Origin of the sequence: Nosocomiicoccus ampullae (assembly GCF_001696685.1) — a bacterium.
Classification (GTDB): domain Bacteria; phylum Bacillota; class Bacilli; order Staphylococcales; family Salinicoccaceae; genus Nosocomiicoccus; species Nosocomiicoccus ampullae_A.
This window is the reverse complement of record NZ_MBFG01000001.1, coordinates 181,720-239,390: the sequence shown is the minus strand read 5'-3', so window position 1 is coordinate 239,390 and position 57,671 is coordinate 181,720. Positions and strand designations below refer to the sequence as shown.

General features: G+C 35.1%; 61 protein-coding genes and 1 other RNA gene (2 of these 62 only partly in view). 9 read left to right on the top strand and 53 right to left on the bottom strand.

What is annotated here, in order from left to right; translation table 11 throughout:
- Both dnaG and BBS29_RS01175 read right to left on the bottom strand, forming a co-directional pair.
- On the bottom strand, positions 1 to 1,396 hold the 5' portion of the coding sequence (gene dnaG / locus BBS29_RS01180) for a DNA primase (RefSeq protein ID WP_068128279.1). 356 nt of this gene lie to the left of the window's left edge; the window shows 1,396 of its 1,752 coding nt (coding positions 1-1,396); it begins with the start codon at positions 1,394 to 1,396; its stop codon lies beyond the left edge, outside the window.
- Between the two features lie 11 nt (positions 1,397 to 1,407).
- The gene (locus BBS29_RS01175) at positions 1,408 to 2,214 is read right to left on the bottom strand and encodes a pyruvate, water dikinase regulatory protein (RefSeq protein WP_068128277.1); all 807 of its coding nucleotides are present in this window, start codon (positions 2,212 to 2,214) and stop codon (positions 1,408 to 1,410) included.
- 256 nt (positions 2,215 to 2,470) lie between these two features.
- Between BBS29_RS01175 and BBS29_RS01170 the strand changes: the two genes are divergently transcribed.
- Positions 2,471 to 3,862 (top strand): glycine--tRNA ligase, encoded by a 1,392-nt coding sequence (locus tag BBS29_RS01170; protein ID WP_068128275.1) that lies wholly within the window; start codon positions 2,471 to 2,473, stop codon positions 3,860 to 3,862.
- Positions 3,863 to 3,900: 38 nt separating this feature from the next.
- Here the strand turns inward: BBS29_RS01170 and recO are convergent, their stop codons facing one another.
- The 21 genes from recO to lepA form a co-directional block, all read right to left on the bottom strand.
- Positions 3,901 to 4,641 carry a DNA repair protein RecO gene (gene recO / locus BBS29_RS01165; RefSeq protein WP_068128273.1) on the bottom strand — a complete coding sequence of 247 codons (741 nt, stop codon included), beginning with the start codon at positions 4,639 to 4,641 and terminating at the stop codon, positions 3,901 to 3,903.
- 8 nt (positions 4,642 to 4,649) lie between these two features.
- Positions 4,650 to 5,552, bottom strand: coding sequence for a GTPase Era (gene era, locus BBS29_RS01160; RefSeq protein WP_068128272.1), 903 nt, complete (start codon positions 5,550 to 5,552; stop codon positions 4,650 to 4,652).
- A complete protein-coding gene (gene cdd / locus BBS29_RS01155) occupies positions 5,552 to 5,968 on the bottom strand; it encodes a cytidine deaminase (protein ID WP_068128270.1) in 417 nt (138 codons plus the stop codon). Before cdd ends, era begins: the two co-directional genes overlap by 1 nt.
- Positions 5,969 to 6,322 (bottom strand): diacylglycerol kinase family protein, encoded by a 354-nt coding sequence (locus BBS29_RS01150; protein ID WP_068128268.1) that lies wholly within the window; start codon positions 6,320 to 6,322, stop codon positions 5,969 to 5,971.
- A gap of 1 nt (position 6,323) precedes the next feature.
- A complete protein-coding gene (ybeY, locus tag BBS29_RS01145; protein ID WP_068128266.1) occupies positions 6,324 to 6,788 on the bottom strand; it encodes an rRNA maturation RNase YbeY in 465 nt (154 codons plus the stop codon).
- Positions 6,775 to 7,737, bottom strand: coding sequence for a PhoH family protein (locus BBS29_RS01140; protein ID WP_068128265.1), 963 nt, complete (start codon positions 7,735 to 7,737; stop codon positions 6,775 to 6,777). The genes ybeY and BBS29_RS01140 overlap by 14 nt, the downstream gene beginning before the upstream one ends.
- A gap of 41 nt (positions 7,738 to 7,778) precedes the next feature.
- Complete coding sequence (locus BBS29_RS01135; RefSeq protein ID WP_068128263.1) at positions 7,779 to 8,513, bottom strand: YwiC-like family protein; 735 nt, start codon at positions 8,511 to 8,513, stop codon at positions 7,779 to 7,781.
- 61 nt (positions 8,514 to 8,574) lie between these two features.
- Entirely contained in the window at positions 8,575 to 9,093 is a 519-nt protein-coding gene (locus BBS29_RS01130; RefSeq protein ID WP_068128262.1) for a hypothetical protein, read from the bottom strand.
- 8 nt (positions 9,094 to 9,101) lie between these two features.
- A complete protein-coding gene (gene floA, locus BBS29_RS01125) occupies positions 9,102 to 10,094 on the bottom strand; it encodes a flotillin-like protein FloA (protein WP_040928384.1) in 993 nt (330 codons plus the stop codon).
- Entirely contained in the window at positions 10,094 to 10,795 is a 702-nt protein-coding gene (locus BBS29_RS01120; protein ID WP_068128261.1) for an NfeD family protein, read from the bottom strand. The genes floA and BBS29_RS01120 overlap by 1 nt, the downstream gene beginning before the upstream one ends.
- Before the next feature lie 86 nt (positions 10,796 to 10,881).
- On the bottom strand, positions 10,882 to 11,058 hold the full coding sequence (gene rpsU, locus BBS29_RS01115; protein WP_040928386.1) for a 30S ribosomal protein S21: 177 nt from the start codon (positions 11,056 to 11,058) through the stop codon (positions 10,882 to 10,884).
- A 105-nt stretch (positions 11,059 to 11,163) separates the two neighbouring features.
- Positions 11,164 to 11,826 carry a deoxyribose-phosphate aldolase gene (deoC, locus tag BBS29_RS01110; protein ID WP_068128260.1) on the bottom strand — a complete coding sequence of 221 codons (663 nt, stop codon included), beginning with the start codon at positions 11,824 to 11,826 and terminating at the stop codon, positions 11,164 to 11,166.
- Entirely contained in the window at positions 11,827 to 13,212 is a 1,386-nt protein-coding gene (gene mtaB, locus BBS29_RS01105) for a tRNA (N(6)-L-threonylcarbamoyladenosine(37)-C(2))-methylthiotransferase MtaB (protein WP_068128257.1), read from the bottom strand.
- A 71-nt stretch (positions 13,213 to 13,283) separates the two neighbouring features.
- The gene (locus tag BBS29_RS01100; RefSeq protein WP_068128256.1) at positions 13,284 to 13,997 is read right to left on the bottom strand and encodes an RsmE family RNA methyltransferase; all 714 of its coding nucleotides are present in this window, start codon (positions 13,995 to 13,997) and stop codon (positions 13,284 to 13,286) included.
- 5 nt (positions 13,998 to 14,002) lie between these two features.
- Positions 14,003 to 14,935: a 50S ribosomal protein L11 methyltransferase gene (prmA, locus tag BBS29_RS01095; RefSeq protein WP_068128253.1), complete on the bottom strand. Its 933-nt coding sequence runs from the start codon at positions 14,933 to 14,935 to the stop codon at positions 14,003 to 14,005.
- Between the two features lie 2 nt (positions 14,936 to 14,937).
- Entirely contained in the window at positions 14,938 to 16,071 is a 1,134-nt protein-coding gene (dnaJ, locus tag BBS29_RS01090; RefSeq protein ID WP_068128251.1) for a molecular chaperone DnaJ, read from the bottom strand.
- An 84-nt stretch (positions 16,072 to 16,155) separates the two neighbouring features.
- Positions 16,156 to 17,976 (bottom strand): molecular chaperone DnaK, encoded by a 1,821-nt coding sequence (dnaK, locus tag BBS29_RS01085; protein WP_068128248.1) that lies wholly within the window; start codon positions 17,974 to 17,976, stop codon positions 16,156 to 16,158.
- A 44-nt stretch (positions 17,977 to 18,020) separates the two neighbouring features.
- The gene (gene grpE / locus BBS29_RS01080) at positions 18,021 to 18,581 is read right to left on the bottom strand and encodes a nucleotide exchange factor GrpE (RefSeq protein ID WP_068128246.1); all 561 of its coding nucleotides are present in this window, start codon (positions 18,579 to 18,581) and stop codon (positions 18,021 to 18,023) included.
- Between the two features lie 3 nt (positions 18,582 to 18,584).
- Positions 18,585 to 19,553 (bottom strand): heat-inducible transcriptional repressor HrcA, encoded by a 969-nt coding sequence (hrcA, locus tag BBS29_RS01075; protein WP_068128245.1) that lies wholly within the window; start codon positions 19,551 to 19,553, stop codon positions 18,585 to 18,587.
- Between the two features lie 82 nt (positions 19,554 to 19,635).
- The gene (gene hemW / locus BBS29_RS01070) at positions 19,636 to 20,754 is read right to left on the bottom strand and encodes a radical SAM family heme chaperone HemW (protein ID WP_068128243.1); all 1,119 of its coding nucleotides are present in this window, start codon (positions 20,752 to 20,754) and stop codon (positions 19,636 to 19,638) included.
- A 60-nt stretch (positions 20,755 to 20,814) separates the two neighbouring features.
- A complete protein-coding gene (gene lepA / locus BBS29_RS01065; RefSeq protein WP_068128486.1) occupies positions 20,815 to 22,638 on the bottom strand; it encodes a translation elongation factor 4 in 1,824 nt (607 codons plus the stop codon).
- A 161-nt stretch (positions 22,639 to 22,799) separates the two neighbouring features.
- Between lepA and rpsT the strand changes: the two genes are divergently transcribed.
- Complete coding sequence (rpsT, locus tag BBS29_RS01060; protein ID WP_068128241.1) at positions 22,800 to 23,042, top strand: 30S ribosomal protein S20; 243 nt, start codon at positions 22,800 to 22,802, stop codon at positions 23,040 to 23,042.
- A gap of 34 nt (positions 23,043 to 23,076) precedes the next feature.
- Here rpsT and holA read toward each other — a convergent pair whose 3' ends face one another.
- Positions 23,077 to 24,039 carry a DNA polymerase III subunit delta gene (gene holA, locus BBS29_RS01055; protein WP_068128239.1) on the bottom strand — a complete coding sequence of 321 codons (963 nt, stop codon included), beginning with the start codon at positions 24,037 to 24,039 and terminating at the stop codon, positions 23,077 to 23,079.
- An 84-nt stretch (positions 24,040 to 24,123) separates the two neighbouring features.
- Here holA and BBS29_RS08120 point away from each other — a divergent pair, with 84 nt between their 5' ends.
- Entirely contained in the window at positions 24,124 to 24,264 is a 141-nt protein-coding gene (locus BBS29_RS08120) for a YqzM family protein (protein ID WP_083286812.1), read from the top strand.
- A 23-nt stretch (positions 24,265 to 24,287) separates the two neighbouring features.
- Here BBS29_RS08120 and BBS29_RS01050 read toward each other — a convergent pair whose 3' ends face one another.
- The 23 genes from BBS29_RS01050 to BBS29_RS00940 all read right to left on the bottom strand — a co-directional run bounded on the left by BBS29_RS01050 (position 24,288) and on the right by BBS29_RS00940 (position 44,885).
- Positions 24,288 to 26,450, bottom strand: coding sequence for a DNA internalization-related competence protein ComEC/Rec2 (locus BBS29_RS01050; protein WP_179853816.1), 2,163 nt, complete (start codon positions 26,448 to 26,450; stop codon positions 24,288 to 24,290).
- Positions 26,451 to 26,494: 44 nt separating this feature from the next.
- A complete protein-coding gene (locus BBS29_RS01045) occupies positions 26,495 to 26,959 on the bottom strand; it encodes a ComE operon protein 2 (protein ID WP_068128236.1) in 465 nt (154 codons plus the stop codon).
- Positions 26,960 to 26,969: 10 nt separating this feature from the next.
- Positions 26,970 to 27,560 carry a helix-hairpin-helix domain-containing protein gene (locus BBS29_RS01040; RefSeq protein ID WP_179853815.1) on the bottom strand — a complete coding sequence of 197 codons (591 nt, stop codon included), beginning with the start codon at positions 27,558 to 27,560 and terminating at the stop codon, positions 26,970 to 26,972.
- Positions 27,561 to 27,609: 49 nt separating this feature from the next.
- A complete protein-coding gene (locus BBS29_RS01035; RefSeq protein WP_218836829.1) occupies positions 27,610 to 28,281 on the bottom strand; it encodes a class I SAM-dependent DNA methyltransferase in 672 nt (223 codons plus the stop codon).
- Between the two features lie 31 nt (positions 28,282 to 28,312).
- Positions 28,313 to 28,648 (bottom strand): ribosome silencing factor, encoded by a 336-nt coding sequence (gene rsfS, locus BBS29_RS01030; RefSeq protein ID WP_102167356.1) that lies wholly within the window; start codon positions 28,646 to 28,648, stop codon positions 28,313 to 28,315.
- 14 nt (positions 28,649 to 28,662) lie between these two features.
- Complete coding sequence (yqeK, locus tag BBS29_RS01025; protein WP_068128230.1) at positions 28,663 to 29,220, bottom strand: bis(5'-nucleosyl)-tetraphosphatase (symmetrical) YqeK; 558 nt, start codon at positions 29,218 to 29,220, stop codon at positions 28,663 to 28,665.
- Entirely contained in the window at positions 29,213 to 29,776 is a 564-nt protein-coding gene (nadD, locus tag BBS29_RS01020) for a nicotinate (nicotinamide) nucleotide adenylyltransferase (RefSeq protein ID WP_068128228.1), read from the bottom strand. Before nadD ends, yqeK begins: the two co-directional genes overlap by 8 nt.
- A complete protein-coding gene (gene yhbY / locus BBS29_RS01015) occupies positions 29,773 to 30,066 on the bottom strand; it encodes a ribosome assembly RNA-binding protein YhbY (RefSeq protein WP_068128226.1) in 294 nt (97 codons plus the stop codon). Before yhbY ends, nadD begins: the two co-directional genes overlap by 4 nt.
- Positions 30,063 to 30,860: a shikimate dehydrogenase gene (aroE, locus tag BBS29_RS01010; RefSeq protein ID WP_068128224.1), complete on the bottom strand. Its 798-nt coding sequence runs from the start codon at positions 30,858 to 30,860 to the stop codon at positions 30,063 to 30,065. Before aroE ends, yhbY begins: the two co-directional genes overlap by 4 nt.
- A gap of 1 nt (position 30,861) precedes the next feature.
- The gene (gene yqeH / locus BBS29_RS01005; protein WP_068128222.1) at positions 30,862 to 31,965 is read right to left on the bottom strand and encodes a ribosome biogenesis GTPase YqeH; all 1,104 of its coding nucleotides are present in this window, start codon (positions 31,963 to 31,965) and stop codon (positions 30,862 to 30,864) included.
- Positions 31,966 to 32,496, bottom strand: coding sequence for a YqeG family HAD IIIA-type phosphatase (locus BBS29_RS01000; protein ID WP_068128219.1), 531 nt, complete (start codon positions 32,494 to 32,496; stop codon positions 31,966 to 31,968). It abuts the gene before it with no gap.
- Between the two features lie 176 nt (positions 32,497 to 32,672).
- A complete protein-coding gene (locus tag BBS29_RS00995; RefSeq protein WP_084778761.1) occupies positions 32,673 to 33,371 on the bottom strand; it encodes a 5'-methylthioadenosine/adenosylhomocysteine nucleosidase in 699 nt (232 codons plus the stop codon).
- A complete protein-coding gene (greA, locus tag BBS29_RS00990) occupies positions 33,364 to 33,843 on the bottom strand; it encodes a transcription elongation factor GreA (RefSeq protein ID WP_040928411.1) in 480 nt (159 codons plus the stop codon). Before greA ends, BBS29_RS00995 begins: the two co-directional genes overlap by 8 nt.
- Before the next feature lie 12 nt (positions 33,844 to 33,855).
- Positions 33,856 to 34,464 (bottom strand): O-methyltransferase, encoded by a 609-nt coding sequence (locus BBS29_RS00985; protein ID WP_068128217.1) that lies wholly within the window; start codon positions 34,462 to 34,464, stop codon positions 33,856 to 33,858.
- Between the two features lie 93 nt (positions 34,465 to 34,557).
- A complete protein-coding gene (gene mltG, locus BBS29_RS00980; protein ID WP_068128215.1) occupies positions 34,558 to 35,682 on the bottom strand; it encodes an endolytic transglycosylase MltG in 1,125 nt (374 codons plus the stop codon).
- Positions 35,683 to 35,734: 52 nt separating this feature from the next.
- Complete coding sequence (locus BBS29_RS00975; protein WP_068128213.1) at positions 35,735 to 36,043, bottom strand: DUF1292 domain-containing protein; 309 nt, start codon at positions 36,041 to 36,043, stop codon at positions 35,735 to 35,737.
- A gap of 12 nt (positions 36,044 to 36,055) precedes the next feature.
- Positions 36,056 to 36,478, bottom strand: coding sequence for a Holliday junction resolvase RuvX (ruvX, locus tag BBS29_RS00970; protein ID WP_068128211.1), 423 nt, complete (start codon positions 36,476 to 36,478; stop codon positions 36,056 to 36,058).
- Entirely contained in the window at positions 36,471 to 36,734 is a 264-nt protein-coding gene (locus BBS29_RS00965) for an IreB family regulatory phosphoprotein (RefSeq protein WP_040928416.1), read from the bottom strand. The genes ruvX and BBS29_RS00965 overlap by 8 nt, the downstream gene beginning before the upstream one ends.
- A gap of 60 nt (positions 36,735 to 36,794) precedes the next feature.
- Positions 36,795 to 39,422 (bottom strand): alanine--tRNA ligase, encoded by a 2,628-nt coding sequence (gene alaS / locus BBS29_RS00960; protein ID WP_068128210.1) that lies wholly within the window; start codon positions 39,420 to 39,422, stop codon positions 36,795 to 36,797.
- A 222-nt stretch (positions 39,423 to 39,644) separates the two neighbouring features.
- A complete protein-coding gene (gene recD2, locus BBS29_RS00955; protein ID WP_257009068.1) occupies positions 39,645 to 42,011 on the bottom strand; it encodes an SF1B family DNA helicase RecD2 in 2,367 nt (788 codons plus the stop codon).
- Positions 42,011 to 42,655, bottom strand: coding sequence for a tetratricopeptide repeat protein (locus BBS29_RS00950; protein ID WP_068128206.1), 645 nt, complete (start codon positions 42,653 to 42,655; stop codon positions 42,011 to 42,013). The genes recD2 and BBS29_RS00950 overlap by 1 nt, the downstream gene beginning before the upstream one ends.
- On the bottom strand, positions 42,652 to 43,758 hold the full coding sequence (mnmA, locus tag BBS29_RS00945; RefSeq protein WP_068128203.1) for a tRNA 2-thiouridine(34) synthase MnmA: 1,107 nt from the start codon (positions 43,756 to 43,758) through the stop codon (positions 42,652 to 42,654). Before mnmA ends, BBS29_RS00950 begins: the two co-directional genes overlap by 4 nt.
- A 14-nt stretch (positions 43,759 to 43,772) precedes the next feature.
- Complete coding sequence (locus tag BBS29_RS00940) at positions 43,773 to 44,885, bottom strand: cysteine desulfurase family protein (RefSeq protein WP_068128202.1); 1,113 nt, start codon at positions 44,883 to 44,885, stop codon at positions 43,773 to 43,775.
- A gap of 142 nt (positions 44,886 to 45,027) precedes the next feature.
- On the opposite strand from BBS29_RS00940, the gene BBS29_RS00935 reads away from it, so the two are divergent.
- Both BBS29_RS00935 and BBS29_RS00930 read left to right on the top strand, forming a co-directional pair.
- On the top strand, positions 45,028 to 46,032 hold the full coding sequence (locus BBS29_RS00935; protein ID WP_068128200.1) for an LLM class flavin-dependent oxidoreductase: 1,005 nt from the start codon (positions 45,028 to 45,030) through the stop codon (positions 46,030 to 46,032).
- A 199-nt stretch (positions 46,033 to 46,231) separates the two neighbouring features.
- Positions 46,232 to 47,911, top strand: a complete 1,680-nt coding sequence (locus BBS29_RS00930) for an ABC1 kinase family protein (RefSeq protein WP_068128198.1) — start codon at positions 46,232 to 46,234, stop codon at positions 47,909 to 47,911.
- Between the two features lie 25 nt (positions 47,912 to 47,936).
- On the opposite strand, the gene BBS29_RS00925 is transcribed toward BBS29_RS00930, so the two are convergent.
- The gene (locus tag BBS29_RS00925; RefSeq protein ID WP_068128195.1) at positions 47,937 to 48,350 is read right to left on the bottom strand and encodes an RrF2 family transcriptional regulator; all 414 of its coding nucleotides are present in this window, start codon (positions 48,348 to 48,350) and stop codon (positions 47,937 to 47,939) included.
- Positions 48,351 to 48,420: 70 nt separating this feature from the next.
- Between BBS29_RS00925 and BBS29_RS00920 the strand changes: the two genes are divergently transcribed.
- Positions 48,421 to 49,686, top strand: coding sequence for a replication-associated recombination protein A (locus BBS29_RS00920; protein WP_068128193.1), 1,266 nt, complete (start codon positions 48,421 to 48,423; stop codon positions 49,684 to 49,686).
- Positions 49,687 to 50,193: 507 nt separating this feature from the next.
- Here BBS29_RS00920 and ssrS read toward each other — a convergent pair.
- Both ssrS and BBS29_RS00910 read right to left on the bottom strand, forming a co-directional pair.
- Positions 50,194 to 50,382: non-coding RNA, 6S RNA (gene ssrS / locus BBS29_RS00915), on the bottom strand.
- 51 nt (positions 50,383 to 50,433) lie between these two features.
- A complete protein-coding gene (locus tag BBS29_RS00910; RefSeq protein ID WP_084778760.1) occupies positions 50,434 to 51,138 on the bottom strand; it encodes a Crp/Fnr family transcriptional regulator in 705 nt (234 codons plus the stop codon).
- A 203-nt stretch (positions 51,139 to 51,341) separates the two neighbouring features.
- Here BBS29_RS00910 and BBS29_RS00905 point away from each other — a divergent pair, with 203 nt between their 5' ends.
- Genes BBS29_RS00905 through BBS29_RS00895 form a run of 3 tightly spaced genes read left to right on the top strand, consistent with a single transcriptional unit; the run spans position 51,342 to position 53,710 of the window.
- Positions 51,342 to 51,521, top strand: a complete 180-nt coding sequence (locus BBS29_RS00905) for a cytochrome c oxidase subunit 2A (protein ID WP_068128192.1) — start codon at positions 51,342 to 51,344, stop codon at positions 51,519 to 51,521.
- 18 nt (positions 51,522 to 51,539) lie between these two features.
- Positions 51,540 to 52,022: a cytochrome B5 gene (locus BBS29_RS00900; RefSeq protein ID WP_068128190.1), complete on the top strand. Its 483-nt coding sequence runs from the start codon at positions 51,540 to 51,542 to the stop codon at positions 52,020 to 52,022.
- A complete protein-coding gene (locus BBS29_RS00895) occupies positions 52,022 to 53,710 on the top strand; it encodes a b(o/a)3-type cytochrome-c oxidase subunit 1 (RefSeq protein WP_068128187.1) in 1,689 nt (562 codons plus the stop codon). Before BBS29_RS00900 ends, BBS29_RS00895 begins: the two co-directional genes overlap by 1 nt.
- A 45-nt stretch (positions 53,711 to 53,755) precedes the next feature.
- Here BBS29_RS00895 and aspS read toward each other — a convergent pair whose 3' ends face one another.
- The 3 genes from aspS to BBS29_RS00880 form a co-directional block, all read right to left on the bottom strand.
- On the bottom strand, positions 53,756 to 55,513 hold the full coding sequence (gene aspS / locus BBS29_RS00890) for an aspartate--tRNA ligase (protein WP_068128185.1): 1,758 nt from the start codon (positions 55,511 to 55,513) through the stop codon (positions 53,756 to 53,758).
- Positions 55,513 to 56,769: a histidine--tRNA ligase gene (gene hisS / locus BBS29_RS00885; RefSeq protein ID WP_068128181.1), complete on the bottom strand. Its 1,257-nt coding sequence runs from the start codon at positions 56,767 to 56,769 to the stop codon at positions 55,513 to 55,515. Before hisS ends, aspS begins: the two co-directional genes overlap by 1 nt.
- Before the next feature lie 258 nt (positions 56,770 to 57,027).
- On the bottom strand, positions 57,028 to 57,671 hold the 3' portion of the coding sequence (locus BBS29_RS00880) for an N-acetylmuramoyl-L-alanine amidase family protein (protein ID WP_068128179.1). 85 nt of this gene lie beyond the right edge of the window; only the last 644 of its 729 coding nucleotides appear in the window; its start codon lies off the right edge, out of view; the stop codon is at positions 57,028 to 57,030.

Genomic DNA, 57,671 nt, shown 5'->3' with positions numbered 1-57,671 from the left:
AATATTGCATTCTCTCTTTACTATTGATTAATGTATGCATAATATGTTTCTCTTTAAATTCACGTGACGTTACACGTGTCACACTCGGACTACTGAACGTTGTTTTATTGTCTCGTCGACGTTGTTTTTTTGGTAATTGTCGATGGATAAGCTCTGCATCAACTTCATAGAGTTCAGATATTTGTTTAACAAGTCGGCTTCGTTCCACTTCGTTATCGATATATTTTAATAGTTGAATCGAATGATTTAAGTACTCAGAGAACTTTAAGTCGTTTCGTTTTGAACTTTTAAGTTTTTCTTTCGCATCATAAACAATAAAATGATCTCGGTTCTCATAAATATATTTCTCAAATGATTCTTCGCCATGCTTTTCAATAAACTCATCCGGGTCCATACCTGTTTGTAACGGAATGACATATGGATTTCCTTTTTGTTCGAGTATCTTTTCTCCGACCGATTGAGTTGCATTTTTACCCGCTTCGTCTCCGTCGAACATTAATGTTATATTTTTAGAGACTCGCTTTAAAATTTCAATTTGCTTTAAAGACACACTCGTCCCCATCGTCGCGACGACATTTTTTATAGATGTATTTTTTACTTTTAATACATCCATATGTCCTTCCATTAAAATCACTTCTTTTTCATCTTGGATAACTTTATAAGCATCAGATAAATTAAATATAATCGAGCTTTTATGGAAGATGTCTGTTTCAGGAGAGTTTAAATATTTCGGTGTATCATCACCTAACGCTCGTGCTGTAAAAGCGACATATTTACCTTTATGATTTTTAATCGGTATCATAATACGGTTTCTAAATCGGTCAAAGTACTCGAACGTCTCTTCGTTTCGTGCAACGAGACCAGCTTGGTACATCATCTCTTTAGAGAACTTTAGATTTTCTAATAGCTGAATAGCACTATCTTTTATATTTGGAGCAAAACCGATCTTTTCCTTTTTGATTTGTTCGAGTGTAAAACCTCTCTTTAATAAATAGTTCAGTGCTTCTTTCCCTTCAGCAGTTGACACTAAAATATTATGATAGTTATCTACCATAATCTCATGCATTTTAATGAGTTGAAGCTCTTTTGAATTCACATTCGTTTGTTTATGTTTAACTTTAATACCCGAACGCTCGCCAAGAGATTGTAATGCTTCATTGAAGGGAAGATTTTCCATCTCCATATAAAAATCAATTACTGATCCATTTGCTCTACAACCGAAGCAATAATAACTTCCCGTATCTTTATAAACGTTAAAAGAAGGTGTTTTTTCGTTATGAAATGGACAAAGCCCAACGTAGTTATTACCTCTTTTTTCTAAATCAACATATTCTGAAATGAGATTTACAATGTCAGTAGATTCTTTTACTTGATCCACTACAGATTTTTCTGCCATTCAATACACCTCTATAAATTCATAATTCTAATAATCTCACTCGCGGTTTCTTCTATCGCTTTATTTGTAACATTGATTGTACAGCAACCAATTTTTTTAACTGTTTGATGGAAATACTCGAGTTCCGCTTCGATTCTTTCGTTTTGCCCGTATTTAGCATTTTCAAGTAAACCAAGTTGCTCGAGTCGTCTTTTTCGGATTTCAAACAGTGAAGATGGATCAATTTCTAAACCGATACATTTATTAGGGTCGATTTCAAATAGTTGTTCTGGTAATTCGACTTCTGGGACAAGTGCAATATTAACAACTTTATATCCCCTATATGCTAAAAACTGTGAAAGTGGTGTTTTAGATGTTCTCGAAACACCAATTAATACGATATCTGCATATTTTAAACCAGATGGGTCTCTACCATCGTCATAGCGGACTGCGAATTCAATCGCTTCTATCTTTTTGAAATAGTCCGCGTCGAGTTTATGGACACGACCAGGTTCATATAACGGTCCATCCTCTAGTTTTTCTTTCAGCATATCCATAACGGGTGTCATAACGTCTACAAATGGAATATTGAGTTGTGTTAGTTTCTCTACAATATACTTTGAAAGCTCTGGTTTAATGAAAGTGAAAATTACAACGACATTATCTAATTTAATCGATTGAATGAAATTATCGATATCCTTAACATCAGTTAAATGTGCATATCTCTTTAAATTTCTTTCTTCTACTACAACATCAAATTGAGATAGTGCTGCTCGTGCAACTACTTCTCCAGTTTCACCAATAGAATCTGATGCAATGACTATTTTTAAATTTTTCACGTATGATCATTCCTTTATAAAACGATAGATATATGTGTGATTGATACGTTTTGTTGCATTGTGAATACTTTAATTATATAATATATGTGACAGCGAGTTAAGAGTAGTGAAAGCTTAACGCATAAATTGGCATATAAAAGTAAATAACGAAATGAAGTAATTTTAAATTATAAATAAGGGTGGAACCGCGGGTATATACTCGCCCCTGGATAACATTTTTTGTTATCCAGTTTTTTTATGTAAAAGGAGAATGAAAATGTCAGAAGAAAAAAAGTACTCAATGGAAGAAATTGTAAACTTCGCGAAAACGAGAGGTTTTGTGTTCCCTGGTTCTGAAATCTATGGTGGTCTTGCGAACACTTGGGATTACGGTCCACTTGGAATCGAATTAAAAAACAACGTCAAACAACAATGGTGGAAAAAATTCATTCAAGAATCTCCATATAACGTTGGAATCGATGCATCTATTTTAATGAACCCTAAAGTATGGGAAGCATCAGGTCACTTAGAAAACTTTAACGACCCGATGATCGACTGTAAAGCATGTAAAGCACGTCTTCGTGCAGATAAGCTGATTGAAGAACATATGCATAAAACAGACGATAGCTTTGTTGCTGATGGTATGGAATTCGATGAGATGAGTAAACTCATTGACGATGAAGGTATTAACTGTCCAGTGTGTGGTGCACATGACTTTACTGAAATTCGTCAATTTAACTTAATGTTTAAAACGAGCCAAGGGGTAACAGAAGATTCTTCTACAGATATTTTCTTACGTCCTGAAACAGCTCAAGGAATTTTCGTTAACTTTAGAAATGTACAACGTTCGATGCGTAAAAAATTACCATTTGGTATCGGTCAAATTGGTAAATCATTCCGTAACGAAATTACTCCAGGTAACTTTACGTTCCGTACGCGTGAATTCGACCAAATGGAATTACAGTTCTTCTGTAAACCAGGTACTGAATTAAAGTGGTTTGATTACTGGAGAGATTTTGCTGAGACTTGGTTAAAAGACTTAGATATTGATATGGATAAAATTAGAATTCGTGCACACGATGAAGATGAGTTATCACACTACTCTAACTCTACAGTTGACTTTGAGTACTTATTCCCGTTCGGCTGGGGAGAGTTATGGGGTATCGCATCTCGTACAGACTTCGACTTATCTAAACATATGGAGTTCTCTGGTGTTGATTTTAAATACCATGATCCAGAAACGAACGAAAAATACGTACCATTTGTTATCGAGCCGTCACTCGGTTTAGACCGTATGACACTTGCATTTTTAGTCGATGCATATGAAGTTGAAGACTTAGGCGAAGGACAAGAGCGTAACGTCTTAAAGTTACACCATAAACTTGCACCATTTAAAGCAGCAGTGTTACCACTATCTAAAAAGTTAAGTGAAGATGCAATGAAAGTATACGAGCAACTTGCTCCAGACTTCAACATCGAATTTGATGAAAGTCAATCTATCGGTAAACGTTACCGTCGTCAAGACGAAATAGGTACACCGTATTGTATTACGTTTGACTTCGACTCTGTTGAAGATAATAAAGTAACAGTACGTGACAGAGATACGATGGAACAAGAACGTATTGCTATCGCTGACTTAAATGACTACTTAAAAGAAAAAATGAAATAATAATAAAGCAGTGTCGTAAATAATTTACGACACTGTTTTTATATTTGAAGTAACTTTCTCGTTTTAAAAAATTCTCCGGTATATTCTTGAAACAACATATCGACAAACTTAAAAAGTTTCTTTCCGTCTTCTTCACCGATATTAATAGAGTTTAAATGTTCGACTTGAACGTGCTTTAAAAATGCCGCTAAATAGATAGAACGACTACTCACATATACTGAACGCTCTAAATGTTCTTCATCATAATGATCATTACATATGACACCGTGGTATTTAAACGAATATCGGTTCATGTTCTCATAACTATAACTGCCACATAATACACATTTGTCAACATTTAATAGTGCACCGTACATTGGAAATAGTTTTATAATGACAAAACTTAACACCGAATATTTTTCATTTTTATCATCGAGTAATTTAAACGCTTGATGCATTAGTCGGTATAACGACGGATCAGCGATTTCTTCGTCTGTCACTCGACTAATGAGTTCAACGATATAACTCGCTATCGTATACGTGTCAAAATCATTGTTAATGGTATTGTACCCATCGATGATATCAATTTCTGTTAACGTGCCCATACCTCGGTGTCTTGAATACGTAAATAACGTATGCTTATAGCCTTGTTTTAAACTATTAAACGGACTTCTTGGCTTGTTAAATCCACGTGCCATTAACGGTACAAGTGCACCATGTTCATTGAGTACTGTGATAATTTTACTGGACTCACTATAATTCGTTTGTCGAATCATGAATCCTTTATTTTGGTGGATCAAACTATCACCTAATATTCTTCATCTTTATAGCCTAAGCTTCTAATAAATTGAGGTTTGTTTCTCCAGTCTTTTTGGACTTTCACCCATAATTCTAAATACACTTTGTCTCCAAGTAATGCCTCGATATCTTTACGTGCAAGCGTTCCAACGCGTTTTAACATCTTACCACCTTTACCGATGACCATTCCTTTTTGAGAATCACGTTCGACGTAAATCGTCGCTTCGACTTTTACTTTTTCGCCGTCATTTTCTCGCTTCATCTTCGTCACTTCGACTCCAATTGAATGTGGAATTTCTTGATCAGTTAAAAGTAAAATCTTTTCACGAATTAACTCCGAAACGATAAAATGCTCTGGATGATCCGTAATTCTGTCTTTTGGATAATACATAGGGCCTTCTTCAAGGTGTGATTCAATAACATCTAATAACTGACCCGTATTTGTGCCTTGTAATGCACTAATTGGTACGACATCACTAAATTCAAAATCAGTTGTATATCGTTCAATAATTTCAGGTAACTCATCAGGGTGAATTAAATCGATCTTATTGATGACTAAAATAACAGGTGTATTAGTATCTTTGATCATATTTATGACGAATTCGTCCCCAGGACCTTTTTTCTCAGTTGCATTTACGACGAATAAAATCACTTCGGTTTCACGTAGCGTTCGTTTAGCAACGCGCATCATATGTTCACCGAGCTGATGTTTTGGTTTATGAATACCCGGTGTGTCGATAAAAATCATTTGTGCTGTTTCTGTCGTATACACACCTTGAATTTTATTTCTCGTCGTTTGTGGTTTATCACTCATAATCGCGACTTTTTGACCGAGCACGTGATTCATAAATGTCGATTTACCAACGTTTGGTCGCCCGACTATTGTAATAAAGCCAGATTTAAATGTTGACATTAATCCATATCCTTTCCGCTAAATCCAAGTGGTAACAATTCATCGACCGTCTTTTTAATGCAGCGCTTATCTTTACTTAACATATAGACTGGCATATCATCATGAGTTAGTTCTTTTAATACTTGACGACATACACCACATGGACTCGCTGGATCTTTAGCATCTGTAATTACAACACATGCTTTAAACTTTGTAACCCCTCTTGCATACGCAGAAACAAGTGCTGTACGTTCTGCACAAATTGTCGCTGGATACGATGCGTTTTCGATATTTGCACCGTACACGTATTCATCGTCTTCACTAATGAGTAATGCACCAACATTAAATTCAGAATACGGTGTATAAGCGTTTTGTTGTGCTTTGATTACTTCATCGTACCATTCATCTTTAAAAATCCCATCATCAATAATTGCCATTTATAACACTCCTATCAATTTTAATAATTTTGGTAGTAATATGATTACACCAATTAAGGCTGCGTAAATACTCGCAAGTAATACGGCAAAACTTGCGATATCTTTTGCATATTTTGCATGTTGTTCAAAATCACTCGTTACGAGGTCAACGACCTCTTCGATTGCTGTATTTAAAGCCTCTGTAAGTAGCACTAAAAATATTGCACTTAATATAAAGAGCCATTCCGTCATATTAATAGATAAAAAATAAGATACGATGATAACACATACTGCACTTACTAAATGTAAGACGTAATGAGAGTCTTTTGTAACGAGTCGTAGAAATCCAGAAAATGGATATTTAAACCGCTTCATGTTAATCTCTCGAGATTCCAAATGCATCTAATATTTCTTTTTGAAGGCCGAACATTTCTTTTTCATCTGCTTTAGTCATATGATCATATCCAAGTAAATGTAAAAATCCATGTAAAGATAAAAACATTAATTCACGTTTATATGAGTGACCATATTCTTCTGCTTGCTCTTTCGCACGATTAGTATTAATAATAATATCTCCAAGAGTTACTGGCATTCCTGGAATTTCTATATCATCACTTTCATCGTCTAAAAAGGCAAATGAAATAACGTCTGTCACTTCGTCTTTATTTCGATAGTCTCTGTTAATTTCTTTTATTTCATCTTCTGAAACAAATGATATAGATACTTCAGCATCTTCACTTTGTTTTAAAAACTCATATGAATAATTAAGTAGTGATTCTATATCTTCTTTTTCTAAATCTGACGAATAATTCTCATCGTCTAAAAAATCAATCGTTAACATTTAAATCACCTGCTTCATATGCACGAATTATTCTTGATACAAGTGGGTGTCTCACAACGTCTTGATCTGTAAAGTGATTAATTTGAACGCCACGTACGTTTCTTAATCGTTCTACACTTTCAATTAAGCCACTTCTCGTTTTACTCGGTAAGTCAATTTGTGTTTCGTCTCCTGTGACGACCATTTTAGAACCAAATCCAAGACGTGTTAAAAACATCTTCATCTGCATTGAAGTCGTATTTTGTGCTTCATCTAATATGATAAATGCATCATTTAACGTACGTCCTCTCATATACGCAAGAGGTGCCACTTCAATGATGCCACGTTCGATAAGACGATCCGTATGTTCTTGACCTAAAATTGCATGTAGACCGTCATATAACGGACGTAAATACGGGTCCACTTTTTCTTTTAAATCACCAGGTAAAAATCCTAGGTTTTCTCCTGCTTCTACTGCTGGTCTTGTTAATACGATTCTTTTAATATCATTATCTTTTAACATTTGGCACGCAATAACGACAGCTAAAAATGTTTTACCTGTACCTGCTGGTCCGATACCAAAGGTTAAGTCGCTGTTTTTAATATGATTGACGTATATTTGTTGTCCAGTTGTTTTAGCTCGAACCGGTTTACCTCTATAATCTTTTGCGATTTCTTCTTTGTATAGATCTTCTAAATATTCTAACGTGTCCTTTTCTGCCATTTGAATTGCAGATTGTAAGTCACGTAAAGTTACTTGATGACCTTGTTGCTTTACGCGAAGTAAGGACATTAAAATATTATAGATTTTTACTTCTGTTTCTTCATTATCACTTTGAATTTTAACTTCATGTCCATTTGAACGAATCTCAGCGTCATATTCATCTTCTAAAACTCGAATATGGGAATCGTTTACCCCTAAAATTTGTTGTGCGTCGTCCAAATTATCAAAATGTATCACTTTTGGCATGTACTAACCCTCTCTGTTTTGAAGTATAACTATTTTTTAGATTACCTAAAATATACCATAAATAGTGATATAACTATAGTCACGAACACTACATGGATGATTTCTAATATCCCAAGTTGCTTTGGTTTCCATCCTCTCCCGTAGACATAAACCGCTCTTATAAAACCAAATGTAAATGCGATACCGACTACCGGATGGTAAATAAAACCAATAATCATTACTATAAAATGATAAATAAACGATGCCCATTTATAAGTCGGATTATTCTTCTCACGAATAACTGTCTTAACAACGAGTGCTGATCCAATGAAATATAGTGTCGATACAATCATCACAAAGTATAGATTAAACGTCATTGAATGAGTGTTTAAAAATCCTGTTGCTCCACCGGCTAAACTGAAAATGATAATTGCTGCTATATTATTCAGCATATTTCTTTCATCGCGTGTGTAGGAAAAATAAGCATTCAATATACCGAATGGAATCATACATAGGAAAAAGAAAATGACTCTATATTCAGTAACAATCGGATAAATCAGAATTAGAAATGATAGAAAAGTAAAAAGAAAGGCACTATTTAAAACTTCATATTCTTTACGTTTAATTCTTTTGAAAAAATATAGTATATGATCAGCTGCAAAAAATATGAGTAACCATCCAACAATAAAAAACAGTTGTGAAGGATGGAATCCACTTGCAACCATTCCTAATATAGGTGGCATAAAAACCATCGCCCAAGCACCATGCTGGTTTTGCTTTTTAAATTTAAACTCCATTACTCACACCTCTCCTCCATTATACAATGAATACTCATGTAAATAAAAAAGAGCTAGGTAATTACCTAACTCTTCTCTTCTTACTTTTCGGCGGACCGAGAATCTCTTTCATCACGATACCGTTAACGACTGCTTCTTTATCAAACGATAACTTTTTATTGTACGGACTATCGTCAAAGATAACTTGTTTTACTTCATCAGTTCCATTCGTGAGAACTGATTTTTCTTTATTTTTTTGTAGCTCTGCGACTTTCTTTTTCGCTTCATCCGCTTGACGCTGTCTTTCTCTAAGTCGTTCTTTTTCACGTTTATATTTGTCCTCAACGGCCTTTTTAGAAGTTTTGTCTAACTTAGGTTTTCCTTGTTGTGTTGTCGTCTCTTGCTTTAAGTCCGTAAATTCTTTTTTTAAACGTTTAAACTCGTCCACCGCTTCAGTTTTTGATTTTTGATATTTTTCATTTAGTTTATCAAAATCAATATTTCTTGGATTCTTAGATTGCTTTTCCTTTTCTTTAGCATCATTGAGATATGATATTATCCCACCAATAGCAAAAATTATTAATGGTACGAGTAACTCCATATTATCACTTACTCTTCTTCATTATATTTCGTTGGATCTGTCATCTTGTTAATAGAATCTCTCATTTTAGTATCTGCTTCGATATTCTTTAAGTCGTAGTATTCACTTACAGTGATACGGCCTTCCTCTAAAGCTTTTGCAAATGCAAGTGGTACTCTAGATTCAGATTCTACTACTTTCGCGTGCATCTCTTGAACACGTGCTCTCATTTCTTGTTCTTCTGCTACTGCCATTGCACGGCGCTCTTCAGCTTTTGCTTGAGCGATATTTTTATCTGCCACAGCTTGTTCAGTTTGAAGGTCTGCACCTATGTTTTTACCGATATCTACGTCAGCGATATCGATCGATAGAATTTCAAACGCAGTTCCTGAGTCTAGTCCTTTTTCAAGTACAGTTTTTGAGATTAAATCTGGGTTTTCTAATACAACTGTGTGATGCTTTGAAGAACCGATTGTCGATACGATACCTTCACCAACACGTGCTACAATTGTTTCTTCACCGGCACCACCGACGAGACGGTCGATGTTGGCACGTACTGTAATACGCGCTTTCGCTTTTACTTCGATACCGTTCATTGCAACACCGGCAATAAATGGCGTTTCGATAACTTTCGGGTTAACTGACATTTGAACAGCTTCTAATACGTCACGGCCTGCTAAGTCAATTGCTGCACAGCGTTCAAACGTTAAGTTGATATCTGCACGTTGTGCCGCAATTAATGCATCAATTACTCTGTCTACGTTACCACCAGCTAAGTAGTGTGATTCTAATTGGTTTGTCGTCACATCAATACCAGCTTTACGTGCTTTAATTAGCGGTTCTACAACACGTTTTGGTTTTACTTTTCTTAAACGCATACCAATTAACGTAAATATACCAATCTTAACTCCAGCAGCTAATGCTGAAATCCATAATCCTACTGGAACAAAAGATAAAATAAACATTACCGCTATAAAAATAACGACAACGAATAATATAAGTGAGATTAAACCACCTGTCATTAATTATCCACCTCTTCATTTTTTATCGGTCTAACAACAATTCGAGTACCTTCAACGAAGATCACTTTTACTTTAACGTCTCTTTCTATAAAAGTTCCCTCTGCTACCGCATCAATTCTATTATCATCGATTATTACTGTTCCAGAAGGTCTTAATGGTACTGCAGTCACGCCTACTTTTCCAAGTAGATAAGAACGGTCATCAAATGAAGTATAACCACTTTCGCTGTCTGTCGCGTCTGTCAAGACAAAACGCTTCCATAATGGGACTCTCTTCTTTTTCATTTTGACTAAAACACCTACCTCTATCGCAACTAAAATGATAATGAGAAATACGATAACACTATAAAGCATTGGGTCATTCGTTATAAATATAATACTTATAAAGAGTAAAATCGTTCCGATGACGCCGAGTACTAATCCGAAGATAAAAAACTCTAAAACGATTAGTGCAGACGCAACTAATAGTAATAACAACGCAAACACACTCGACTCGTTTACGAGTATATGTCCGAGATAAAATGTGAAGATCGAAAATATACTTAGTACACCAACGAAATTAATTTTGTGTGAAAAAAGTTGATATGTAAGTCCTAGAAAGAACGTTAACAAAAGAATTGTTGAAACGACTGGACTCGATATAAAGTTAATAATATTTATCAAGAACCCGTTCACGTTGAATTCCTCCATTTTATTATACATAACTCCATTAATTTTTTATATAAAAAAGGGGATGATTCTCATCATCCCTTTATTTATAATTCTGTTACTCGAGGGAGTTACACGAATTATCTAAATTTACGTTTACGTGCCGCTTCTGATTTTTTCTTACGTCTTACAGAAGGTTTTTCGTAATATTCTCTTTTACGTGCTTCTTTAATCGTACCGCTTTTAGAAACTGTACGCTTGAAACGACGTAACGCATCTTCGATAGATTCGTTTTTTCTTACTACTGTTTTAGTCATCGTGTTCCCCTCCCTCCGAAATAACACAAAGAGCAAATATTTAAGATATTAAAATAATATCTAGTGTATATTATATTATAAATTTAATAATATGGTCAAGGTGTTTTAATATTCTGAATTACTTTTTTCACCTAGAACAATTTTCACGCCACTTGATGCACCAAGTCTTGTTGCACCTTTTTCAATCATTTGTAATGCGTCTTCTTTAGAGCGGATGCCTCCACTTGCTTTAACACCGAGTGCATCTCCAACTGTTGACTTCATTAGCGTAACGTCTTCTACTGATGCTCCTCTTCCGTTAAATCCTGTTGAAGTTTTAACGAAATCTGCACCTGCTTTTTTAGAAAGTTCACTCGCTGTTACGATCTCATCAGGAGTTAGTAACGCTGTTTCAATAATTACTTTAACAAGCGCTTCACCTTTAACATTTACGACTGCTTCTATGTCTTTTTGAACCGTTTCTAAATCTCCAGTTTTTAATGCGCCGATATTAATGACCATGTCAATTTCATCAGCACCATTACGAATCGCTTGAACCGTTTCAAACTGTTTAACTTCTGACGTCGTCGCTCCGAGTGGGAATCCAACAACTGTACAAACTTTCGTGTCGCTACCTTCAAGTAGAGACTTACATAGCTCAACGTGTGACGGATTCACACAGACGCTAAAGAAATTATATTGTTTTGCTTCTTCACATAATTTTTTAATATCGTCTGTTGTTGTATCTGGTTTTAATAATGTGTGATCGATATATCGTTCTATTTTCATTTAAATCCTACTTTCCATATGTGCAGCTTCACTTGTGTGCACATGTCTTTCTAAATAATCGTACTGTTTTACCATCGGTTTTTCGAGTACTTTAACGATTTCACCTTTTGATACTGGATAACCTGGCTCTGTCACTTTAACTTTAACGAGTTCACCAGTTAGGCTTTCATCTCCATCTACTGCTACTTTCATGTAATTATCCGCATGTCCAACGAGAATACCGTCTTCCATTTTTTCAGGAATAATTTCTAATACGTCATCTTTAAACTTCTCAGCATAGCTTAACGCAAGTGCGTCCGATAACTCGATGAGTTTTTTTACGCGCGCTTCTTTCGTTTCATTATCGATTTGATCTTTCATACGTGCAGCTGGTGTTCCTGTACGTGTTGAGTACGGGAATACGTGTAATTCTGAGAAATGATGCTTTTTAATGAAATCATATGTTTCCATAAACTCTTCTTCTGTTTCACCAGGGAATCCAACGATAACATCTGACGTAATCGCAGCACCTGGCATCATTTCTTTCAGTCTTAAAATACGAGATTCATAAAAGTCCATCGTGTACTTACGTCTCATACGTTTTAAAACAGTATCTGATGCAGATTGAACAGGTATATGGAAGTGTCTTACAATTTTATTTGAATGATAAATAACATCGAGTACTTCATCTGTTAATTGCGACGCTTCTATACTAGAGATTCTTAAGCGATTAAGACCTTCGACTTTTTCGAGATCTCTTAGTAACATCGCTAAGTTATAATCTTTTAAGTCTTCACCGTATCCACCAGTATGAATACCTGTTAAAATGATTTCTTTATAACCCGCTTCAACAAGTTTTTCTGCTTGTTCAATTACCTTTTCAGGGTCTCTAGAACGCATTAAACCACGTGCCCACGGAATAATACAAAATGTACAGAAGTTATTACACCCTTCTTGAATTTTTAATGTCGCACGTGTGCGGTCTGTAAAGTACGGTACGTCCATTTCTTCAAACGTACGTTTTTTCATAATATTTTGAACGCGGTTAATCGGTTGACGTTCTTCATGATACTGTTCGACATAGTCAATTAACTTATCGCGATTTTCTGTTCCGATAATTATATCAACACCAGGTATTGCCTCGATTTCTTTTGGTGCAGTCTGAGCATAACATCCAGATACTGCAATGACTGCATCTGGATTTTGACGAATCGCTCGACGAATCACTTGACGTGACTTTTTATCACCTGTATTCGTTACTGTACAAGTGTTCACAACAAAAACATCAGCATTATCTTCAAACTCAACGCGTGAATATCCTGCATCTTTAAAAATTTGCCACATCGCTTCGGTTTCGTAATGGTTTACTTTACAACCGAGCGTTGAAAAAGCAACTGTTTTTTCCATCTATATCAAATCTTTCTTATAAAATAATCATCAGCTATTTTAACATAATGAAAAGTGCGCTTCAATAAACGTTAATTATAGAAGCTGTCGATCACCGATAACATATATAAAGGTGCGGTCTCTGCACGTAATATACGTTTCCCGAGTTGAACGATTGTAAAGTTATTATGTGACGTGACTTCACTCTCTGTAAATCCACCTTCAGGTCCGAAAATAATCGCGATATGTGTGTCTGTTCTATTTAAAGCAGTTGCGAATTTTTTATTTTCTTGAAGACGAACATCTTCATAACCTATAAAGACGTTATCATACTGTGTAAAATCTATTGACTTTAGTTTACCTAGAAATTCGATCGTAGGTATCGTATTACGTTTTGACTGTTCGCTTGCTTCTGTTACGATTTTTTCAAAACGTGTTTTACGTTTTTGTTTTTTCTTTTCATCAAGCTTTACAACTGAACGATCTGCGTCATAAAAGTAGAAATGTTCCGCACCGAGTTCGGTACTTTTTTGCAACATAAAATCGAGTTTATCTCCTTTTAAAATCGGAGCATATACACTCACTTTAATGTTGCTCTCTACACTTTGAATCGTAGAAATCACTTCTATTTTAAACGGGGTGTCTTCAATTATTTTCACGATAAAGACACCCTTGTTTTTGTCCACAACTTCTATTTTGTCACCAATAGACATACGCATCACATTAAAAATGTGATGCGTATCTATATTTAAGTCTGTATTAATTTCGTTTTCTTGTAAAACAGTATCTACAAAATATCTTTGCATAGCACTTATCCTTTTTTAGATAGTATACTCACCCATCCATCGTCTTCTAAAACTTCGATTATACTAAATCCAGCATCCTTTAATTGTGAAAGAATATCTTCTTTTTTCTCTACAATAATACCACTCGAGATAAAGTAACCGCCATCGTTTAATACTCGATAAGAATCTGTAATCATATCCTCAATAACATGAGCTAATATATTAGCAACGACTATATCGTAATTTTTTGTCTCATTTTTTAATAAATCCGCTGCTCTTAAGTCGACAGGTTTAGTGTCATTTAAATTAAAGTTTTCTTCAGCAACTGTTAATGATAACGTGTCGATATCTGTTGCTGTTAAGTCTCTCGCGCCCATTAAATACGCGCCGATTGTTAGAATCCCAGACCCTGTACCAACATCAATCACTTTATGTTCTGGTCGAATGATTTTTTCGATAAACGTTAAACACATCGACGTCGTCGGATGGTCTCCTGTACCAAATGCCATTCCTGGATCAAGTTTAATTAAACGGTCATTAGCGTCATATTCATAATCATCCATTTCCCATGACGGAACGATGACAAATGACTCTGACACTCTAAAACTATGGAAATACTTCTTCCATTCATTTTCCCAATCCGCTTCTTCTACAGTATCCACTGTAACTTCAATCTCGTCACGATTAATGATTGCTTCATTTTCAGAAATGAACTGATTAATAAGGTTCAGCTTTTCATCAAGATTTTCCGTCTCATCGTAATATACTGAAATACGAATATCTGACTCTGGATAATCACTTTCGTTTAAACGGAATTTATGTTCGAAATCATCGATATTACTTTTCATTAAATCAACTGAATAATCGACAGAAATACCATTAGAAATATCTGTTAAAAATAGAGATAGTGGTGTTTCATTTTCAATCTGTGAGTGTAACGAAATTTTATACCACTTCATAATTAGTCCCCTTTAAAGAATCGACGTGCTTTATCTGTAAATGATTCTTGCGATCCTTTTACTTGATTACCGTTTAGTTCGGCCAGTCTTCTAAATAATTCTTTTTCTTCTTCTGAAAGTTTCGTCGGTGTCTCTACTCTTATTGTAACGATTTGGTCACCATAACCGAATCCATTGACGTTTTTAACACCTTTTTCTCTAAGACGTAATTTACGTCCAGACTGAGTGCCTGCTTTCACGTCGATTTCAACAGGTCCGTGCAATGTCGGTACTTTTACTTGGTCACCGAGCGCTGCTTGTGAGAACGTAATTGATAACTCATAGTGAATATCGTCACCATCACGTACGAACTCTTTGTCTGGTTTTACTCTAAACGCGATATAAAGGTCACCTGCTGGTCCACCGTTATATCCAGGTTCTCCATATCCTTGAAGACGTACTTGTTGTCCGTTATCAATACCTTCAGGAATCGTCACTTCGATTTCAACATCTTTTTGTACAGTTCCTTTACCGTGACATTTATCACATGGATGTTCGATTTCTTGACCTGTTCCTCCACATGTTGGACATGTACGTTGTGTTCTAATTTTACCGAATGGTGTATTTTGTTCTACATTGACGTTACCTGTTCCTGAACACGTTGAACATGTCTTTTTAGACGTTCCAGCTTTTGCTCCGCTTCCATCACAATGATCACATTCAACTTCTTTTGTAATTGTGACAGTCTTTTTACCTCCGAAGACCGCCTCTCTAAAGTCGATCGTCATCGTATATTGTAAATCGTCACCTTGGCGTGGTGCATTTGGGTCTTGACGACGGCTTCCACCGAAGAAACTTGAGAATATATCTTCAAATCCTCCAAATCCACTTCCACCGAAGTCATTAAATCCACCGCCGAATCCTCCAGTACCATCAAATGCACTATGTCCAAACTGATCATACTGACGACGTTTTTCATCGTCATATAGTACGTCGTATGCTTCTGTTACTTCTTTAAATTTTTCGTCTGCGCCTTCTTCTTTGTTAATATCTGGGTGATATTTCTTAGACAGTTTACGATATGCGCGCTTAATTTCTTCTTTTGTTGCGTCTTTGTTTACGCCTAATACGTCATAATAATCTTTTTTAGTAGCCAATTTTTCTCCTCCAACATACAAATATTACCATTTAAAAAAGTCAAAGCCAAATGCATTGGCTTTGACTTTAAGAGTCTATCTATATTACTTGTTGTCGTCTTCGTTAACTTCTTTAAAGTCCGCATCTACAACGTCATCATCTTGAGCTGGTTGACTAGCGTCACCTTGTTCTTGTTGCATTTCTTGGTAGATTCTCATAGAAACTGCTTGAAGTGCTTGTTCAAGTGCTTCTTTCTTAGATTTAATTTCATCTAAGTTATTCTCTTCAAGTGCTTTTTGTAATGCATCTTTCGCTTCGTTTACGCTCGTTTTTTCATCTTCAGTAACTTTGTCGCCAAACTCTTCTAAAGTTTTACCACTTTGGAATACGAGTTGGTCTGCTTCGTTTTTAAGATCTGCTTCTTCACGACGTTTTTTATCTGATTCTGCATTTTCTTCTGCTTCTTTGATCATGCGTTCGATATCTTCGTCTGAAAGATTTGAAGATGCTTCAATTTTAATGCTTTGCTCTTTACCAGTTCCTAAGTCTTTTGCAGACACGTTTACGATACCGTTTTTGTCGATATCAAACGTAACTTCGATTTGTGGTACTCCACGTGGTGCTGCTGGAATGTCTGTTAATTGGAAACGTCCAAGCGTTTTGTTGTCTGCAGCCATCTCACGCTCACCTTGTAGAACGTGGATATCTACTGCTGGTTGGTTATCTGCTGCTGTAGAGAACACTTGTGATTTACTAGTTGGGATTGTCGTATTTCTTTCAATTAAAATTGTGTTTACGCCACCCATTGTTTCAATACCAAGTGATAATGGTGTAACGTCGAGTAATACTACGTCTTTTACATCTCCAGATAATACTCCACCTTGGATTGCTGCACCCATTGCAACAACTTCGTCTGGGTTAACAGAGCGGTTGATTTCTTTACCTGTTTCTTTTTTGATTGCTTCTTGTACTGCTGGAATTCTCGTTGAACCACCGACTAAAATAACTTCGTCAAGATCTGAGAAACTTAAGCCAGCATCTTTAATTGCGTTACGTACAGGAATCATTGTTCTTTCAACTAAGTCGTGTGTTAACTCATCAAATTTAGAACGCGTTAATGTCGTTTCTAAGTGTAATGGACCTGCTTCTCCTGCACTAATGAATGGTAGAGAAATTTGTGCTGATGAAACACCTGATAAGTCTTTTTTCGCTTTTTCAGCTGCATCTTTTAAGCGTTGCATCGCCATTTTATCTTGTGATAAATCAATGCCGTTGTCTTTTTTGAAGATGTCTACTAAGTAGTCGATGATTTTTTCGTCAAAGTCATCTCCACCTAGTTTGTTATCCCCACTCGTAGCTAGTACGTCGAACACACCGTCACCAAGTTCTAAAATAGAAACGTCGAACGTACCTCCACCTAGGTCAAATACGAGTACTTTTTCTTCCTCTTCTTCTTTGTCTAAACCATATGCTAACGCTGCAGCTGTTGGTTCGTTAATGATACGCTCTACTTCAAGACCAGCGATTGTACCTGCGTTTTTAGTCGCTTGACGTTGTGAGTCATTGAAGTATGCTGGAACTGTAATAACTGCATGTGTCACTTTTTCACCTAAATAGCTTTCTGCTGTTTCTTTTAAATCTTGTAAAATCATCGCAGAGATTTCTTCTGGTGTATATGATTTACCTGCAACTTCTACTTTATAGTCTGAACCCATATGACGTTTAACACTCATCACTGTGTCAGGGTTAGTAATCGCTTGACGTTTTGCAACTTCACCAACTTGTCTTTCTCCATCTTTAAACGATACAACTGATGGTGTCGTTCTGTTACCTTCACGGTTAGCGATAACTTTCGCTTCTCCACCTTCTAATACTGAAACTACTGAGTTTGTAGTACCTAAGTCAATACCAATAATTTTAGCCATAATTAAAATTCCTCCATAAAATATCTATATTATATCTGTTAATATTATTCGCTTACTTTGACCATGCTCGCTCGAATGACACGGTCTTTTAGTAAATACCCTTTTTGGAATTCTTCAATCACTACACCAGATTCAACACCGTCTTTTGCTTCCGTCATAATTGCTTGATGGAAATTCGGATCAAACGGTTCGTCTAATGCTTTGATTTGAGTAATTCCATTTGCTTCAAGTTTATTTAAAAAGTCGTTATAGACCATTTCAACACCCTTATGCAGTGATTCAAACGATTCAGAATCTCCTGTTTCTTGAAGCGCACGTTCTAAATTATCAAGAACGGATAATAAATCAGTTGCTAAACTTTGATTTTTATATTTGTTATTTCTTTCTGTTTCTTCTCTAGAACGTCTTTTAAAATTTTCAAATTCTGCATAAAGTTTTAAATATTTGTTTTCAGATTCATCCAGTTGTTGCTCTAACTGTTCTACTGGATTTTCTTCTACTTCTTCAACTTCTTCGATTTCTTCCAAATCTTCGTTCTTTTCTTCTGTAAGTTCTTCAGTTTCTTTTAGTTCTTCTTCTTGTATGTTTTCATTCTTCTTTTCCACGCACTAACTCTCCTTTTGATTAAATGCATGTAATAATGTGATTATTTTTTGATACCCCATAATTTCTGGGCCAATCACCATCAAGTTAGCCGTCACATCGTTATAAGTGACGTTTGTTGATACGATTGATAAAAGTTCATAGTTTTCATCGATTTCTTCACCAAAACGTACTTCAACTTCACGACTATGTGATCGTAATTGTGGAAGTTTTGCATGCTCAATGTCATTGTAAAGTTGAGTGAGCGTTTCTACATCAGTTTCAAAGTCTCTCAGTAAAAATCCGAGTCCTGAGTAAAACGATACTGTTTTCTCATCGCCTAGGTTCTCGATTTTTTCGGATAATTTTAATAAAAACTGCTGTAACAACGGATTGTTTTTAACGAGATGCGTTTTAACAATATTAATTGCTTCTTTAATAGAAGCATCAATAAGTAATACATTTAAGTCTCTCGTTAACACATCTAAATCGTGCTGTTTTATATCTCGTGACTTTCGAATCGTCACTTGCTTTACCGCTTCACTATTTAACACGATGACTAAAAGCACAAGCGCGTCTGAAATCGATGTGAGGTAAACACCTTTAACTACTTCTTTTTCATCTGTTAATGTAACGTAAGTTAAATGTTGTGTTTTGTTGCTAAGTGTATGCGCAATACCTTGTCCTAAACGATTTAAATTCGACTCATTAAAATCAAAGTTTAAGTCGATTTTTGCTGGCATATTTTCGATATCTCGTTGAATATCTTCGATGTACTTTCTAAGACCTTTTCTCGATGGAATTCGTCCCGATGAAGTATGTGCTTTAGAAAGATATCCAAGATTTTCTAACTCTGCCATTTCGTTACGAATTGTCGCGCTAGAAACATCTAATGGATATTTCTCTAACAATCGCTTTGAACTAATCGGTACGCTCACATTTAAAAAATCATCTACAATAAAATGAAGAATGATCTCTTGACGTTTTGTAAGCATCCTTTCACCTCATTAGCACTCATCATCTCTTAGTGCTAATTCTATAATAATCAATAGGTCAAAGAATGTCAAGACTTAACCCTCAATCGATTAAAAAATCAATAAACACGTCGTTTCCAACCATTTTCCCTTGCTCTGTCAACGATAAATATTCTACGTTTATTTGTAAATTATTTTGATTAATATGCTTTTCAATAACATCTCCATATATATCAAAAAGAGAAACTCCATATTTATCTTTAAACTGTTTGATTTTTAGTCCTTTGTTTAATCTTAAGTTTAAAAACATTTCTTCTTCGTACATCTCTTTATTAGTTAATTTATGAATTTCCTTAATCGCATTCGTATCTTCTTTCATACGATTAATATAGTGCGGTACTGGTTTTACATTAAAATATCTTTCTCCATTTACATATCCATGGCTCCCAGCACCTGCACCGTAATATTCATTGTTTTTCCAGTATGTCTTATTATGCATCGATTCATACTTTGGATATGATGAAAAATTTGATATCTCATATTGGTGATAACCTATTTCTTTTAAACCTTCCATTACACGCTCATATCTTTTTCCTTCTACTTCAGAATTTGCTATGTGTAATTTCCCTTGTTTAATTTTGTTATAAAAAATCGTATGTTTTTCAATAATCAATGAATACCAAGAAATATGTTTTGGTTGTAACACTTTTATATTATTCAATGAGTCTTCAATATGTTGAGACGTTTCCCCAGGAAGGTTATACATAAGATCAATCGAGTAATTATCTAAACCAATTTTTTCCATATGATTAATAGAGCGATAAATATCATCAAAATTATGCGTACGTCCAAGAATTTTTAATAGCTCGTTATCAAATGTTTGTACACCGAGAGACACGCGATTTACACCGTATTCTTTTAATAGACTGATTTTTTCAGTCGTTAACTCATCTGGATTTGCTTCGAACGTATACTCATGACTGACATTAAAATTATCATTAATAAATGAAAGTAATCGTTCAAGCTGGTTCAGATTTAAAGCGGTTGGTGTTCCGCCACCGACGTATATCGTTTTTAAACTACGTTCTTTTAAGTACTTTAATTCTTTAATTAACATATCTACATACGTGTCGACTGGCTGATTGTCGATTAAAAACTTATTAAAGTCGCAATATGCACAAATTCGATTACAAAACGGAATGTGAATATATAGGCTATCCATAATTGCCTCCTTAAAAAAATGAGAAATCATGAAACATGATTTCTCTTTTAAAATAATCAATTAGTCTTCATCCATACGTAATACTGCTAAGAAAGCTTCTTGTGGAATTTCAACTGAACCAACAGCTTTCATCTTCTTTTTACCTTCTTTTTGCTTTTCTAGTAGTTTACGTTTACGTGATACGTCCCCACCGTAACATTTAGCAAGTACGTTTTTACCAATCGATCGTATATTTGTACGTGAAATAATTTTGTTTCCAAGCGCTGCTTGAACAGGCACTTCAAATTGCTGACGTGGAATTAACTCTTTTAGTTTCTCTACGAGTGCACGGCCTCTTTGATATGCAAAGTCTCTATGAACGATAATACTTAATGCATCGACGACTTCGTTATTTAGTAAAATATCCATTTTAACTAATTTCGATTCTTTATATCCGATGATTTCGTAGTCTAAACTTGCATATCCTTTCGTATGAGACTTTAACGTATCGAAGAAATCAAATACGATTTCTGCTAATGGTATTTCATATTTAACATTCACGCGAATATCATCTAAATAATCCATCGTTATAAAATTACCACGATTCTTCTGACAAAGTTCCATCACTGCACCAACATAATCGTTTGGTACCATAATCTCTGCCTTTACATAAGGTTCTTCGATATAATCAATTAAATCTTGTTTTGGCATTTGTGACGGGTTATCTACGTTATGTACTTCACCGTCTGTTGTATGCACTTTATAAATCACTGAAGGTGCTGTCGCAATTAAGTCAATACCAAATTCACGCTCTAGTCGTTCTTGGATAATCTCCATATGAAGCATTCCTAAAAAACCAGTACGATAACCAAATCCTAATGCTTGAGAAGATTCTGGTTCAAACTCTAATGCAGAGTCATTTAACTGTAATCTTTCAAGAGCTTCACGTAAATCTACATAGTCTCCAGAATCAATTGGATATAGTCCACAGTACACCATCGGGTTCATACGTTTATATCCAGGTAGCGGAGTATCTGTTGGGTTGTTTGCATGTGTAATCGTATCACCAACACGTGCGTCAGATACTGATTTTACTTGTGCTGCTAAAAATCCAACGTCTCCAACAGTTAGTTCGTCAACTGCCATTGGAGCTGGCGTATGTATGCCGACTTCAGTTACTTCAAATTCGGTACCTGTTTGCATCATACGAATTTTATCTCCAACTTTAACCGTACCGTCAAACACACGAATCGACGAAATCGCACCACGATATTGATCGTATTCAGAGTCAAAAATTAACGCTTTTAAAGGTGCACTTGGATCACCTTCAGGTGGTGGTACAGTGTCTACGATACTTTCTAATATATCATCGATACCAATATCCGCTTTTGCAGATGCGCGTACCGCATCGTCTTTATCTAGACCAATGACATCTTCAACTTCCTGTGCAACACGTTCTGGATCTGCAGCAGGTAAGTCTATTTTATTAATTACAGGTACTAATTCTAACTCGTTATCTAATGCAAGATAAACGTTCGCGAGTGTCTGTGCTTCGATACCTTGAGCAGCATCGACGACTAAAATTGCACCTTCACATGCCGCGAGAGAACGTGATACTTCATAAGAGAAGTCGACGTGCCCTGGTGTATCGATTAGGTGGAAAATATACTCTTCTCCATTTGGTCTTGTATATTTTAACTGAACAGCGTTTAACTTAATCGTAATACCACGCTCTTGTTCAAGCTCCATTGCATCGAGTAGTCTGTCGGACATATCACGTGCAGCTACTGATTCTGTATGCTCAAGTAATCGATCGGCTAATGAAGATTTCCCGTGATCGATATGAGCTATAATAGAAAAGTTTCTAATTTTCTTTTGTCTTTCTAAACGCTTTTTGTCGTCCATAATATATCCAACACCTTTACTAACAATTGAATTAATTATATCAATTTCATATAGTTTCATCAATTCATTTTGAAAGTGTACATTGCATTACACTTGTAAATCTGATAGAATATTTTTGTTGCAATCAAAGTTGTACAACTTTTAACTCTGGAGGTGCAAACATGGCTAACATTAAATCAGCAATTAAACGTGTTAAAACTACACAAGCAGCTACTGAACGTAACATTGCTCAAAAGAACGCAATGCGTACTGCAATCAAAGCTGCAGAAACTGCGAAAGAGAACAACGCTGAAAATGTTGAAGAATTAGTAAACAAAGCAATCAGCTTAGTTGATAAAGCTTCTAACAAAAACTTATTACACAAAAATAAAGCAAGTCGTTTAAAATCTAAACTTGCTAAGTAAAGAAAACTTCCTAATTTTAGGAAGTTTTCTTTTTTTATATTTTGCTTATGAATACTTCAAATAAAGCTTCGCTATCTAAATACGTTGATTTTAACTCATAATCCATATCTCTAATTAACACCATTTTTTGAAGTAATACTTCTAACGGATACTGATTGACTTGAGACATCGCTAATTTCACACGATACGGATGCACTTTTAAACGACTACTAATTTCATCTTGACGCATTCCCTCGTTCATTAAAATCTTCGTTTGATAATATAACCTAAACTGTGACGAGATTAGCCCGAGTAATTTAATCGGCTCTTCTTTTTGTAATATTAAATCTCTAAATACATCGACCGCTTCACGCTTTTGATTTTTAAGAATAAAGTCTGTTAAAGAAAACACGTTTGCTTCTAAACTTTTACTAACTATAATATTCACGTCTTCAACTGTAATTATATCGTGGGCAAACAACATCAACTTTTCTAACTCATTTTTAACAATCGTATAATTCGCACCTGTACGATTTAGTAATTCATTTACTGCATCGTTTCGAATTGTCAAACCTTCACTTTTAACAGCGTCGTTAATATGTTGAACGAGTTCACGTTCATTCATTTCTTCACACTCAATGATTTTCCCTTGTTTTTTTATGAGTTTCGTAATCTTTTTTCGGTTGTCTAATTTTTCAGCAGATGTCACGAAAATGAGTAACGTATCGTCTTCTTTGTCCTCGATATATTGAATCATTTTATCGATGTTGTGATCGATAGACGTTCTCTTCTTTTCGGCTGTAAATAAAAATGCATCTTTTACAATCACGACTTTTCGATCCGATAAAAACGGTAGCGTAATACTCTCTTCGATAATATGTTCAATCTCTGTTTCGATATAATCAAAGACGATTCGATTAAAGTCATCGACTGTTGCTAAATAGTCTTTCGTTAACTTATTGACTGTTTCGTCTATACGCACTCTATTCTTTCCGTATACTAAATAGAGTTTTTCCATGTAATCACCATTCTTAATTGAATTCACTATAGATTTTTCTCTAACTCTATTCTATACTATAAATAAGTAATAGGGGGTTATGTCATGAATAAATTTGAAAAAAATGTACAATCTAAAAATAACGACGTAATCGATTCAGGACTTGCATTTTTAGTCGGACTTTTAGGATTCACTGCAGTCTATGTGATTGCACAAATTTTCCAAATCGTCGCGAGTTTTAACTAGAGCTAATTTTATTAGCTCTTTTTTTATTTATAACAACGGTTCTCTATCTTTCGTAATTTATGTTTTGTACAATAACCATTCTTTTTAAAAGTAATCTCGACCATCCCGGATTCTTTAGTACTTACAATTTCCTTATTGTACTTGGTGAGTAAATCCGTTACCTCTTTATGCGGATGCCCATATGAATTATTTACCCCACTCGATATAAGTGCTAAATTAAATTCTCTTTCTACAAGATCCACGCCGGTACTCGTATTCGAACCGTGGTGGCCAATTTTTACGATATCTATTTTGTTCACATTTTTTAATATTTCTTCTTCATACTCTACACTTAAATCTCCGAGCATTAGTATATGATAGTCAAATAGATTTACATCTAGCACAATCGACTGGTCATTTGAATTATTTGTATGAATGATTGTATTGACATTTTTTAAAGTTATACGCTTAAACTTTAACTCACTTACTTCTGTAGAGTAAAGGATATTTGATTCACTAAATTGTTTTAAATATCCTTCAGTAAGCTTTTCATCTCGCGGGTTTATATATACGTTCTTAATCGGCAGTTTACTACTAATATAAGTCGCTTCACCCATATGGTCGTTGTCCATATGACTAATGACGAGTAAGTCTATTTTTCTTATACCATTTTCTTTTAAATACGGTAAAATCGTTTTTTCTGCAAGTCGAATTTCATAATCATTTCTATAAAATTTGCCACCAGTATCTACGAGAATTGTTTGATTGTACTTTTCATCGATGATTAAAAACGCATCCCCTTGTCCGACATCCACCATGACAAATTTTATACCGTCTTTAAAGTTAAACGACGATAACAATAAAAATACAATAAATATTAACGTCATTCGAATTATTTCTTTGAAACTTTTTGTCAGTACAGTTCTTATATGAAAATAGCTAATAATCGTTAATATGACGATAAATATCGACGATATATTTTTTATCGGCAAACGGTGTTCAATTACATTCCCTAAATAAAGTATGAGTGATGTATTCGTTGAAAAGATTAAGTGTAGAAGATAATCAAAACATTCCGGAAGATACGTAAATAGACTCATGTTAAAAATAAAAACAGAAGGGAAAATGACAAAACCGAATATTGGACCGAATATTAAGTTCATTACAATTCCACTGATCGACACTTCGTTAAAGTGAAATAGTATTAAAACAATCGTACACATTTCACATATTACAGTAACAATTATCATTTGTATGAATGGTGGTCTATCATTAAAGAAATGACGGCTAAGAATAATTGTGAACGTCGTAACATATGACAACTGAAAACCTGCATGAAATATTATATATGGATGAATTACAAATTGAATAATTGCAGTTAAACTGATAATCGCTAAATACGGCTTTTTATTAAAATAGCTCGTAATAATAAGTAACACTGCCATAAGTACAGCTCGAAGTACACTTGGAGAAAATATATTAACCATTAAAAATATGAGTAAACATATAACTACTAGTGCTTTAACATATTCAATCGGTAGTCTAAATCGTGTAAATAAAAATATCAGTACCATCGTAATATACGCAACGTGTGTCCCTGATATTACGTATAAATGGTAAATACCGAGCTTTTGAAGTGCTGAAAAGAATTGTGAATCGAGCATCATCTTATTACCGATTGACAGCATTAATATATCCCCGGTGTACGGATAATTACTAATCTTTAAAACTTTTTCGGTATACTTATATTTTAAATTATTGATTTTCATCTTTACTGTTTTCTTCGTTTCTGAACAGTTTGAACGATCGTCTTTCACATAAATACTTCCAACTACGTTAGAAATTTTCATCGATAACGCTTGATTACGTTTAATAAAATTTCTTTCAATATTTGGTTTCACGACTTCAAAATCGCCATTACACATTGTACCGATAGGAAGAAGTGCTTCATTCTCCATATAAACATAAAAACGATAATTTTCATATTCACCAATATAAGAAATCGTATCGTTATTATATTTGTAGTCTGATATTGTGAAGTAATCAATAGTCTCCTCTTTAAAGGTATCTCTATTAGAATAGAAATATGTACTAGAAATAATTACAGAAATTAAAATTAACGTATATACGATATAACTAAATCTCTGTATAAAGACGATATATGTAATAATGACCATAAAAAATAACCCTAGCAGTGGAATTTTCACGATTAACGCTCCACTGACTAAGGCTAAAAAAATTAAAAATAAAATCATAATTTCACTTTTAAGTATTCATATATTTTATCGACATCTAAATCGATCTGTGTATATTTAACACCTGTCTTATCGAGTAATTCAATTGCATACGGGTGGTTTTTATACGACTCTCTATAATAAATGTTTTTAATACCTGCTTGAATTAATGCTTTTGTACAATGTATACATGGGAAGTGTGTTACGTATATCGACGCATTCTCTGTCGATACTCCGTTTTTAGAACATTGAAGTAACGCGTTAACTTCTGCGTGAATCGTACGAATGCAGTGACCATCTTCTAAATAACAACCGACGTCTATACAGTGATCTTCTCCACTTACTGAACCGTTATACCCACCAGCAATAATACGGTTATCTTTAACAATTGTAGCCCCTACGCTTAAGCGTTCACACGTTGAACGTAGTGCGAGTAACATCGCCTGAGCCATAAAATATTCGTGCCAATTGATACGCTCCACAGTTTCACCCCTAAATTTCTATATCATTTTCTAAGTTTTCAAACGTTTTTTGACCAATACCAGGTATGTTCATTAAATCTTCTTTCTTTTCAAACAAACCATTCTCTTCACGATAATTAATAATCGTTTCAGCTTTCTTTGCACCGATTCCATTTAACGTCATCAGTTCGTCTTTACTCGCTTTATTTATGTTGACGATATGGCTACTTGAAGTTTCACGCTCTGTTTCGATTATTTCACCTTTTGCTGGTACATAAATGCTCATTTCATCTCTTAACTTTTCTGATTGATTAATTTGGTTTAAGTCTGCAGAGTCAAGTGGTTCACCGAGTAATATAATGTCTTTAACTCTCGCGTCCTTTGGCATTTCATATACATTTGGATGCTTAACAGCACCTTTTATTTCAACAAATATTGAGTTTAGACTCATAGTATCTACTTCTTCTTCGACTTGTGCATGTACACTATTATCTACTTCTACAGGTGTTGTATATTCAAAATCATCTGTCGTTTTAAAAAATAAAATAAACATGACGACTGCTATAATACCTAGTGCAGCAGTAGAAATAATCGTTTTATATTTAAAAAATAATTCAGTCATAAGACACCTCTTTATATACATATGCTGTCAAAAGCTGAATTATCTTTTTTTATTTTTTTACGATGTAAAAAGTGCGTTCTGAATAGTCTCGAATAGTTCCATTAGAATCGAAATCACTAAACGATTTTACTAATTTAAAATTCAGTGCCTGTAATACATTTAACACAGTATCATGAGTAAATGTTCGTTGATAATGAGATTCAAAATATCTTTCATATAAATCATCTTCATTTTTAATAAAAAACGTTAGCTCATGATGAAGAGACAAATCATCATCTTTTACTGTATTCCAAATATAGACGAAATCATCACTTTCATCCGTAAACATTTCGCCTTCAATCATCGCATTTACTTTACTCTCACTATGAATATCAAAAATAAAGACTCCGTCGTCATTTAAATGTTCGTATACATTTAGAAGAACGCGTTTAAATGAATCTAAGTCTTCGACATAATTTAAGACGTCGACTGTCGCGATTACCAAATCAAATGATTCATTTAGCTTAAAATTTTTCATATCATTAACAAAATATTGACTAGAGCCATCATTTCTCGTGGCGATTTCAATCATCGTTTCAGAATTATCGATCCCTATCTTTTTAGATGCAGTTAACTGTTTTAAAATTTCACCTGTACCACATCCAACATCTAGAATTGACGTGTTTTTGTTAAATGGTTCTATAATATCAATCCATAAACTGTATGGGATGTCATAATTCATAGCTTCGTATAAATAGCTAAACGCCTCATACTTAGAGCTCAACCGCTTCACCATCATAATATAGACGCTCTAAATTATAGTACTCACGCTCTACTTTTGTAAAGATATGTGCGATAACATCTCCTAAATCGACTAGAATCCATTTACCTTCTCGCGATCCTTCAACCGAAACTTGGAGGTCGTTATCTTCTGCAAGTGCTTCTAAAGCACCTGCAATTGCTTTTACTTGACGGTCTGATGATCCGTGACAAATGAATACGTAATCCGCAATTGTACTCGATTCTCTAACATCAAATACTCGAATATCTTCCGCACGTTTACCATCGACTGCATCAATTGCTAAATCTAATAATGTTTTACTTTCCAAAGTATCCATCCTTTTTAATTATAATAGTTATAACACTTAAACGTTTCACTATATATTTTTACACCTTGTTCTGCTAAATAACAGATATTTCTTCTCGTAATTTCAAATACCGCACGTTCTAAATCGTGATCGTTATATACGATATCTCTAATGTCTTCAACACCAGGTGTTGTTCGAGCGGGTTCAATATAATCTGCGACAAAAATAATTTTTTCAACTAAATTCATGTCTGCACGACCAGACGTATGATTTTTAATAGCGAGAAGAATTTCTTCATCGTGAATATTAAACTCTTTTTCCATTAAAAATGCTGCGATAGGTCCATGTAAAATCGCACTCGTGTATAGTTGTAGTTCGTCATCTAAACTATTCTCTTTAACGATTTCATGCATATCATTTAAGTCGTCATACTTACAGTAATCATGTAAAAGACCAGCAATATGACATTTCTTTTCATCTGCTTTAAACAATCGTGCCATTAAAACGGCCGTTTCAGCAACACGCAAGGAATGTGCGAATCGCTTTTCAGGCAACTTTTCTTGTACGAGTTGTTTTGCTTCAAGCTCATTCATATAGCTCGTGCTCCTTAATATAATCATATACGTCCTTATGAACGAGATGACTATAATAATCGTCATTTCCGATACGTTTACGTATTTCGCTAGAACTCACTTCAATTATAGGTACTGTTGCTGTTAGAAATGGTGCAGTAATATTTGTCTCTTCCATCGTACGTTTTAATACAATAAACTGCGCAATTTCAAGTAGTTCCTCGTGCTTATACCATCTATCAAATACGTGAAACTGATCTTCTCCCATAATAAAATAGAGTGTATCATTCGGGAACTTTTCTTTTAAATAACACATCGTATCATACGTATAGCTTTTACCTTTATGTTCAAGTTCGAACATGTCAATAGAAATAAAGTCTAAATCTTTAGTCGCACGTTCAATCATTTTTAAGCGGTCCGATTCATGAATCGGACGGTCCGCTTTATGTGGTGATTGAAATGCTGGGACGATGATTACTTCATCTAAATCAAAATGACGTTTTGCTTCAACGATTAAATGAGTATGCCCGATATGAATCGGGTCTAGTGTCCCACCAAACACTCCGATTTTTCTCATGGTAATTGAATCGTCTTCTCTTCTTTGTTTTCTTTATACAAAACGATAATACTTCCGATAATTTGAACTAAATGACTGTCTGTACCAGACGCTAATTTCTCAGCGATCTCTTTTTTGTCGTACGGACAGTTTTGAAGTATAGAAATTTTTAATAGTTCATGACTATTAAAGTAATCGGAAATTTGATCGTTGAATTCATCAGTTACACCTAATTTACCGACTTGAAAGACCGGTTTTAAATCATGTGCAAGTTTTCTTAAATATCTTTTTTGTTTACCAGTTAATGTCATCCATTATTCTCCTTTAAATACGTTCGCAATACTGACTTTACTTCTTCTCTATCTCCTACTTTTCCTGTCCATATTTCATATGACATCATCGCTTGATTTACGAGCATATCAAGCCCATTAAATGACGTTTTAAAATATGACATAAAAGGAGTGACTGCAGGATTATAGATTAAATCATAACCTACTGTACTTTCTATATTGGTCAGTTGATTTAGTTTAAACGTTTGAAAAGCATCTTCACTCTTTAAACCGAGTGGTGTTGCATTTATAACAATATCAAACGCCCCACCTTCAAACTCATCAATTGTTAACGCTGTAAAATCATGAGTTCTAAAACTTTGAAAACTTTCTTTACGGCGCGTAACAATTGTCACTTTAGAACCGAGCTCAAGGTGTGCAAGACACACTGCTTTTGACGCACCACCCGCACCTAGTATTAAAACGTTATCGTGTTTAATATCGTTGTCAATAATCGTTTGTTTATATCCAGATACATCTGTATTATACCCGTATAATTTATGATCTATTCGTTTAACTGTATTTACTGCGTAAATTTCCTTCGCATGACCATCTATCTCATCTAGATATTGGATAATTTCTTCTTTATGAGGTACCGTCACGTTTATGCCTAAAAGATTTTCTTTTTTCATAATTGCATCAATATTTTTTAGTTGCTCAGGTGTAATTTCTAATTTACCGTAGTTTAATGGATCATCGTTCTTTTTAAAATTAGTATTATGAATCAGTGGTGAATACGTATGATGTATTGGATAACCAATGACTGCATAGTTCATTTTACTTATCCTTAAATACCGTATGGCGTGCAATCACTTTTACACCTTTAGGTACTGTAACGTTTACTGTGATATCTTTATCCACTGTTATAAAACATAATCCACTAATTAAAATATCACTACGAACGTCTGTTTTAAATGTATATGTCTCACTATTATCAAGTAAAATAGGAGACTCTAATTCTGGTGGTGCAAGTAATCCATTGTAATGCTTACGATAAAATTCTTTCGCATTATCTAGTTTCGTACGATGAACGACAAGCTTATCACTACGATATATTGTAAAACTAGAGCGATTACCTGTTACAAAATCAATTTGTGCCAAGTTTGAAACAAATAAAGTTTGTCCTTCGTCTAATTGATATGTGAGTGGCTTAATTTCTTTTTTAGGCATAATATGTTTTACGTCGTCTAGATATAACACCGTACTCATCGCGCTTTTTGCAATAACTCCAGGAGTATCATACATAAACTGATTACTTCCAAGAGGTATATCGATCATACCAAGTGTCGTTCCAGGGATATTAGACGTCGTAATCACTTCTTTTTCACCTGTTGTTGCTTCTATTAATTTATTAATTAACGTAGATTTACCAACGTTTGTCGTACCAACTACATATACATCTTTACCTACGCTATATTGATTGATTTGTTCGATCAAATCATCTAATCCAAAACCTTTTGCACCTGAAACAACGACTGTTTCATTGGCAATAATTCCTTCATCTGCAAGCATCTTTTTAAGGCGATTCAATAAACGACTCACATTAGTAGATTTAGGAAGAAGATCAATTTTATTTACCGCAACGATAATTTTCTTATTTCCAACGATACGGTTAAACGATGGAATAATACTACCTTCAAAGTCAAACACGTCGATCACTTTAACGATAACTCCGTCTTTTTCATAAATCGAGTTTAACATCGTCATAAATTCACCAGATTCAATGTTGACGTCAGGTGTCTCATTATAATTTTTTAAACGAAAGCAACGTCTACAAATGACGTCTTCTTCGTGAATACGACTTTTTGGTACAAACCCGCTTTCATTTTCATCTTCAGACTGTAGTACTGCGCCGCAGCCGATACATTTATATTCAGTCATTTAATAGTTCCTCCAATTTAGTAAGTCCTCATCAGCTATCCATTTCATAATACGTCGTTCCATACGGCGGTTAAACTTCGTAACAAAAGCGTCTTTCTCTTTTACAGGTAACACTAAAATACTATCGATTCCAGTTCTATTGGCACCGAGTACGTCTGTCATCACTTGGTCTCCAATCATTACAACTGCTTTCTTCTTCACACCGAGCTCTGTAATTCCTTTATGGAAGCCTCGCATTGCTGGTTTTCTCGCTGTATGAATGTACTTCAAATCTGAGTCTTTACAAAAGCGTTCGACCCTATTTTTTCTTCCGTTAGATAGAATAAGAACTTGAATACCGTCTTCTTGTAACGTTTCTATCCATTCGATGACTTCATCGTTAATATCTGGATCATCAAAAGCGACGAGTGTATTGTCTAAGTCAATCATCACTGCAGTTTTGTCATGTGATTTTAAATAATCAGATGTAATGTCAGTAAAACGATTGACGTAATCACTTGGCAAAAAATAATCTTTTAACACAGTTTTCATATCATTAACCTCTTAATTTTTAAAAATAAAAAGCGCCCAAAAAAGGCGCCGTCTCAATTACTCTTCAATTCCTTGTGTGTGTTCAACTTCAGTTTCTTTATAAATAAAGAAACCAACAATTGTAGTTACAATTAAGGCAAAAACCATAAGAAATAGCATTACTTTACCCCTCCGAATCACAGTTTCTCTAATACTAATTTTACCGTGTTAGATGAGTGAATACAAGCTTTTCTAAGAAACTCATCATAGTTCATATCCGCTGAACCATCTGCTTTGTCACTCATCGAACGTAATATTAAATACGGTGTTTTAAATTGATAACACGTTTGTGCAATCGCAGCAGATTCCATATCGACTGCTTTTGCATTACTGAACGCATTTAAAATCGTTTGTTTTTTATCATCTGTGTCGATAAATTGATCGCCACTAACGACTTCACCGACTGTATAGTTAATTTCATTGTATTCATTAAGTGCAAGTTTCGTAGCTTCTATAAAGCGCGTATCTGCTTCAAAGTTGAGTGGCATTGATGGTACTTGCCCTATTTCATAACCAAATGTTGTCGCTTCAACATCGTGGTGCGCAGTATGACTGCTTATGACCATATCTAAAATATCGAGTTCTTCAGCTAAACTACCAGCAACACCAGTATTAATGATCATATCTACGTTAAAAGTTTGTATTAATAACGCTGTAATAATCGATGCATTTACTTTACCGATCCCACTTTCAACGAGAACGATATTTTTATCTTGTAACGTACCTTCATAAAACTCAACGTGAGCAATATTAACAGTACGTGTAATGTCCATGTCATTTTTTAATATCTCTACTTCCGGTTGCATTGCTCCAATAATACCAATTGTATTAGTCAATTTTAACGATTTTCACTTTCATTTCGTTACCGTTTGGAAGTGGTACGTTTACTTCATCGTTTAATTTTGAGCCGATTAATGCGCCCGCAATCGGAGACTCATTTGAAATTTTACCTTCAAATGGATCTGCCTCTGCAGAACCGACGATTTTATAAGATTCTTCAGGTCCATTTGGTAACTCTTTAAATGTTACTGTTTTACCAATTTGAACTTCTGTATTATCGACGTTTTCTTCGATAATTTTAGCGTAACGAATCATCTCTTCAATTTTAGAGATTTCTTGCTCTACGAAACCTTGTTCATCTTTTGCTGCATCGTACTCAGAGTTCTCAGAAAGGTCTCCAAAACTACGTGCAACTTTAATCTTTTCAACGACTTCAGGTCGTTTTACTGTTTTTAAATGATCGAGTTCTTCTTGAAGTTTGTCAAATCCTTCTTGTGTCATTGGGTATTCTTTATTATTTAAATCCATGTTTTCACTCCGTTATTTACTTATAATTAATAGTCCATCGCCGACATTTAAAAATGACGCTGACGGATAGTTTTCATAAATGTATTCGTTAAATTGACGTACTTTATCACGTAGTTTAATTTTGTTTTTACTATGTAGATTCTCTTCTACAATTTGACCACGTAATAATATATTATCGACAACGATAATACCATCATCCGTAAGTAGTGGACTGTACTTTTCAAAGAAGAGCTTATTGTTACCTTTCGATGCATCGATAAAAAGCAAATCAAATGTATCTTCTAATTCGACTTCTTTTGCATCACCGAGTATACCATTCACTCTTTCACTTACACCGTGTTTTAAAAAGTTTTCTTTTGAAATGTCATATGAAGCTTCATCTTTCTCAATCGTCGTTAATGTAATATCTTTGTTGACACTGAGCATATGGAGTCCACTATATCCGATTGCTGTTCCGATCTCTAATATTTTTTTACGACGTGTTAATTGAATGAGTTGTTTTAATACAGTCAGTGCATCGCTATCGATAATTGGTACACGATTATTTACAGCGTACTCATAAACGTCTTGAAACGACTCAGTTTTTGTGTTCAATTGTTTTAAATATTCTTCTATAGTCATGTTTTCACCACAAAAATATACAACCGGCAAATCAATGCCAGTTGTAGATATTAGTTAGATATTAACATAAAGTTTTAAAAAGAGAAAGCGAAATCAGTCACCTTCTATATACTTTTCACGATTCTCTTGGTGTTCTTCATATGTTTCAGCGAAATGGTTAACTCCATCCTTATCAGCTAAGAAGTAGTAGTAATTCGTATTCGCTGGATTTAATACACTTTGAACGGACTCAGTTCCAGGTGCACCGATTGGCCCTGGTGTTAATCCTTTATGAATATATGTGTTAAACGGGTCATCGACTTCTAAGTCTTCGTATAAGACGACTTCTTTATGAATGCCTTTTGCGTATAAAACAGTCGGGTCCGTTTGAAGAGGCATCGATGGATTTTCAGCCATTCTGTTTAAAAACACACTCGTAATTTTAGCGCGATCAGCTAAACTCGTCGCTTCTTTTTCTACAAGTGAAGAGAATGTTAAGAATTCATGGAATGATAACTCTTCATTTTCTCCTTCATAGTTCACAGTGTATGTGACAGATTTATATAAGTTAAACGTATTACTTCGCGTGGCGTTTAACATTTGACGCACTAACTTATCTAAATCCGGCTGCTCTTCAGTGATATCGTAAGTCGCTGGATATAAGTACCCTTCGAGCGGATATTTAATATCTTCATCAAATATTTCATCCGTTAACATGTCTTTATAATCTTTTTGCAACTCTTTTAAATATTCTTTGTCTTGAACTAAGTTTATAAACTCATCTTTTTCAACTGGAAGTACTTCTTGTACGAGATCTCCAATTTCATCGACAGTATACCCTTCAGGCACTGTTAATTTATAATGCACCTCTTCGTACAACACACCTGTTTCTAATGTTTTTGCAATTGTTTCATAATCCATAGAAGGCGAAAGTTCAAATTCTCCCGCTTGATAGTTTGAAATGCTATTAAGTCTTAAGTAAAGTTTAAAAAACTTACTGTTTTTAATAATCCCTTTCTCTTCTAACATATTACTAATATCAGTCGATGAAGAACCTGCTGGAACTTCAACTCGTACGACCTCGGTTGAATCTTTGTCTAACGGCTTCATACCTTGCTTAATGTAAAACACGCCAAACAATGCTCCTAAAACGAGCATTGCAATAATCGCAAGGACGATGATTACCGAAACATAAGATGATACGTTTTTTGAGAATCTTAAATCATCATTGTTTGTCATAATTTCTCCTTATTTTTAAAAATTGCTCCCGAATTCACGGAAGCAATTATAATTATTCTTCAATATCGTCAAAGTTTGTGTTTACGATTTCTTCAATCATGTCCCACTCTTCATCAGATTCAACTGGTGCAAAGCGGTAATTTTCACCATCGTCTAAAGGTTCAGCAATCATAGGAATTAATTCGATTTGCTCGTCATCATCTTCAGAGTTATAGTTGCTTTCTTCTGCAACAATTACGTATGTTTTGTCAAATCCTGGATGATGAAACTCCATTAATTTTCTGTAAAGTGTTTCATTACCTTCTTCATCGACAAGCGTCATTAACTCATCATCTGTGTTTAATTCAAATTCATTTGACATTAATATTCTCCTTTAATTAAATCGGTCTAAGTACCCTTGTAATATAAATACTGCAGCCATTTTATCGATCACTTTACTACGTTTTTTCCTCGATAAATCCGCTTCAAGAAGCGTGCGTTCTGCGGCCATCGTACTGAGTCGTTCATCCCACAATTCAACTTGAATTGTCGGAAACTTTTCTTTTAAAAGTTCAGAAAAATGAATCGAACGTTCGCCACTTTCACCGACTGAGTTATTCATGTGCTTCGGTAAACCGACGACAATCGTCGTAATATTTTCATCTTTAATAATTTTTGCTAGATCATTTAGACCAAAATCATTTTGTGCCGTATCGACCTTTAAAGTTGTTAACCCTTGTGCTGTCCAGCCTAAACTATCACTCACTGCAACACCAATCGTTTTAGTACCTACATCTAACCCAAGTGTTTTACTCATTGAGTTCACGTGTAATATAACTTTTCACGAGCACTTCCATAATCTCGTCACGTTCAATATGACGAATTTGGTTTCTCGCTTCGTTATGGCGCGGAATAAATGCCGGGTCACCACTTTGTAGATATCCTACAATTTGGTTTACAGGATTGTAGCCGCGTTCTTCAAGTGTTTTATATACATTCGAAAGGACGTTCTTGATATTCTCATTTTGTGCTTCTTCAATGTTAAACTTCATTGTCTTATTTAAATTATCCATGCAGTAACACTCCTCGACTACTTAAGTTAGATAGTGTTAGTATAACAAATTATTATATTATTAAAAACCATTTAGATAATCTTTAACGATTTGTAAAGCTTCTGACATATTTTCAGTGTTCGTTCCGCCACCTTGTGCCATGTCCGGGCGACCGCCACCTCTACCGTCAACTACTTCAGCCATTTGTTTCATAATATCTCCAGCTTTTACGACTGATGTTTTATCTTTAGGCACCGTAACGATCATCGATACTTTACCGTCAACATTTGAAATGAGTGCGATAATGCTTTCTTGGTTTTTAGATTTAATGACATCCATCGTCTCACGTAGTTCTTTCACACTATCTACTGAAACTTCTGTCGCGATTAAATTAAATCCGTTAATGTCGAACGTTGCATCTGTTAAATCAGATAATGCATCTTTTTGAAGTTCTGATTTTAATGACTTTACTTCTTTCTCTAGTTGCTTCTTATCTTCAATTAATTGTTCAAGTTTAGAAATTGTATTTCCTGATTTTACTTTTAAGTGCGTATTTACGTCTTCAAGTACGTTGTCTTTATCTTCATAATATTCAACCGCATATTTTGAAGTGACCGCTTCGATACGCCTTACACCAGCACCAATTCCACTTTCTGAAATGATTTTAAAGAGTCCAATTTCTGATGTGTTTCTAACGTGGACACCACCACATAATTCAACGGAATACTGATCGATATCAACAACTCTAACAATATCTCCATACTTTTCACCGAATAATGCCATTGCCCCTTTACGTTTTGCGTCTTCAATTGGCATCTCGTTAATGTCTACGTAAAGTGAATCAAAGATTTTTTCGTTTACGATACGTTCAATCTCTTTTACTTCTTCTTTTTTAAGACCTTCAAGATGTGTAAAGTCAAAGCGTAGACGTTCTTTTTCAACGAGTGAACCTGCTTGATTCGCATGCTCTCCAACGACGTCTTTTAATGCTTGGTGTAGTAAATGTGTTGCTGTATGGTTTTTAATGATAAAGTTACGGCTTTCACGATCCACTGTTAACTCATATGTTTCACCTGTTGTTATGACTCCTTCAGTAACAGTTACTGTATGGATGTTTTGTCCGTTTGGTCCTTTATATACATTTTTAACTTCCATTGTACCGTGTTCATTTTTAATGACACCGATGTCTGCAACTTGTCCACCACTCACTGCATAAAACGGTGTTTTATCAAAAATTACGTCGACGTCATTACTTCCGTCATAATGATTGACAACTTCATCATTTGAAACGATGTAAAGCAGTTCAGCAGTTTCATTTAAGTGAGTATACCCTGTAAAGATACTCTCCTTATCTAATTTCTGGTACGTTTCTGATTGTACGTTCATCGATTCAGAAGATTTTCGCGCAGCGCGTGCACGTTCTCTTTGTCGTTCCATCTCTTCTTTAAAACCATCAAGATCAACAGCAAGTCCGTCTTCTTCTGCGTACTCTACTGTCATTTCAACAGGAAATCCAAAAGTATCATATAGTTTAAATGCATCTTTACCACTAATTACTTCATCTTCTTTTAATGCTTTTTCTTTAACTGTACGGTAAATTTCAATACCTTCGTCAAGCGTTTGTAAAAATCTCGATTCTTCTTGTTGAATTACTTTTTTAATAAAGTCTTTATTTTCACCAATTTCTTTATAGAACGCGTTCATAACGTCGTCTACGACGTCAACTAATTTATATAAGAACGTTTCGTTAATCCCGAGTTCTTTTGCGTAACGCGTTGCACGACGAATGAGTCTTCTAAGCACGTATCCACGTCCCTCGTTGCCAGGTAACGCACCGTCACCAATCGCAAATGCAACTGTACGGATATGATCACTAATAACTTTAAACGCAACGTCATCCTTATCGTTATCACGATAAGTTTTACGAGAAGCTTTCTCGATTTCATTAATAATCGGAATAAATACGTCCGTATCAAAGTTTGTTGGTACGTTTTGGATTACGCTCGATAATCTTTCAAGCCCGAGCCCTGTATCAATGTTTTGACTTGGAAGTGGCGTATATGAATGATCGCTATTATGGTTAAATTCAGAGAATACTAAGTTCCAAATTTCTAAGTAACGTTCGTTTTCTCCACCTGGATACATTTCTTCTCTTGGTGTATCTCCTTCATATGATTCCCCACGGTCGTAGAATATTTCAGAGTTTGGTCCACATGGCCCTTCACCGATATCCCAGAAGTTTCCTTCAATACGGATAATTCGGCTTTCTTCAATACCAATTTTATCTTTCCAAATATGATATGACTCATCATCTTCAGGGTGAATCGTCACGTATAATTTATCTACTTCAAAGTTTAACCATTGATCACTCGTTAAAAATTCCCAAGCAAATTCAATTGCTTCCTCTTTAAAATAGTCACCGATTGAAAAGTTACCAAGCATTTCAAAGAACGTATGGTGTCTCGCTGTAAAACCGACATTTTCAATATCATTCGTACGAATCGACTTTTGCGCGTTTACAATTCTTGGGTTGTTTGGCTTTTCAGTTCCATCAAAATACTTCTTTAACGTTGCCACACCTGAGTTGATCCACAGTAACGTGTCGTCGTTAACTGGTACTAAGCTTCTACTCGGTTCAATGTTGTGTCCTTTTGTTTCGAAAAAGTCTAAAAACATTTGACGTAGTTCGTTTGTTGAGATTTGTTTCATTTTAATTCCTCCTAAAATAAAAAATAGAATTCGCCCTTATTAAAAAGGGGCGAATTCTATCCGCGGTACCACCCAAATTATGAATGTTATTCATCACTTTAAGTATATAGTTGTGTGCACAAAGATCGATGCATTGCTCTCATCTACCGCAACGTTTCTGTATTTTCATCGAATAAAATAGTTCTAATATCAGTATAATTATAAAAATCATACGTCTTAAAGTCAATTGAAATCATATGGTGAAACACCTGACATGTTAATCATCGGGTCGATTCTTTTTTGCATGATTAATTCCATCGTTAACATATGATTATCTGTTTCTTCAATTGTCTCTTTTATATCTGTTTGTTTAAACATTTCTTTTAAATACGTTTTTAACATCGTTTGACGTTCGATACCTTCTTGGTTAATTGCATGGATAAAGGAATCTGGTTCACCGCATAAGACGAGGGATTCTTTTGCGCGCGTAATACCAGTATAAATAATATTCTTTTGTAACATATGATAATACTGTCTGACGATTGGCATAATGACAATTCGGTATTCACTACCTTGTGCTTTATGGATACTCGTACAATATGCGTGAGACAACTCTGAGTAATCTTTACGTTCATATACGATTTCTTGACCTAAAAAGTCTACCGTAATCGATTCTTTTGTGCCCGTTTTATCGTCTCGATATGTAATTTCTGTAATGATTCCACTGTCACCGTTAAACACATTATCTTCACGACGATTTTCAAGTTGAATGACTTTATCGTTTTCTCTATATATCTTATCTCCGAACTCGACTTCTTTTTTGTCTTCACTTGGAGGATTTAATACTTTTTGAATCGTTTGATTTAACACATTTATACCGGCAGGTCCTCTATAAATCGGTGCAAGCACTTGAACATCTTGCATCGTATACCCCTTTTTAACCGCACCCTTTACGACGATGTCAACAATATTTATAATGCCACTCGCGTCCGTTTGGAAAAAAGTACGATCTGGATGTCTCTCTAAAATATTTACTGGCAAGTTATTGTTAATTTGATACGCAAGTTGGATAATCGACGACGATTCCATTTGCCTGTATATCTTTTTTAAAATTGTCACAGGCACAGATTGTGATTCTATTAAATCTTTAAACACTGTTCCAGGACCGACTGACGGTAACTGAGCATCATCTCCAACGAAGACGATTTGCGTTTCTGGCAATACGTTTTTAATAAACTGATAAAACAACCACGTATCGACCATCGACATCTCATCGACGATTATTAAATCTGCATCGATAATATTGTCTAATATATCTGTCTCTTCAGTATCACGACCATATCCAATTAACCGGTGAATTGTCGACGCGCCTATACCTGTTGCGTCTTTCATTCGTTTTGCTGCACGTCCTGTTGGTGCGGCAAGCTTTATTGGATACTCTTCACCTTCAAAGTCGATAAACTTATCTATATTATGTAGGATTCTATACACCTCAATAATCCCTGAAACAATTGTTGTTTTACCTGTCCCTGGTCCACCTGTTACGACAGATATCGGATTAAGAATCGCATGCTTTATTGCTTTTTGTTGTTCATCATTAAATGTAATTTCTAGTGACTTCTCGACTTGTGAAATCACTGTTTCAATACGTGAATGACTATACGATTCTACTTTTAGTTGACTAAGTCCATAAACTTTTTCAGCAGATTTACGTTCGCTAATAAAAAACAATTTTAACGTCACTTTATTGTCTCTTATTACTAATTCATCTTTTTCAGCGAGTTCGTCAATACGTTTATGAATGTCAGATGCTGAAAAATAAATCGAACGGTCATTTAACAAATTTAAAGATAAATCGATTAAATCATTTAACTCTACGTAAGTATGACCGACTTCATTTAACTCTGTCTCTAATGCGTATTTAATTCCTGCATCGATTCTTTCGGTTGAATTTGGTTCGATACCTGCTTTAATTGCGATTTCGTCTGCCTTTTTAAATCCGATACCGAATATGTCTTCGACGAGTTTGTATGGATTATTTTGTAGAATATTTAATATGTCTTCTTTATATGTATCGATAATTTTCGCGCGTTTTGATGGTGCAATACCAAGCTCAATCATCATTAAATCCGCACGTGTCGTCGATTCGTTTTCAACGACTGTTCGGTATATTGTTTCTTTTCGTTCTTTTGTCAGACCATTTACCCGGTCTAAATTCGACTTGCTTTCTAATATGAGTTCTAACGTCTTGTCACCGAGCGTATTTACGATGTTTTCTGCTGTTTTTTGACCGACACCTTTAAATTTTTCACCAGACAAATATTGGATAATTCCTTCTTTTGTCTGTGGGACATTCTTTTTAATTTGCCGTGCACTAAACTGTTTACCAAACCGTGCATGTTCGACAATTTCGCCTGTAAATGTGTACGTTTCATGTTCATCGACATGATGAAAATTCCCAGTGATGATTGTCTCTTCTTTTAATTCTGTGTTCGTTTCATCGATCAAAACACGCATGACGTAGAAGTGATTATCATCATTATGAAATATTATTTTGTCGACTGTTCCAGTAACGAATAAATCATCTTCTATCGTCAATTGTGTCATCATTATCCCTCGTTTATATTTTTTATGCCGTTATGTGCAAGTATATGGTCTGGTTTGATTTGAGTTGCTTTTTCAAAATGTCTTTTTGCTGCATCTTTATCGTCATATTTTGTCCATTTAATAAGTCCTAAGTTATATTCTGCGTCGGCAAAATCGTATTTGTCCGTAATATTCGTGAGTAAAATTTCACCTTGATCAAGTAAACCGAGTTGGCAAAGTGTTAACGCATATTGAAATACGAGTTCATAGTCTTCTTTATCTGCTCTATACATCGCTTCAAAAAACGGAATGGACATACTTAAATTTCCTTCATGGACATGCGTCATCGCGAGTAAATAGTTAATGTCTTTGTCTTCATTAAACGTATCATAAATACTTAAGAGTAGCGTACGTGCATCTCTATATTTCCCTTCATTAAAATACATATTGCCGAGCGTAAAATATGCCGCAGAATTATTTTTATCAAGTTCAATTGCTTTTAGTAAGAAGTTGTTCGCCTCTTCAAGTTTACCGGTGTTATATAGAACCGAACCTCCGTTAATATAGTGCGCCGGATTTGTCGGATCCTCTTCAATAGAATCAAAAATTTTCTTTAACGCTGTTTCATAATCGCCTGCTTGAATAGAATCTTCGTATTTAAAACTCATGCTAAATACTCCAGTTTCTCTTCACCGTTAAACACTTCGTCAATCGTCGCGCCACCAATTACTCTGTCACCGTCATATAATACGACTGCTTGGCCAGGTGTGACTGCGCGCTGTGGTGCTTTAAACGTTACTAAAATTTTATTGTCATCTATCTTTTTAACAGATACGGCACTATCCGCTTGACGATATCTAAACTTCGCATTTGCATCAAATTCGTCAGGCATATCATTAATGAAGTTAACGTCTTCAGCGATAAGACTCGTTGAGTATAATTTCTCATTATGGAATCCAGTAACGACGTATAATTCGTTCTTTTCTAAGTTTTTACCTGCGACAAAGTATGGTCCACCTGGCCCACCAATTCCTAAACCTTGGCGTTGACCGATTGTGTAGTACATAATTCCGTCGTGTTTGCCTTTTTCTTCGCCAGTTTCCATGTCGATTATTTTTCCTGGTTTAGCTGGTAAATAATTTGAAAGGAATGTTTTAAAATCTCTTTCTCCGATAAAACAAATTCCTGTGGAATCTTTTTTATCTTTCGTTGCGAGATCGAATTTATGTGCAAGTGCACGAACTTCTTTTTTATCAATTTCACCTAACGGGAATAGTGTTTTACTTAACTGTTCTTTCGTTAATTGATTTAAAAAGTATGTTTGGTCTTTATTGTCGTCGACACCTTTAAGCATCGTCACTTCACCTTCGTGATTCACTCTCGCATAGTGCCCTGTTGCTACAAAATCTGCACCGAGTTTCATCGCGTGATCTAAAAATGCTTTAAACTTAATTTCTTTATTACACATAACGTCAGGATTTGGTGTACGTCCACGTTTATATTCTTCTAAAAAGTATTCGAATACTCTATTGTAATATTCTTTTTCAAAGTTGACTGAATAATACGGTATGCCGATTTGTTCTGCGACTTTTCTGACGTCTTCATAGTCTACTGTCGCTGTGCAAACACCAAACTCATCCGTATCGTCCCAGTTTTTCATAAATATGCCGATGACGTTATACCCTTCGTCTTTTAACAGTTTCGCTGTTACTGAAGAGTCTACGCCCCCACTCATTCCAACGACGACTGTCGTATCTTCTTTTCTCTTCATTTCTATTCAATCCTTTATTTTAATCGTTCATATAGTTTCTTTAATGCTTCTATCGTTTTATCAATATCATCTTCAGTCGTTAAATGACTAAAACTAATTCTAAGTGAATGTGCCGCACGGTTTTCATCATACATTTTTGTAATAACGTGTGACGGTGTTACAGTACCAGCGTTACATGCACTACCACCTGATATATAAATGCCCTCTATGTCTAGCGCAGTCAGTAAAAGTTCTGTTTCAGAAAACGGAACGTAAATGTTTAAAATATGAGGTGATTGACTGTTTAAATCACCATTTACTTTAAACTCAACGCCCGCTTCGTTTAAGCCATCTATGAGTATTTCTTTACGAGATAAAATCACGCTGTTTCTTTCATCTTTTAACTGAACCGCTTCTTTTACAGCTTCACTCATCGCGTAACTGTAAAGCAAGTTCTCAGTACCTGCACGGCGTCCCCTTTCTTGTTTACCACCGACTAGTTGTGCGTGTAAGTGCGTGCCGCTTCTTATATATAATACTCCGACACCTTTTGGTGCATATAATTTATGACCACTCATACTCATTAAGTCCACACCTAAATCGTCGACATTCACGTCTACGTGACCGACTGCTTGTGCAGCATCAACATGAAGTAGCACGCCTTCTGGTAGTCTTTCTTTAATCTCTTTTACTGGTTGAATCGCACCTGTTTCGTTGTTGACGTAATGTAATGAAACGAGCGTTGTATTTTCATCGATTTCCTTATTTAATTCGTTTAAATCTATGAGACCATTTTCTTGAATAGGTACATAATTTACATGTGTTTTTAACCCTTTAACCGTTTCTAATATCGACATATGCTCTACTTCTGTCGTAATTACATTAACTTCTCTATTAAAGTGAGAGAGTGTCCCTCGAATGGCTAAGTTGTTAGACTCTGTTGCACCACTCGTAAATATAATCTCCTCAGGTTTTGCACCGATTGCTTCAGCGATTTTTTGTCGATTCTCTTCTAAAAACGCCTTAGCTTCTTTACCGATTCGGTGAATACTTGACGGATTTCCATATATATTAGAATGCTCTAGCATTCCTTTGATGATTTTTTTATCGACTGGTGTTGTTGCAGCATAATCTAAATAAACAGCCATAACACTTCTCCTTTAAAACTTAGTTCAGTAGAGATTTTACCATTTTTAACGTTATAAATATAGTCGACTGCTCTGAGTCGTTTCTTTAGATAAATTACGACAAGTCTTGTAAGTTATAGAGTATATAAAAAGGAGAGATTTAATGAGTAAACAAGTAAATATATCAGTATTAAACTTAGTCTATGTGCGTGAAGGATACGATTCAAAAGACGCATTTATACGTATGCGTCTCTTAGCAGAAGCATTAGATGATTCTAGTTATAAACGTTACTGGATCAGTGAACATCATAATATGAAATCTATCGCATCTAGTGCGACAAGACAACTCATTCAGTACACATTACAACATACTAAAAGAATTCGCGTCGGAAGTGGCGGCGTCATGTTACCAAATCATACACCGTATATTGTCGCTGAAGAATTCGGTACAATGTACGAATTATTTGGAGACCGTTTAGATATTGGTCTCGGCAGAGCACCTGGAACAGATCAAGTAACTCTAAACGCGATTCGTCGTGGTAACCATCAAGGTATCTTTGACTTTGAAGAAGAAATTCGTGAGTTACAATTCTTTTTATCTGATAAAGAGTCGCAAGTCATCGCGAATCCAGGTTTAAACACCAATATCCCGTTATATGTGTTAGGAAGTTCAACTGATTCAGCGTACATCGCTGCACGTTTAGGACTACCATATGCTTTTGCTGCACACTTTGCACCAGCAATGATGGAAGAAGCATTTGAAATATATGAACGCAACTTCACTCCGAGTGAGCAACTAAAAGAACCATATAAAATGGCGTGCTTAAACGTCGTCGTTCAAGACACACAAGAAGAAGCAGAATACGTCGTAACGAGTCATTATCAAAATGTTTATGGAATGATTACACATCACCGTGGTCCGATGAAACAACCTGTCACAAACATGGACAAAATTTGGTCAATGCAGCATAAAGAAATCATACTCAATCAATTCCCAGTTCAAATACTTGGCGATAAAGACCAAGCACTTAAAGACCTAGAAGCATTTCAAAACAAATTCGACGTCGACGAAATCATCGCATCCACTGCGATTTATGATACAGACGCTTTTATAAAGAGTTATCAATTATTTGAAGACGTCGTTATAGAGTATAATAAAAAGCAATAAGACTATCTTATTGCTTTCTTTTTGATAAAATATAGTAAATTAAACCACTAAAAAATATGACTTGAATAATTAATATAGGTGCAATTAAAAATAATAGTTCACGCAAAGTTTTCACCTTTTCTTATAGTAATTATTGATAACTCTTATTTTAGCACTATTATAGCGTTTCATCATCTCGTTTTAGATTGGAAGGATCTTTATGATACGTAATCAATTTAAATATATTAACCGTTTTAGAGAAATTGCCGTCTTATTTTCTAAAAGTGGACTTGGGTTTATTATCGAAGAAAGTGGCTTAGATAAGTTACTCTCTTTACCGAGTCGATTATTTAATAAAAGCCAAAAACAAGAAGAAGATAAAACAATCGCAGAGCGTATTCGATTATTTCTAGAAGAAGCAGGACCTGCATACGTTAAACTCGGCCAAATTGCGAGCACACGTGGTGATATATTACCGGAGGTATTCATTAAAGAATTAGAAAAACTTCAAAGTAATGTACCTCCATTTTCTAGCGAAACTGCAAGAGATTTAATCGAACAAGAATTAGATATTAAAATCGAAGACACATTTTTAATATTTGAAGATGAACCACTCGGTTCAGCGTCGATTGGACAAGTTCACCGCGCAGTGTTAAAAACTGGTGAAGTCGTTGCGATTAAAGTTCAACGACCAAACATTGAAAGAAATATTCGTATCGATTTAGAAATACTTAAAACGATCGCACAAGTTGCTGAAAAGAACTTTAAGTGGGCGAAACAATATCAAGTTACAGATATTGTCGATGAGTTATCTACTGCAATTATTCAAGAAATGGATTATACGTTAGAAGCGAGAAACATTAATCGTATTGAACGTCAGTTTAAAAGTTCAGAGGACGTCAAATTCCCACACGTCTATGAAATGTTATCAAACAAAACGATTTTGACGATGGAATATTTTGAAGGTATTTCAATTCGTAAAGTCGATGAACTTTCGAAAAAAGGCTTTGATCGTTATCAACTCGCAGATACATTTGCGCGAACAATTTTTACACAAATATTTGAACACGGATTTTTCCATGCGGATATTCACCCAGGGAACATCATCGTCTTAAACGATGGTACGCTTGGTTTTATCGACTTTGGTATGGTCGGAAAACTCACAGATAACATCAAGCAAAACTTCGGAAGCCTACTTATTGGTTTAATGCAAAAAAACTCTAAAAAAGTTGTACGTTCAATTATACAAATGGGCGTTGTACCAGATGACGTAAATATAGATGACTTATACGAAGAAGCAGAGCTTATGCAAGATAAGTATTATGATATTCCGCTGAAAGATTTAGAATTTGGAGATGCAGTTAGAGACTTATTTACAATTACAAATAAATACCATATCCATTTACCAAAAGACTTTACATTACTTGCTAAAACGTTAATTACGTTAGAAGGTAACATTGAAATTTTATATAAAGACTACAGCATATTATCTGTCGCTGAACCGTTTGGTAAAAAGTTATTACTTCAAAGATTAAACCCTAAACGCGTTGCGGAAGATAAGTTTGAAGACTGGATTTTGTTAACAGATATCGTTGAAGATTCTGTAACAAACATCCATCAATTTACGAAAGGTTTAAGTACGAGACGATTGCCGATCAGTCTAGAATTTAAGGAAGAAAAAAGTATCGGAAGACATTTAGACCGAACGATTAATAGAATTTCTTTTTCAATCGTCTTAATGTCACTCTCTATATTAATGGCCGGAATCATTGTCGGATCTTCACTACTTGGTCAAGGGTCGATACTCTACAAATTCCCGGTGATAGAACTCGGTACGATACTCGCAATTGCGATGTTCTCTTGGCTAATATTTACGATATTTAAAAGTGGACGAATGTGAAGACACCTCCCAAATTGGGAGGTGTTTAAATATAGAACATATAATCATCAAACTCGTCTGATTGATTCTCAAGATCATGTAACGTCGTATGACGCAGCACGGCGTGTGACGCATCTCGTATTCTTTTCCATAAGAATCTCTCGTTTTTTGTGTCTTTATCGTCTAACTCTATTGCGATTATATTTTCGCCGACAGCTTGGAATACGTCGAGCACTGTAATTTCATCTGGCGGATAATTTAACTCATAACCACCGTACGCTCCGCGCGTACTTTTTACTAAATCTGCTTTTTTTAGACACGCTACGATTTGTTCTAAATATAAGTCGCTTATTCCTCTTTCAGTCGCGACAGATTTCACTGAACGCTTTTTAACTCCATATTCAGATGCGAGGACGTTCATAAAATATAATCCGTAGCGCCCTTTAGTTGATATCTTCACGTCATCACCTCTTAGTCATATCTCTTATGTTATGATTATAATTATAACGAAAAAGTTGGTGAAAAATCTAATGTCAAATGAACCATTAAGTTTTCGCATGCGACCAAAAACGATCGATGAAGTACTTGGCCAAGAACATCTCGTCGGAGAAAAAGGAATTATCAGACGAATGGTAAATGCTAAAAGACTACAATCGATGATTTTTTACGGTCCCCCAGGTATAGGTAAAACGAGTATTGCGAACGCATTAGCTGGCAGTACTAAATATAAATTTAGAACGTTAAACGCGGTGTCTAGCTCTAAAAAGGATATGGAACAAATTGTTTTTGAAGCAGACATGAGTGGTAGCGTAATTTTAATGCTCGATGAGATCCACCGACTCGATAAAGGAAAACAAGACTTTTTACTCCCTCATCTAGAAAGCGGAAAAATCGTTTTAATCGGTGCGACGACGTCAAATCCGTACCACGTCATTAATCCTGCAATTCGCTCTAGAACACAAATTTTTGAACTACATCCATTAACAGATGAGGATGTTAAAACTGGACTCACGCGCGCTTTAAATGATAAGGAGCGTGGCCTTGGTAATTTAAATGTAACCGTAGATGATGATGCTTTAGAGCACTTTATCCATGCAGCAAATGGTGATATTAGAAGTGCATTAAACGGCCTAGAACTTGCAGTATTAAGTGATACAAATAAAGAGATTCACGTTACACTTGAAGACGCGAGAGATACGATGCAACATAGTCAATTCTTGCACGATAAAGACGGCGATCAACACTACGACGTAATGAGTGCTTTTCAAAAATCAATACGCGGTAGTGATGTCGATGCGGCACTTCATTATTTAGGACGATTAATAGAAGCAGGAGACCTCGTTACAATTGCAAGACGATTACTCGTCATTAGTTATGAAGATATCGGGCTAAGTAACCCGCAACTACCAAGCCGCACACTAGACGCGATCATCGCAGCAGAACGACTTGGATTCCCGGAAGCGAGAATACCTCTCGCACAAGCAGTTATAGATTTAGCACTCTCTCCAAAATCAAATACAGCAATCAAAAGTATCGACAGTGCTTTATCAGATATACGAAAAGGACATATCGGCGTCATACCAGACCATTTAAAAGACGGTCATTATAAAGGTGCAAAAGAACTCGGTCGTGCAATCGGATATAAATATCCGCATAACTACGATAACCACGTCGTAAAACAGCAATATTTACCAGATAGTTTAAAATCAAAACAATACTTTAAAGATACGGGATCATCCAAATATGAAAGTTATTTAAATGAAACGTACGAGAAATTAAAACCGTTCGTAAAATAAAAATAAGGCGAGTATCCAATTGATACTCGCCTTTTATATGTACTCGATGTTTTAATTTTACGCAAATCACTTTTGCGTCAACGACTATCTCATTAATTTAACGATTAGGGCAATTGTGTTAACGAAACCGCAACCTCTTTTACATAAATCCGATTTATATCAAAAGATTAAAAATAATTTTACGTAGACGACTTTTACGTTAAATCATCCTCAGTTATTTAAACAAAAAACGAGTACCACCCAGATACTCGCCTTTTAGATTAAGATATTATTGTTAATTTGTTTTTTTAGTTGTTTTCGTTTTTTTAGTAAATCACATGATTTCGATGCGTTTTTAGCATTTAATTTTTGCTTTCTTTTCGTAATTATCTGACTGACAGATACCATCAAATCACGCAACCTTTCACGTTTATTTTTTTACTTTACTATAGTAACATACTTTAAAAATTTTTAAAGAATTTTATCTGATTTTTTTCAAAAAAAGACAGTTACAAAGTAACTGTCTTTAAAACATCCGATAGCGTCGTGTGTTTTTGCCAGATGATTTGGCCTGCTTTGTGCAGGTGGGTGCCCTGCCAAATACTCATGAAGTCCCGTTAAATCCGGGCGTTCCAATTATATTCGGACGCCAAGCTCCCGATTTTATAGGTGTTAGGTCAAAATAAAACCGGCACATCACGAACGCATCAGATGTTTTACTTGTTATTATAATAGCATATACTGTGTATTCATGCAAAGAAATTGCATTTAATGAATCTGACATAAGTTAATATCGCAGTTTTCACAGTTAATAATTTTTCTTAATCGCTTAATATCTTTAATCGTAATAATCTTACGATTTACGTCAATGACACCCTCTTTTGTTAATTCTTTTAAATATCGATTCACGACTTCTCGGGATGTACTAGCGAGCATCGCGAGTTCTTGGTTTGTTAGCTTCGTGTCAATCACAATACCACTCTTCGTCTCTACACCAAACGAGTTAGATAATCGAACAAGGACGCTAGCAAGTGCACCGAGTTTTCCATATGAAAGTAAATCTCTTAGTTTAGAAGAGTGTCTTTGTCTTTCAATTTCAAGCCAACGCATCCATTCTATTGTATATGAATTATCTGAAAGTATTTTTTGTTCAAAAATCGAGCGTTCAATACGATATAGACGTACTTCAGTTTTCGATTTAGCAAACGTAGAATGACGCTTTGGTCCACAAAATAAAGTGAGCGCTCCAAACAAACAATCTTCTTTTAAGTAATGGATTGCATTTTCTGATCCATCATCTTGCATTCTTAAAACAAATACTTCCCCAGTTTCAATTACATATATATGTTCTGTTGGATCTCCAGAGTGATAAATAAATTCGTTTTTCTTTAATTTTAATTCATTACCATTTTGCTTTATGTATTTAAGGATAAGTTCAGGTTTAAATAATTGAGAATTCGAGATAGTAATCACTTCCCTTTAAACAAAATTCTATCATATTTTGTGACTTTTATCACTTTTTACAGCATATATTGTGAACGTTTTCAAGAAAAACATCACAAATATCTATGAAATTGTTACGAAAATAAGTCAAAGTGTGACTTTTATCACTTTTTTAAAAGGGTAAATACACTACAATAAAGGTATAAGAATACGGAATTGGAAGGTGAATTACTATGGCTGATAAAAAAGTCGTACATCAAAATGATGACAAAGATATTGTAAAAAACGAAAATGTCACTGAAGATGTACATAATTTAGATTTACGAGGCACGTTTTTCTTTACGATGGCACTCGGCGCACTAATGTTAGTTTCTTGGCTAGGTGTATTCTGGTTATTTATGGAAAGAATGTAAAAAGGAAAGGTGAAATAAATGCATAAGTACGAAAAGATATGGTTAAGCTTTGGAACTGGTTCATTAATCTTATTCCTTGTTATTTTAGGAATTTCAGCAGTTCACCAAGGTCACTCACCTGCAGCATCAGGTATTGAAACAATTAACCCTGATCACGTGAGAGACGACGCAAGATTTAAAGAACCTGGTTTATATGAGTCACAAGAAGAAGGATTCGATTATGACTTATACATGGTCGCAAGCATGTTTAGATATGAACCTGCTGAAGTCGAAATCCCGAAAGGTTCTAGAGTTCGTGTAATGGTAACAACTCCAGATGTGATTCACGGTTTAGAAGTAGCAAAGACAAATATTAACATGATGGTAGAGCCGGGGTTAATCTCTAAATATCATGCAACTTTCAATAAAGAAGGCGAATTTTTAGTTGTATGTAACGAATATTGTGGGACTGGCCATACGGACATGACATCAATCATTAAAGTTGTCGGGAGTGAAGAATAATGGCGAAGTCTTATAAAAACACAACTAAAAATGAATTATACAAAGCAGACACAGTCATTAATAGAAAAGACGCAAAATTAGTTCTTGCGAACTTCTTATGGGTAATTTTTGCACTCGTAGTTGGTGGATTCGCAGGAGCATTACAAACATTTGTCCGTTCAGGATATTTTGAATTACCGTTTAATATTGGATACTATCAAATCTTAACGTTACACGGTGTTATTCTTGCATTAGTTCTTACATTCTTCTTTATTGTAGGATTCCAAACTGCTGTTGTTTCAAGAGCAATGGGTAGTTTAACTGACGGAGAAAGAAAGTCAGGTTGGATCGGATTTTGGTTAATGTCGATTGGTACGTTAATGGCAGCAGCAATGATCGCGACTAACCAAGCATCAGTTCTATATACATTTTATGCACCACTTCAAGCACATGGTATCTTCTATGTTGGTTTAACACTCGTTATCGTAGGTACATGGTTTGCAACAGGTGCTCAAACAAAACGTTACTTTAGATGGAAAAAAGAAAACCCAGGTCAAAAAACACCTACGATTGCATATTTTGTTGCTATTAACAACGTCATGTGGTACGTATGTACCATCGGTGTCGCAACATCTGCGTTAACTCAACTTATCCCTTGGTCATTCGGATTAATCGATACAGTTAACGTTAAACTTACACGTACGTTATTCTGGTACTTCGGACACGCACTCGTATACTTCTGGTTATTACCAGCATATATGGTTTGGTACTCAGTATTACCTAAAATTATCGGAGTTAAAGGATTCTCAGATAAACTTGCACGTTTAAGTTTCGTATTATTCCTATTCTTCTCAATTCCGGTTGGTATTCACCACCAATTAGTTGAACCAGGAATCGATGCATTCTGGAAAGGACTTCAAGTTGTATTAACGTTCATGGTTATCGTACCATCACTTATTACAGCATTTAGTTTATTTGCATCATTTGAAACTTATGGACGTAAACAAGGTGCAACAGGTTTATTCGATTGGTTTAAGAAATTACCTTGGAACGACTCAAGATTCGTATTACAGTTTGTCGGTATGTTATTCTTCGTACCTGGTGGTATCGGTGGTATCATCAACGCATCTGGTCAAATGAACCAGGTCGTTCACAACACGATGTGGGTCGTTGGACACTTCCACATTACAGTTGGTACACCAGTTGTATTAACTTACTTTGCAGCAATGATGTTCTTACTTCCGCACTTAGTCGGTGGTAGAATGACTAAACTTACAAACTCACTTGGTTTATGGTTAGCATACACTTGGGCATTAGGTATGGGTATTATGTCATTTGCAATGCACATGGCAGGTATCAAAGGTGCCCCTCGTCGTTCAACATTCTCTGAATACGGTGGGCATGAAGTAGCTCAAGAGTGGATCAGTTATCAGTTACTACAAGCAATTGGTGGTTCATTCTTACTAATCGCTATCATCATCGCATTCTTCGCATTCTTCTTATCACTTAGAACACCGAAGACAGATGTTGTCGAAGAATTCCCTATCGCTCGATTTATGGACGATGGAGATGCACCACTTAAATGGGTTGAAAACTGGAGATTATTAATCATCATTACGATTTTCTTAGTCGTAATTGCATACACAGTTCCAATCTCACAAATCTTTACAGAAAACATTCCAGGATCACCAGGATTTAAAGCTTGGTAATCAAATACAAAAATAAGCTTAGCAAATTGCTAAGCTTATTTTTTATTACTTACCTTCTTGTTTAATTTGAAGATGTAATTCGTTTAATTGTCTGTTTGAAACAAACGATGGTGAATCCATCATTAAGTCTTGTGCACTACTTGTTTTAGGGAATGCAATAACGTCACGGATATTATCTGTTTTTGTTAGTAACATAACAAGACGATCTAATCCGTATGCTAAACCACCATGTGGTGGTGCTCCATATTTAAATGCTTCGATTAAGAAACCAAACTGATCGTGCATTTCTTTTTCAGAGAAACCAAGTGCTTTGAACATTTTCTCTTGAAGTTCAGGATCAGAAATACGTATTGACCCTCCACCGAGTTCATAACCGTTTAATACGATGTCATAAGCATTTGCTTTTACTTTTTCTGGTGTTGTTTCTAGTAGCTCGATATCTTCTTCTTTTGGTGACGTAAACGGATGGTGTGCTGCAACAAAGCGTTCTTCCTCTTCATCGTATTCAAATAATGGCCAATCTGTAATCCATACGAAGTTGTATTTATCTTCGTCGATTAACTCTAACTCTTTACCGAGTTTATTTCTTAAGTTACCTAGACTTGCATTTACAACAGATGCTTTATCTGCTCCGAAAAATATGAGGTCATTGTTTTCAACGTTTAATAGTTCTTTTAATTCTGCTTGTTTTTCATCGTCAAAGAATTTAGCGATTGGACCTGAGAATGCTTCGTCGTTATATTTTAACCAAGCAAGTCCTTTAGCCCCGTATAATTTTACATACTCTTCAAGAGCCTCAATATCTTTTCTAGAGTATTTGTCTGCATTGTTTTTAACGACGATTGCTTTAACGATTCCACCGTTTTCAACTGTAGATTTAAACACTTTAAAGTCGACGTTTTTACTAAATTCGCTAAGTTCTACGAGTTCCATATCAAAACGTGTATCCGGCTTATCTACACCATAACGTAACATCGCATCATCATATGTCATGCGTGCAAATGGTGTTTCAATGTCTAAACCTTTGACTGTCTTAAATACGTGTTTTAATAAACGTTCGTTTAGGTCGACCATATCTTCGACGTCAGTGAATGATTTTTCGATATCCACTTGAGTAAACTCTGGTTGACGATCACGACGTAAGTCCTCATCACGGAAACATTTTACGATTTGATAATATCTTTCAAAACCACTTAACATAAGTAGTTGCTTATAAATTTGTGGTGACTGTGGTAATGCATAAAATTCACCGTGGTGAATACGTGACGGTACTAAATAGTCACGTGCACCTTCTGGTGTTGATTTAGATAAAAACGGTGTTTCAACATCTACGAAAAATTCGTCATTTAAAAATTCACGAATTGCTGCAGTAGTTTTATGGCGTGTTCTTAATGTTTCTTGTAAACGTTGACGTTTTAAATCGACGTAACGATATTTTAATCTGACGTCTTCACTTACGTCTTCATCTTCAATTTGAAATGGTGGAGTTTGCGCTTTAGATAACACTTTAAGTGTATTTGCAACGACTTCTAACTCACCTGTTTTAATGTTTTCGTTCACTGTCGACGGGTCACGTTTAACGACTTCACCAGTTACTTCGATGACGTACTCTGAGCGTAGTGTGTCTGCAATTTCTGTTGCTTCTTGATTGTCTTGATTAAAAACAACTTGTACGACGCCTGAAGCATCTCTTAAGTCGATAAAGATTAACCCACCTAAGTCACGACGGCGTTGTACCCAGCCTTTTAATGTTACAGTTTCGTTTAATTGTTCTAACGTTTCTAATACGAGTGTTCTACTCATTATTTAATAGCCTCCCCTAAGTTTTCAATTGAAGTTTCGACTTCTTCTCCTGTTGCCATATGTTTTAATTTGACTTGACCAGTTTCAAGTTCATTTTCACCTAATACAATTGTATAAGTCGCACCTTTACGGTCTGCATCTCTAAACTGAGCTCCGACACCACGAGCTTTATAATCCATATCGACAGTCAATTTATTTTTTCTTAACCGTGATAATAACACGCTCGCATAGTCTCTTGCTTCTTCCCCTATCGTCACAACATATAAATCTAGCGTGTGAGGGTTTTTAATCTCTATACCTTCTGCTTCAAGTGCAAGTAGTAATCGTTCAATAGATAAAGCAAATCCGATACCTGTTTCTTTCGGACCGTCTAACATTTCTACTAAACCGTTATATCGACCACCACCTGCGAGCGTAGTAATCGAACCAAAACCATCTGAAGTACTCATTAATTCAAATGCAGTATGTGTGTAATAGTCGAGTCCACGAACTAAATTCGGATCTTCGACGTATTTAATACCGATTTTGTCGAGTTGAGATTTTACTTTTTCGTAATACGACAGTGATTCTTCATTTAAGTAATCAGTGATTTTTGGTGCTGTCGCCATTAACGGGTGATTTTTATCTTTTTTACAGTCTAATATTCTCATTGGATTTGAATCGATTCGTGACTGACAGTCAGAACAAAACTCATCAATACTCGGTCTAAAATGTTCTTGAAGTGCTTTTTGATACTCTTTACGACTATCAAAGTCACCAATTGAGTTAATGTGTAGCTCTAAATCTTTTAAACCAAATGACTCGTAAAACGCCATGAGCATGCTTAAAATTTCAACATCGATTAACGGATCTTCAACGCCGATTGCTTCTACACCGAACTGAACGAACTGTCTGTAACGCCCTTTTTGTTGACGTTCGTATCTGAACATCGGCTGATTGTAGAAGACTTTAATCGGTTGATTGGGGTCGCCGTACATTTTGTTTTCAATATAACTACGTACGACCGGTGCTGTACCTTCAGGACGAAGTGTCATACTTCTATCGCCTTTATCTTTAAACGTATACATTTCTTTATTGACGATATCTGTCGTATCCCCAACAGCTCTTACGAATAAATCCGTACTTTCAAAAATTGGCGTTCTAATTTCTTGATAATTGTACTTTTCACAAACGTCTTTAAGTGTGTCTTCAATAAACTGCCACTTATAAGAATCTTTCGGTAAAATATCTTGCGTACCGCGTGGTATTTGTATCATAGATTTCCCTCCATAAAAATATCCCTTATACCTTAAAGGTATAAGGGACGAATATATCGTGGTGCCACCCTAATTTAGTAATGGTTTACTCTTCTTTAAAAATTATTTTATTAGTACATAGAAGTGTCAGTATCATTTTAAAAATGCGTCACTTTCACCAAACATGACGTCTCTGCTCGCTCATTTTTAAACGTACTTCTTCTATAGTTAGATTAAATAAATTATAAATTAATATCGTACTTATAGTCAAATGTTTATCTACTCTTCAAGATATATTTCTAAGCCATCTAATAGTCCTTTAACTAAACGATTTTGATAATCGTCAGTATTAAGTAAATAATCATCAACGTCGTTACTTAAAAATCCGAGTTCGACTAACGTCGCAGGATAATCGAGTTGTTCTGTTACTTGATATCCCATAACTTCAACGCCATTATTCGGTAACAGTGCGTAACGGTCTAAACCTTCATTCATAGCAGTTGCTAAGTCTTTTTGGTTATCATGAGTATAGAATGTTTTAAAGCCAGTAGGTTCTGGAGATTCAAACGCATCACTATGAAGTGAGATAAAAATATCTCCTTCGACTTCACGATCATCGAGTTCTACTGTTTTATTCGAGTTACGAATCATCACGACTTTTGCATTCGATTGTTTTAACACTTTTTCTAACTTTAGCGCAACGGATAACACAATCGTTGCCTCGTTTTCACCATAATATGACGGTGCCCCTGGATCTGTACCACCGTGTCCAGGGTCAATGACGATTGTTTTTCCTTTAAAGTCATATTTCTTTTCTGTAAAATCAATTGTTATATTTTGATAATTATTTTTTGGTTCATATGATTTTACGATGTAAATAAATGAAAAAATAAATAATAAAGACGTTACAAATATAAATAACG

Excerpts from the sequence above, each read along its gene's own strand:
- BBS29_RS01170 (WP_068128275.1), top strand. The coding sequence starts at position 2,471 with ATGTCAGAAGAAAAAAAGTACTCAATGGAAGAAATTGTAAACTTCGCG.
- era (WP_068128272.1), bottom strand. The coding sequence starts at position 5,552 with ATGTCAACATTTAAATCTGGCTTTATTACAATAGTCGGGCGACCAAAC.
- cdd (WP_068128270.1), bottom strand. The coding sequence starts at position 5,968 with ATGGCAATTATTGATGATGGGATTTTTAAAGATGAATGGTACGATGAA.
- BBS29_RS01150 (WP_068128268.1), bottom strand. The coding sequence starts at position 6,322 with ATGAAGCGGTTTAAATATCCATTTTCTGGATTTCTACGACTCGTTACA.
- ybeY (WP_068128266.1), bottom strand. The coding sequence starts at position 6,788 with ATGTTAACGATTGATTTTTTAGACGATGAGAATTATTCGTCAGATTTA.
- BBS29_RS01140 (WP_068128265.1), bottom strand. The coding sequence starts at position 7,737 with ATGCCAAAAGTGATACATTTTGATAATTTGGACGACGCACAACAAATT.
- BBS29_RS01135 (WP_068128263.1), bottom strand. The coding sequence starts at position 8,513 with ATGGAGTTTAAATTTAAAAAGCAAAACCAGCATGGTGCTTGGGCGATG.
- BBS29_RS01130 (WP_068128262.1), bottom strand. The coding sequence starts at position 9,093 with ATGGAGTTACTCGTACCATTAATAATTTTTGCTATTGGTGGGATAATA.
- floA (WP_040928384.1), bottom strand. The coding sequence starts at position 10,094 with ATGACAGGTGGTTTAATCTCACTTATATTATTCGTTGTCGTTATTTTT.
- BBS29_RS01120 (WP_068128261.1), bottom strand. The coding sequence starts at position 10,795 with ATGTATAATAAAATGGAGGAATTCAACGTGAACGGGTTCTTGATAAAT.
- rpsU (WP_040928386.1), bottom strand. The coding sequence starts at position 11,058 with ATGACTAAAACAGTAGTAAGAAAAAACGAATCTATCGAAGATGCGTTA.
- deoC (WP_068128260.1), bottom strand. The coding sequence starts at position 11,826 with ATGAAAATAGAACGATATATCGATCACACATTATTAAAACCAGATACA.
- mtaB (WP_068128257.1), bottom strand. The coding sequence starts at position 13,212 with ATGGAAAAAACAGTTGCTTTTTCAACGCTCGGTTGTAAAGTAAACCAT.
- BBS29_RS01100 (WP_068128256.1), bottom strand. The coding sequence starts at position 13,997 with ATGCAAAGATATTTTGTAGATACTGTTTTACAAGAAAACGAAATTAAT.
- prmA (WP_068128253.1), bottom strand. The coding sequence starts at position 14,935 with ATGAAGTGGTATAAAATTTCGTTACACTCACAGATTGAAAATGAAACA.
- dnaK (WP_068128248.1), bottom strand. The coding sequence starts at position 17,976 with ATGGCTAAAATTATTGGTATTGACTTAGGTACTACAAACTCAGTAGTT.
- hrcA (WP_068128245.1), bottom strand. The coding sequence starts at position 19,553 with ATGCTTACAAAACGTCAAGAGATCATTCTTCATTTTATTGTAGATGAT.
- hemW (WP_068128243.1), bottom strand. The coding sequence starts at position 20,754 with ATGGATAGCCTATATATTCACATTCCGTTTTGTAATCGAATTTGTGCA.
- lepA (WP_068128486.1), bottom strand. The coding sequence starts at position 22,638 with ATGGACGACAAAAAGCGTTTAGAAAGACAAAAGAAAATTAGAAACTTT.
- rpsT (WP_068128241.1), top strand. The coding sequence starts at position 22,800 with ATGGCTAACATTAAATCAGCAATTAAACGTGTTAAAACTACACAAGCA.
- holA (WP_068128239.1), bottom strand. The coding sequence starts at position 24,039 with ATGGAAAAACTCTATTTAGTATACGGAAAGAATAGAGTGCGTATAGAC.
- BBS29_RS08120 (WP_083286812.1), top strand. The coding sequence starts at position 24,124 with ATGAATAAATTTGAAAAAAATGTACAATCTAAAAATAACGACGTAATC.
- BBS29_RS01040 (WP_179853815.1), bottom strand. The coding sequence starts at position 27,560 with ATGACTGAATTATTTTTTAAATATAAAACGATTATTTCTACTGCTGCA.
- BBS29_RS01035 (WP_218836829.1), bottom strand. The coding sequence starts at position 28,281 with ATGAATTATGACATCCCATACAGTTTATGGATTGATATTATAGAACCA.
- yqeK (WP_068128230.1), bottom strand. The coding sequence starts at position 29,220 with ATGAATGAGCTTGAAGCAAAACAACTCGTACAAGAAAAGTTGCCTGAA.
- nadD (WP_068128228.1), bottom strand. The coding sequence starts at position 29,776 with ATGAGAAAAATCGGAGTGTTTGGTGGGACACTAGACCCGATTCATATC.
- yhbY (WP_068128226.1), bottom strand. The coding sequence starts at position 30,066 with ATGACATTAACTGGTAAACAAAAAAGATATTTAAGAAAACTTGCACAT.
- aroE (WP_068128224.1), bottom strand. The coding sequence starts at position 30,860 with ATGAACTATGCAGTCATTGGTTATCCAATACATCATACGTATTCACCA.
- yqeH (WP_068128222.1), bottom strand. The coding sequence starts at position 31,965 with ATGACTGAATATAAATGTATCGGCTGCGGCGCAGTACTACAGTCTGAA.
- BBS29_RS01000 (WP_068128219.1), bottom strand. The coding sequence starts at position 32,496 with ATGAAAACTGTGTTAAAAGATTATTTTTTGCCAAGTGATTACGTCAAT.
- greA (WP_040928411.1), bottom strand. The coding sequence starts at position 33,843 with ATGGATTTAAATAATAAAGAATACCCAATGACACAAGAAGGATTTGAC.
- BBS29_RS00985 (WP_068128217.1), bottom strand. The coding sequence starts at position 34,464 with ATGACTATAGAAGAATATTTAAAACAATTGAACACAAAAACTGAGTCG.
- mltG (WP_068128215.1), bottom strand. The coding sequence starts at position 35,682 with ATGACAAACAATGATGATTTAAGATTCTCAAAAAACGTATCATCTTAT.
- BBS29_RS00975 (WP_068128213.1), bottom strand. The coding sequence starts at position 36,043 with ATGTCAAATGAATTTGAATTAAACACAGATGATGAGTTAATGACGCTT.
- ruvX (WP_068128211.1), bottom strand. The coding sequence starts at position 36,478 with ATGAGTAAAACACTTGGGTTAGATGTAGGTACTAAAACGATTGGTGTT.
- BBS29_RS00965 (WP_040928416.1), bottom strand. The coding sequence starts at position 36,734 with ATGGATAATTTAAATAAGACAATGAAGTTTAACATTGAAGAAGCACAA.
- alaS (WP_068128210.1), bottom strand. The coding sequence starts at position 39,422 with ATGAAACAAATCTCAACAAACGAACTACGTCAAATGTTTTTAGACTTT.
- recD2 (WP_257009068.1), bottom strand. The coding sequence starts at position 42,011 with ATGATGACACAATTGACGATAGAAGATGATTTATTCGTTACTGGAACA.
- BBS29_RS00950 (WP_068128206.1), bottom strand. The coding sequence starts at position 42,655 with ATGAGTTTTAAATACGAAGATTCTATTCAAGCAGGCGATTATGAAACA.
- mnmA (WP_068128203.1), bottom strand. The coding sequence starts at position 43,758 with ATGAAGAGAAAAGAAGATACGACAGTCGTCGTTGGAATGAGTGGGGGC.
- BBS29_RS00940 (WP_068128202.1), bottom strand. The coding sequence starts at position 44,885 with ATGGCTGTTTATTTAGATTATGCTGCAACAACACCAGTCGATAAAAAA.
- BBS29_RS00935 (WP_068128200.1), top strand. The coding sequence starts at position 45,028 with ATGAGTAAACAAGTAAATATATCAGTATTAAACTTAGTCTATGTGCGT.
- BBS29_RS00930 (WP_068128198.1), top strand. The coding sequence starts at position 46,232 with ATGATACGTAATCAATTTAAATATATTAACCGTTTTAGAGAAATTGCC.
- BBS29_RS00920 (WP_068128193.1), top strand. The coding sequence starts at position 48,421 with ATGTCAAATGAACCATTAAGTTTTCGCATGCGACCAAAAACGATCGAT.
- BBS29_RS00905 (WP_068128192.1), top strand. The coding sequence starts at position 51,342 with ATGGCTGATAAAAAAGTCGTACATCAAAATGATGACAAAGATATTGTA.
- BBS29_RS00900 (WP_068128190.1), top strand. The coding sequence starts at position 51,540 with ATGCATAAGTACGAAAAGATATGGTTAAGCTTTGGAACTGGTTCATTA.
- BBS29_RS00895 (WP_068128187.1), top strand. The coding sequence starts at position 52,022 with ATGGCGAAGTCTTATAAAAACACAACTAAAAATGAATTATACAAAGCA.
- aspS (WP_068128185.1), bottom strand. The coding sequence starts at position 55,513 with ATGAGTAGAACACTCGTATTAGAAACGTTAGAACAATTAAACGAAACT.
- hisS (WP_068128181.1), bottom strand. The coding sequence starts at position 56,769 with ATGATACAAATACCACGCGGTACGCAAGATATTTTACCGAAAGATTCT.